This window comes from Pseudomonas coronafaciens pv. oryzae str. 1_6 (genome assembly GCF_000156995.2).
Taxonomy (GTDB): domain Bacteria; phylum Pseudomonadota; class Gammaproteobacteria; order Pseudomonadales; family Pseudomonadaceae; genus Aquipseudomonas; species Aquipseudomonas tremae.
Genome location: NZ_CP046035.1, coordinates 4,833,375 through 4,877,500, shown reverse-complemented (window position 1 = coordinate 4,877,500; position 44,126 = coordinate 4,833,375). Strand labels below are relative to the sequence as shown.

Below are 44,126 nucleotides of genomic sequence, written 5' to 3'. Positions count from 1 at the left end.
CAAAAGCGCGCTTGACTGCGAGACAGACACGTCGAGCAGGTACGAAAGTAGGTCTTAGTGATCCGGTGGTTCTGTATGGAAGGGCCATCGCTCAACGGATAAAAGGTACTCCGGGGATAACAGGCTGATACCGCCCAAGAGTTCATATCGACGGCGGTGTTTGGCACCTCGATGTCGGCTCATCACATCCTGGGGCTGAAGCCGGTCCCAAGGGTATGGCTGTTCGCCATTTAAAGTGGTACGCGAGCTGGGTTTAGAACGTCGTGAGACAGTTCGGTCCCTATCTGCCGTGGACGTTTGAGATTTGAGAGGGGCTGCTCCTAGTACGAGAGGACCGGAGTGGACGAACCTCTGGTGTTCCGGTTGTCACGCCAGTGGCATTGCCGGGTAGCTATGTTCGGAAAAGATAACCGCTGAAAGCATCTAAGCGGGAAACTTGCCTCAAGATGAGATCTCACTGGAACCTTGAGTTCCCTGAAGGGCCGTCGAAGACTACGACGTTGATAGGTTGGGTGTGTAAGCGCTGTGAGGCGTTGAGCTAACCAATACTAATTGCCCGTGAGGCTTGACCATATAACACCCAAGCAATTTGCGTCGAACGACCAGATTGCGGTGACTGTGAAGATGACACGAACCGAAAGTTTGCGTCACAAGCGACACCTGAATAACCGACTGTCACATACCCGATTTGCTGAAGCGCGCCGTATGGCACGACTCGGTACCCGAATTTCTTGACGACCATAGAGCATTGGAACCACCTGATCCCATCCCGAACTCAGCAGTGAAACGATGTATCGCCGATGGTAGTGTGGGGTTTCCCCATGTGAGAGTAGGTCATCGTCAAGATTGAATTCCAAAAACCCTCATCGCTTATGCGTTGAGGGTTTTTGTTTTTATGGCGTTCGCCATTTCTGCTTTGAAAACACGTTTTCGTTTCTATGCATCATGCCATTGCGTGGCTATGATGCGTGCCTTACTGCCGGGCGAATTTAAATGCTGACTTTGTTAACGCTTCTTGCTGATGGTGCATTTCATTCCGGCCAGGCTCTGGGCAAGACCTTGGGGGTGAGTCGCAGCGCCGTCTGGAAGCAACTGCAGCAGGTTGAGGCCGATCTCGGTATTGCAGTTCACAAGGTGCGAGGCCGTGGGTATCGACTTGCGGCGCCCATCTCTCTTCTTAGTCCCTCAGCCATAGAGAAAGCGGGCCTCCCTGCCGACTGGTCTGTCCGGACTTATGACTCAATTGACTCCACCAATGCCGAAGCAGTAAGGCTGATTGGTCAAGACGTTTCCATGCCCTTGCTTGTTCTTGCGGAACGGCAGACCTCCGGAAGGGGGCGGCGAGGCCGCAAATGGGTAAGTCCATTTGCTGAAAATCTATACTACAGCCTGGTCTTGCGAATTGACGGTGGTATGCGCCAGCTTGAAGGCCTCAGCTTGCTGGTAGGGCTCGCTGTGATGAATGTGCTGCGTGACATTGGAGTTCATGGTGCCGGCCTCAAATGGCCTAACGATGTGCTTGTGGGAAGACAAAAGATAGCCGGCATACTTCTAGAACTTATCGGTGACCCGGCAGATGTGTGTCACGTGGTCATCGGCATAGGGGTCAACGTCAATATGCGGGCTTCTGCCGAGGTTGATCAGCAGTGGACATCTGTACGGTTGGAGACAGGGCACTTTGTAGATCGAAACGATATTGCCGCTCGAATAAGCAGCCAATTGAATGCGCTGCTGGCTGTGCATCGTAAAGAGGGTTTTGCTGCTTTCCGGGAGGAGTGGGAGCAAGGTCATCTCTGGCAGGGCGCCAAGGTCACATTGCTCTCTGGCGTGGGGGCCGTTGAGGGGGTGGTATTGGGAATCGACTCGCTTGGAGCATTGCGCTTGGAAGTCAGTGGTATAGAAAAAAGCTTTAGCGGTGGCGAGCTCAGTCTGAGGTTGCGTGATGATTCTTGAGCTCGATTGCGGCAACAGCTTCATCAAATGGCGGATAACGACCAGTGATCACGCAGTGATGGTCGGTGGTGGTGTAGTGGACTCGGACGCTGCCTTGCTTGAGAGTCTCGGCAAGCTTCCTGGGGTGCCGTTCAATCAGTGCCGCCTGGTCAGTGTTCGTAGCGCAGACGAAACGGCGAAGCTTGTTGCGCTGCTGATCGATGCCTTCTCGGTAACGCCCGTGTGCGCTGCTCCGGCGCGCCAGCTTGCGGGTGTGATCAACGGCTATGAAGATTTCGGGCGTCTGGGTCTGGATCGCTGGTTAGCTTTGGTGGGCGCCTATCATCTCGTTCGTCGCGCATGCCTGGTGATTGATCTGGGGACTGCAGTGACCTCTGATTTCGTCGATGCTACAGGAGGCCATCTTGGCGGGTTCATCTGCCCAGGCATGCCTCTGATGCGCAATCAATTGCGTACGCATACTCGCCGTATCCGCTATTACGATGTCGAGGCCGAAAAGGCTCTCGCTCATAGGGTGCCCGGACGTGCCACAGCGGAAGCGGTGGAGCGCGGTTGTTCTCTGATGCTCCGAGGGTTCGCTTTGACGCAGATCGAAATCGCACGCGGCTACTGGGGGGCTGACTTTGTTATCTTCGTGACTGGAGGTGATGCTGCGCTGGTTGCAGATGTGTTGCCAGAGGCTCGAATTGTTCCGGATCTGGTGTTTGTTGGCCTGGCTCTCGCTTGCCCTTTGCGCTGAGGTACTTATGCGTTGGTTATTTCTTCTCCTTTTGATGCTAAACGGCCTTTATTACGTATGGCACCAGCAAGAGGCTCCTCTCAGGGCAAAAGAGGTCATGCCCTTATCATTGCATAGCGCCCCACGGCAGGATATTCGACTACTGAGTGAGTCGGAGGGAGGCAAGGCAGTAGGTAGTCCCGAAGCAAAATGTCTGTATGTGGGTGGCTTCGCCAGGCAGGAAGAGGCTCGTCTGGTCGAGCAGCGACTGAATAGCCTTGATATTCAATCGCAGTTTCGGCCCGTTCAGTCGGGTGGTTCTACGGTGTACTGGTTAAAAATCACCCCGGAAAGTCGGCGTCTTGTAGAGGCAGATACAATCAGCCGGTTGAGCCAGGATTTTCCCCTGTTAAAAAATCAAATAATGTCATGTGAGGGCATTGCAACTGCTGAGTAGTTTGCATAGAATGGCGCCCGCTTCGCAGTGAGGTGAAAGTCTCATTAACGAAGCTGCAGTAGTTAACGCATGTAACCTCAGGTTTTTACTGAGAAAAAGGTTGACAGAAGGGCGGCATGAGTTGAGAATGCTGCCTCGCTTAGGAGGGGTTCCCGAGCGGCCAAAGGGATCAGACTGTAAATCTGACGTCTACGACTTCGAAGGTTCGAATCCTTCCCCCTCCACCAGATTTAGCGCAAGCTGCAAATTGCGCGGGTATAGTTTAGTGGTAGAACCTCAGCCTTCCAAGCTGATGATGCGGGTTCGATTCCCGCTACCCGCTCCAAGCTTGCAGCTTATGCATTGTGATTTGCTCTTGTAGCTCAGTTGGTAGAGCACACCCTTGGTAAGGGTGAGGTCAGCGGTTCGAATCCGCTCAAGAGCTCCATTGCTAAAGGCAGATATGAAAATATCTGCCTTTGTTTTAGGTGGTTCGGTTGTGTTGGTCCGCCTGATGTCTTGTTTGGATTCTGCTTTTGGGGCAGGTTAATCCTGAATAAGGCATTGAAAAACTCTCGTCAGGTCAGCATAATGTTCGGCCTGATTTTGCTTTTAGGTCAGTAGCTCAATTGGCAGAGCGACGGTCTCCAAAACCGTAGGTTGGGGGTTCGATTCCCTCCTGACCTGCCAGATTTCCTAGATGTAATCTGGCTTTCTTTTCACAGGATCTCCGTAGATGAATCCCAAGGCTGAAGCATCAGACTCTCGCTTTGACTTGCTGAAGTGGCTCCTGGTAGTCGTTTTGGTTGTCGTGGGTGTTGTCGGTAATCAGTACTACTCTGCTGAGCCGATCCTGTACCGCGTTCTTGCTCTCCTTGTGATTGCCGCTGCTGCTGCTTTTGTAGCGCTGCAGACTGGCAAAGGTAAGGCTTTCTTCGTTTTGGCGAAAGAAGCCCGTGCAGAGATCCGTAAAGTCGTTTGGCCTACTCGCCAAGAAACCACGCAAACCACGTTGATCGTTGTGGCTGTTGTGCTGGTTATGGCGTTGCTGCTGTGGGGGCTAGATTCCCTGCTCGGCTGGCTTGTTTCCTTGATAGTTGGCTAAGGGTGTCCCGTGGCTAAGCGTTGGTACGTAGTGCATGCTTACTCGGGTTACGAGAAGCATGTCATGCGCTCGTTGGTCGAGCGTGTGAAGCTGGCAGGCATGGAAGATGGCTTCGGCGAAATTCTGGTTCCCACTGAAGAAGTGGTTGAAATGCGTAATGGCCAGAAGCGCAAAAGCGAACGCAAGTTCTTCCCTGGTTATGTGCTTGTACAGATGGATATGAATGAGGGTACTTGGCACTTGGTCAAGGACACTCCTCGTGTCATGGGTTTCATCGGCGGTACTGCTGATAAACCAGCACCGATCACCGACAAGGAAGCGGAAGCGATTCTGCGTCGTGTCGCTGACGGTAGCGACAAGCCGAAGCCGAAAACGCTGTTCGAGCCGGGTGAGGTTGTTCGCGTCACCGACGGTCCGTTCGCCGATTTCAACGGTACGGTTGAAGAAGTTAACTACGAAAAGAGCCGTATTCAGGTGGCGGTGCTCATTTTCGGACGCTCTACTCCGGTAGAGCTAGAGTTTAGCCAGGTCGAAAAGGTCTAGCTGAGCTGAAATCCCATACCCCGCAGCTTATAGGCTGTGGGGTTTTTTCGTCACTGGGATATACGTGTAAGTAACCGGGGAGCCTTTTTGGCGCTTGAACCCGTAATTGGAGTGCCTCATGGCCAAGAAGATAACCGCGTACATCAAGCTGCAAGTGAAAGCCGCTCAGGCTAACCCAAGCCCGCCAGTTGGTCCTGCTTTGGGTCAGCACGGTGTGAACATCATGGAATTCTGCAAAGCGTTCAACGCCCGTACCCAGGGTATCGAGCCAGGCTTGCCGACTCCAGTGATCATCACTGTATACAGCGACCGTAGCTTCACTTTCGAAACAAAAAGTACCCCTGCATCGGTTCTGCTGAAGAAAGCTGCAGGCTTGACCAGCGGCTCGGCTCGCCCGAACACCGTTAAAGTTGGCACCGTGACTCGTGCTCAGCTGGAAGATATCGCTAAAGCAAAAAATGCGGATCTGACTGCAGCTGACATGGAAGCGGCCGTGCGTACCATCGCCGGTTCCGCTCGTAGCATGGGCCTTAACGTGGAGGGTGTGTAATGGCTAAGCTGACCAAGCGTCAAAAGGCAATCGCCGAAAAAATCGAAGCTGGCAAGTCTTACAATTTCGTAGACGCCGCTGCGCTGCTCACTGAGCTGTCGACTGTCAAGTTCAGCGAGTCCATCGACGTCGCTGTCAACCTGGGTGTTGATCCTCGTAAATCCGACCAGGTTGTTCGTAGCGCTACCGTCCTGCCGCACGGCACCGGTAAAACTGTACGCGTTGCAGTTTTCACCCAGGGCCCGGCTGCTGAAGCTGCTCTGGCTGCAGGCGCTGATCGCGTTGGTATGGACGATCTGGCTGCTGAAATGAAAGCGGGCGATCTGAACTACGACGTCGTTATTGCTTCTCCTGATGCAATGCGTGTTGTTGGCCAGCTGGGTCAGGTTCTCGGTCCTCGTGGCCTGATGCCTAACCCTAAAGTCGGCACCGTTACTCCTGACGTCGCTAACGCCGTCAAGAACGCCAAGGCCGGTCAGGTTCGTTATCGCACCGACAAAAACGGCATCATCCACACTTCGGTTGGCAAGGTCGGTTTCGACGCTGTCAAGCTGAAGGAAAACGTTGAAGCCCTGATCGCTGATCTGAAGCGTATCAAGCCTGCTTCCTCGAAAGGTATTTACGTCAAGCGCATCACCCTGAGCACCACCATGGGCCCAGGCCTGGTCATCGACCAAGGTTCTCTGGAAGCGTAAGACAGAATGGCGCGGTGTTGTTTGCCGCGCTGTTTGAAAGATTGGGGTCCCTGCATGGCGGGGGCTATCCAAGACCGTAGGCGACGCAAGTCTTAAACCACAAGCCTACGCAGATGGTGCTCCCGGTTCCTTACCGAATCAGACACCAAAACGACATCTGGCTTCGGTCGGATGAAACGGTAACAAGCAGGAGTTAAACCCGTGGCAATTAAACTCGAAGACAAGAAGGCCATCGTCGCTGAAGTCAACGAGGCTGCCAAAGCTGGTCTGTCCGCTGTCGTGGCTGATGCCCGTGGTGTGACGGTTAGCGCAATGACCGGACTCCGTAAAGAGGCTCGTGAAGCTGGCGTTTACGTACGCGTTGTACGTAACACCCTGCTCAAGCGCGCTGTTGCTGACACTGAATTCAGTGTCCTCAACGACGTGTTCACCGGCCCGACCTTGATCGCGTTCTCCAACGAACATCCTGGCGCTGCTGCCCGTTTGTTCAAGGAATTCGCGAAAGGTCAGGACAAGTTCGAGATCAAGGCAGCTGCGTTCGAGGGCAAGTTCCTCGCAGCTAATCAGATCGACGTACTGGCAACCTTGCCGACCCGTAACGAAGCAATTTCTCAGCTGATGAGCGTGATTCAAGGCGCTACCAGCAAATTGGCTCGTACTCTGGCGGCTGTTCGCGACCAAAAAGAAGCAGCTGCAGCTTAAGGCTGAGTCAGATCTTTTCGCGTATTTTTGTTTATTTTGATGGTCGCGTAGGCCGTCCCCCAATTCAGGAAATTGAGTCATGTCTATCTCTCAAGACGATATCCTTAACGCCGTAGCTGAAATGTCCGTAATTCAGGTTGTAGAACTGATCAAGGCATTCGAAGAGAAGTTCGGCGTTACTGCTGCTGCCGGTTCTGCTGGTCCAGCCGCTGCTGCTGCTGTTGTTGAAGAACAAACTGAATTCAACGTCATGCTGCTGGAAGCTGGCGAGAAGAAAGTTAACGTGATCAAGGCAGTACGTGAGCTGACCGGTCTGGGCCTGAAAGAAGCCAAGGCAGTCGTTGACGGCGCTCCAGGCATCGTTCTGGAAGCTGTTGCCAAAGACGCAGCTGACAAAGCCAAAGCTACTCTGGAAGAAGCAGGCGCTAAAGTCGAGCTGAAATAAGCATCGATTTTGAGTGTCCAGCCCACGCGTTTAGCGAAAGGCTGATGGCTGGTGGCTTTTGCCACCGGCCTTTTTCCGTTATAGACGATTGGCGCGGTCAACGTTTATAGCGTGTGGTATCCACCAATGGCGGTGGCGCAAACCAAGGGGTTTGCAAGATTTTCTGGCTGCTTCCGTCGGGAGGGAGCCAAACAAGCAGGTGACCAAGCTGGGGAACGCTGATGGCTTACTCATATACTGAGAAAAAACGTATCCGCAAGGACTTTAGCAAGTTGCCGGACGTAATGGATGTGCCGTATCTCTTGGCCATCCAGCTGGATTCGTATCGCGAATTCCTGCAGGCGGGAGCGACCAAAGATCAGTTCCGCGACGTCGGTCTGCATGCAGCCTTCAAATCCGTTTTCCCGATCATCAGCTACTCCGGCAATGCTGCGCTGGAGTATGTAGGTTATCGCTTGGGCGAACCGGCATTTGATGTCAAGGAATGCGTGCTGCGCGGTGTGACTTACGCTGTACCTCTGCGAGTCAAGGTCCGTCTGATCATTTTCGACAAAGAATCGTCGAACAAAGCGATCAAGGACATCAAAGAGCAAGAAGTCTACATGGGTGAAATTCCCCTGATGACTGAAAACGGTACCTTTGTAATCAACGGCACCGAGCGCGTTATCGTGTCTCAGCTTCACCGTTCGCCTGGCGTATTCTTCGACCACGACCGTGGCAAGACTCACAGCTCCGGTAAGCTGCTTTACTCCGCGCGTATCATTCCTTACCGCGGTTCGTGGCTGGACTTCGAGTTCGATCCGAAAGACTGCGTATTCGTCCGTATCGACCGTCGTCGCAAGCTGCCTGCGTCCGTACTTCTGCGCGCTCTGGGTTACACCACCGAGCAAGTGCTCGATGCTTTCTATACCACCAACGTATTCCATGTGCGCGGTGAAAACCTCAGCCTGGAGCTGGTGCCTCAGCGCCTGCGTGGTGAAATTGCCGTTCTGGATATCCTGGACGACAAAGGCAAGGTCATTGTCGAGCAGGGGCGCCGTATCACTGCCCGTCACATCAATCAGCTGGAAAAAGCCGGGATCAAAGAGCTGGAAGTACCTCTGGACTACGTCCTGGGTCGTACGACTGCCAAGGTCATTGTGCATCCGGCCACTGGTGAGATCATTGCTGAATGCAACACCGAGCTGAACACTGAAATCCTGGGCAAGATCGCCAAGGCTCAGGTTGTCCGTATCGAGACGTTGTACACCAACGACATCGACTGTGGTCCGTTCGTCTCCGACACATTGAAGATCGACTCCACCAGCAACCAGCTGGAAGCCCTGGTCGAGATCTATCGCATGATGCGTCCTGGCGAGCCGCCTACCAAGGATGCAGCTGAAACGCTGTTCAACAACCTGTTCTTCAGCCCTGAGCGTTATGACCTGTCTGCTGTAGGTCGTATGAAGTTCAACCGTCGTATCGGTCGCACCGAAATCGAAGGTTCGGGCGTGCTGTGCAAGGAAGACATCGTTGCGGTCCTCAAGACCCTCGTTGACATCCGTAACGGCAAAGGCATCGTCGATGACATCGACCACCTCGGTAACCGTCGTGTTCGTTGCGTAGGCGAGATGGCCGAAAACCAGTTCCGCGTAGGTCTGGTCCGTGTCGAGCGTGCGGTTAAAGAACGTCTGTCTATGGCAGAAAGCGAAGGCCTGATGCCTCAGGACCTGATCAACGCCAAACCGGTTGCGGCAGCGGTCAAGGAATTCTTTGGTTCCAGCCAGCTTTCCCAGTTCATGGACCAGAACAACCCGCTTTCCGAGATCACCCACAAACGCCGTGTTTCTGCACTCGGCCCTGGTGGTTTGACTCGTGAGCGTGCTGGTTTTGAAGTTCGAGACGTTCACCCGACTCACTACGGTCGCGTGTGCCCTATCGAAACGCTGGAAGGTCCGAACATCGGCCTGATCAACTCCCTGGCGGCCTATGCCCGCACCAACCAGTACGGCTTCCTTGAAAGCCCGTACCGTGTGGTCAAGGAAGGTCTGGTCACCGAAGAGATCGTTTTCCTTTCAGCGATCGAAGAAGCTGACCACGTCATTGCACAGGCTTCGGCCGCAATGAACGACAAGCAAGAGCTGATCGACGAGCTGGTTGCCGTGCGTCACTTGAACGAGTTCACCGTCAAGGCGCCAGCCGATGTCACCCTGATGGACGTTTCGCCCAAGCAGGTTGTTTCGGTAGCCGCTTCGTTGATTCCGTTCCTCGAGCACGATGACGCCAACCGTGCGTTGATGGGTTCGAACATGCAGCGTCAGGCTGTACCGACCTTGCGTGCCGACAAGCCGCTGGTTGGTACTGGCATGGAGCGCAACGTTGCACGCGACTCCGGCGTTTGCGTCGTGGCTCGTCGTGGTGGTGTGATCGATTCGGTTGATGCCAGTCGTATCGTGGTTCGCGTTGCCGATGACGAAGTTGAAACAGGTGAGGCGGGTGTAGACATCTACAACCTGACCAAATACACCCGCTCCAACCAGAACACCTGCATCAACCAGCGTCCGCTGGTCAGCAAGGGCGATCGCGTTCAGCGTAGCGACATCATGGCTGACGGCCCGTCCACCGATATGGGTGAACTGGCGCTGGGTCAGAACATGCGCATCGCGTTCATGGCCTGGAACGGTTTCAACTTCGAAGACTCCATCTGTCTTTCCGAGCGCGTTGTTCAGGAAGACCGCTTCACCACGATCCACATTCAGGAACTGACCTGTGTGGCTCGTGACACCAAGCTTGGGCCTGAGGAAATCACAGCTGACATCCCTAACGTGGGTGAAGCTGCTCTGAACAAGCTGGATGAAGCAGGTATCGTTTACGTAGGTGCCGAAGTTGGCGCTGGCGACATCCTGGTCGGTAAAGTCACTCCGAAAGGCGAGACCCAGCTGACTCCGGAAGAAAAACTGTTGCGCGCGATCTTCGGTGAGAAGGCCAGCGACGTTAAAGACACTTCCCTGCGCGTGCCAACCGGCACCAAAGGTACAGTCATTGACGTTCAGGTCTTCACCCGAGATGGCGTTGAGCGTGATGCACGTGCCCTGTCCATCGAGAAGTCGCAACTCGACGAGATCCGCAAGGACCTGAACGAAGAGTTCCGTATTGTCGAAGGCGCTACTTTCGAGCGTCTGCGTTCTGCGCTGGTGGGTCGTGTAGCGGAAGGCGGTGCTGGCCTCAAGAAAGGTCAGGAAATCACTAACGAAGTACTCGATGGTCTTGAGCATGGTCAGTGGTTCAAACTGCGCATGGCTGAAGATGCTCTGAACGAGCAGCTTGAAAAGGCTCAGGCCTACATCGTTGATCGTCGCCGTCTTCTGGATGACAAGTTCGAAGACAAGAAACGCAAACTGCAGCAGGGCGATGACCTGGCTCCAGGCGTTCTGAAAATCGTCAAGGTCTATCTGGCAATCCGTCGTCGCATCCAGCCGGGCGACAAGATGGCCGGTCGTCACGGTAACAAGGGTGTGGTCTCTGTGATCATGCCGGTTGAAGACATGCCGCACGATGCCAATGGCACGCCGGTGGACATCGTCCTCAACCCGCTGGGCGTACCTTCGCGTATGAACGTTGGTCAGATTCTCGAAACTCACCTTGGCCTCGCGGCCAAAGGTCTGGGCGAGAAGATCAACCGCATGCTCGAAGAGCAGCGTAAAGTGGCTGAGCTGCGCAAGTTCCTTAACGAGATCTATAACGAAATCGGCGGTCGTCAGGAAACCCTGGAAGACCTCACCGACAACGAGATTCTGGACCTCGCGAAGAACCTGCGTAACGGCGTACCGATGGCTACCCCGGTTTTCGACGGTGCCAAGGAAAGCGAAATCAAGGCAATGCTCAAACTGGCAGATATGCCGGAAAGCGGCCAGATGCAGCTGTTCGACGGTCGTACTGGCAACAAGTTTGAGCGCCCGGTAACGGTCGGCTACATGTACATGCTGAAGCTGAACCACTTGGTGGACGACAAGATGCACGCGCGTTCCACTGGTTCTTACAGCCTGGTTACCCAGCAGCCGCTGGGTGGTAAGGCACAGTTCGGTGGTCAGCGTTTCGGGGAGATGGAAGTGTGGGCGCTGGAAGCATACGGCGCGGCGTACACTCTGCAAGAAATGCTCACAGTGAAGTCGGACGATGTGAACGGTCGTACCAAGATGTACAAAAACATCGTGGACGGCGATCACCGTATGGAGCCGGGCATGCCCGAGTCTTTCAACGTGTTGATCAAAGAAATTCGTTCGCTCGGTATCGATATCGATCTGGAAACCGAATAACACGTGACGCGAATCGGGGGCAGGGCGGTATTGCCTGCTCCCCTGCTCCGCCAGGAGGAAAGCCTTGAAAGACCTACTGAATTTGCTGAAAAACCAGGGTCAAGTCGAAGAGTTCGACGCAATCCGTATCGGACTTGCATCGCCTGAGATGATCCGCTCTTGGTCGTTCGGTGAAGTTAAAAAGCCGGAAACCATCAACTACCGTACGTTCAAGCCTGAGCGTGATGGTCTGTTCTGCGCCAAAATCTTTGGCCCGGTAAAAGATTACGAGTGCCTGTGCGGTAAGTACAAGCGCCTGAAGCACCGTGGTGTCATCTGCGAAAAATGCGGTGTTGAAGTGGCCTTGGCCAAGGTTCGTCGTGAGCGCATGGCCCACATCGAACTGGCTTCGCCAGTTGCCCACATCTGGTTCCTGAAATCGCTGCCGTCCCGTATCGGCTTGCTGATGGACATGACCCTGCGTGATATCGAACGCGTTCTCTACTTCGAGAGCTATGTCGTTATCGATCCAGGCATGACCACCCTCGAAAAGGGTCAGCTGCTGAACGACGAGCAGTATTTCGAAGCGCTCGAAGAGTTCGGTGATGATTTCGACGCCCGTATGGGTGCCGAAGCTGTCCGCGAACTGCTGCACGCTATCGATCTTGAGCACGAAATCGGCCGTCTGCGTGAAGAAATTCCGCAAACCAATTCCGAGACCAAGATCAAGAAGCTGTCCAAGCGTCTGAAGCTGATGGAAGCGTTCCAGGGTTCCGGCAACCTTCCTGAATGGATGGTGCTGACCGTTCTGCCGGTTCTGCCGCCAGATCTGCGTCCTCTGGTTCCGCTTGACGGTGGTCGTTTCGCGACCTCCGACCTCAACGATCTGTATCGTCGAGTGATCAACCGTAACAACCGTCTAAAGCGTCTGCTGGATCTGTCTGCTCCTGACATCATCGTGCGCAACGAAAAGCGTATGTTGCAGGAAGCAGTCGATGCACTGCTCGACAACGGTCGTCGTGGTCGTGCAATCACCGGTTCTAACAAGCGCCCTCTGAAATCCCTGGCTGACATGATCAAGGGTAAGCAGGGTCGTTTCCGTCAGAACTTGCTCGGTAAGCGTGTTGACTACTCGGGTCGTTCGGTAATTACCGTAGGTCCGACCCTGCGTCTGCACCAGTGCGGTCTGCCGAAGAAAATGGCTCTCGAGCTGTTCAAGCCGTTCATTTTCGGCAAGCTGGAAATGCGTGGCCTCGCCACGACCATCAAAGCTGCCAAGAAAATGGTCGAGCGCGAGCTGCCAGAGGTCTGGGACGTTCTTGCTGAAGTCATTCGCGAACACCCGGTGCTTCTGAACCGTGCGCCTACGCTTCACCGTCTGGGCATCCAGGCATTTGAACCGGTTCTGATCGAAGGTAAGGCTATTCAGCTGCACCCGCTGGTCTGTGCTGCGTACAACGCCGACTTCGACGGCGACCAGATGGCTGTTCACGTGCCTTTGACGCTGGAAGCTCAGCTCGAAGCGCGCGCGCTCATGATGTCGACCAACAACATCCTGTCGCCAGCCAACGGTGAGCCAATCATCGTTCCTTCGCAGGACGTTGTACTGGGTCTGTATTACATGACTCGCGAAGCGATCAACGCCAAGGGCGAAGGTCGTGTGTTTGCGGATCTGCAGGAAGTCGACCGCGTATTCCGCGCCGGCGAAGCGGCCCTGCACGCCAAGGTCAAGGTTCGTATCCACGAAACGGTCAACGACCGTGATGGTGGCAGCGTCAAGAACACTCGTATCGTCGACACTACTGTTGGCCGTGCGCTGCTGTTCCAGGTGGTTCCGGCCGGCCTGTCCTACGACGTCGTCAACCAGCCTATGAAGAAAAAGGCGATCTCCAAACTGATCAACCAGTGCTACCGCGTGGTTGGTTTGAAAGAGACCGTTATCTTCGCTGACCAGTTGATGTACACCGGTTTTGCCTACTCGACCATTTCGGGTGTTTCCATCGGCGTTAACGACTTCGTTATCCCTGATGAGAAAGCTCGCATCATCGACGCGGCCACCGAAGAAGTTAAAGAGATCGAAAGCCAGTACGCATCGGGCCTGGTTACTCAGGGCGAGAAGTACAACAAGGTAATCGACCTTTGGTCCAAGGCGAACGACGAAGTCTCGAAAGCGATGATGTCGAACCTGTCCAAAGAGCGTGTTATCGATCGTCACGGCGTCGAAGTTGATCAGGAATCCTTCAACTCGATGTACATGATGGCTGACTCCGGCGCGCGTGGTTCTGCTGCACAGATTCGTCAGCTGGCCGGTATGCGTGGTTTGATGGCCAAGCCTGATGGCTCCATCATCGAAACGCCGATTACTGCGAACTTCCGTGAAGGTTTGAGCGTACTTCAGTACTTCATCTCCACTCACGGTGCTCGTAAGGGTCTTGCGGATACTGCATTGAAAACCGCTAACTCCGGTTATCTGACTCGCCGTCTGGTAGACGTGGCTCAGGATCTGGTCGTTACCGAAGTGGATTGCGGTACCGAGCATGGCTTGCTGATGACTCCGCATATTGAAGGCGGGGACGTTGTAGAGCCGCTGGGTGAACGCGTATTGGGTCGAGTGATCGCCCGCGACGTATTCAAGCCGGGTACCGAAGAAGTCATCGTGCCTGCAGGTACGCTGGTCGACGAGAAGTGGGTCGAATTCATCGAGCTGAACAGCATCGACGAAGTGATCGTTCGTTCGCCAATCAGTTGTGAAACCCGCTACGGCATCTGCGCCAAGTGCTACGGTCGCGACCTGGCTCGTGGTCACCAGGTCAACATTGGTGAAGCTGTCGGCGTAATTGCTGCACAGTCCATCGGTGAGCCGGGTACACAGCTGACAATGCGTACGTTCCACATTGGTGGTGCGGCAAGCCGGACTTCGGCAGCCGACAGCGTTCAGGTCAAGAATGGCGGTACCGTCCGTCTTCACAACCTGAAGCACGTCGAGCGTGTCGACGGTCATCTGGTAGCGGTATCCCGCTCTGGTGAGCTGGCAATCGCCGATGACTTCGGTCGCGAGCGCGAACGTTACAAACTGCCTTACGGTGCAGTGATTTCGGTGAAGGAAGGCGACAAGGTCGACGCTGGTTCGATCGTGGCCAAGTGGGATCCGCACACCCACCCAATCGTCACCGAGATGAAAGGTACTGTTACCTACGTTGGCATGGAAGAGGGCATCACGATCAAGCGTCAGACAGACGAATTGACCGGTATGACCAACATCGAAGTGCTCGACGCAAAAGACCGCCCGGCCGCTGGCAAGGACATTCGTCCTGCTGTGAAGATGGTAGGTCTGGATGGCAAGGATCTGCTGCTGCCAGGTACTGACGTACCGGCTCAGTACTTCCTGCCGGCTAACGCCCTGGTTGGTGTAGCTGACGGTGCGCAGATCGCGATCGGTGATGTTATCGCTCGTATTCCGCAAGAGACTTCGAAGACCCGTGACATCACCGGTGGTCTGCCACGTGTTGCCGACCTTTTCGAAGCGCGTCGTCCGAAAGAGGCGTCGATCCTTGCAGAAGTCAGCGGTACCATCGCATTCGGTAAAGAGACCAAAGGCAAGCGTCGTCTGGTCATTACCCCGAACGACGGTAGCGATCCGTACGAAGAGCTGATTCCGAAGTGGCGTCATCTGAACGTCTTCGAAGGCGAACAAGTGAACCGCGGCGAAGTTATCTCCGACGGTCCTAGCGATCCACACGATATCCTGCGTTTGCTGGGTGTCAGTGCGCTGGCCAAGTACATCGTCAACGAGATTCAAGACGTATACCGTCTGCAAGGCGTGAAGATCAACGACAAGCACATCGAGACCATTCTGCGTCAGATGTTGCGTAAAGTTGAGATTGCCGAGTCTGGCGATTCCAGTTTCATCAAGGGCGACCAGATGGAATTGACTCACGTCCTGGTAGAAAACGAGCGTTTGGGCGCAGACGACAAGTTTGTTTCCAAATTCACTCGCGTGTTGCTGGGTATCACCAAGGCATCGTTGTCCACCGAGTCGTTCATCTCCGCGGCCTCCTTCCAGGAGACAACCCGCGTACTGACCGAAGCGGCTGTGACAGGCAAGCGCGACTACCTGCGTGGCCTGAAAGAAAACGTGGTTGTGGGTCGTCTGATCCCGGCCGGTACCGGTCTGGCTTATCACAGCGAGCGCAAGCGTCGTCGTGAAATGGACAAACCGACCCGAGTCAGTGCAAGTGAAGTTGAAGCTGCCCTGACGGAAGCGTTGAACTCCAGCGGTAACTAAGACCAAAGCCTCGGCATTTTCTTCCGGCAACCCGCACATTTCTTGCGGGTTGCCGGGCGGGGCGGCCGGGGCTTTGTCTTGACTGGGCACAGGATCCTCTTTAGACTCTTGTACCCCTAAATTTGGCGGGGCGTTTGTCTCGTCAATTGCTTTTCTTGTAAGACAATAGCGTCGCAAGACAACAGTGGAGCTAGTAGATGGCAACTATCAACCAGCTGGTACGTCAGCCGCGTAAGCGTATCGTCGAGAAATCCGACGTGCCTGCGCTGCAGAACTGCCCGCAACGTCGCGGTGTTTGCACTCGTGTGTATACCACCACGCCGAAAAAACCTAACTCGGCATTGCGTAAAGTCTGCCGTGTTCGCCTGACCAACGGTTTCGAGGTTTCCTCGTACATCGGTGGTGAAGGTCACAACCTGCAAGAACACAGCGTGGTACTGATCCGTGGCGGTCGTGTAAAAGACTTGCCAGGTGTTCGTTATCACACCGTTCGTGGTTCTCTGGATACTTCCGGCGTTAAAGGCCGTAACCAGGGTCGCTCGAAATACGGTACCAAGAAGCCTAAGTAGTATTTGGCTTCTGTTTGAAATTGCAGATTTCTATTTTTCTGAGTCGATAAGAGTAAGGTCGGGCGCATCCTTTGTTGGATGGTGGTCCCGAGCTAACCTGAAGACCGTTTGAGGGCTTATCCATGCCAAGAAGACGCGTAGCAGCCAAGCGCGAAGTGCTTGACGATCCAAAATACGGCAGCCAGATCCTGGCCAAGTTCATGAACCACGTAATGGAAAGCGGCAAAAAAGCCGTTGCCGAGCGTATCGTTTATGGCGCGCTGGAAAAGGTTAAAGAACGCAAGAACAGCGACCCCCTGGAAATCTTCGAGAAAGCTCTCGACGCCATCGCTCCGCTGGTCGAAGTGAAGTCGCGCCGTGTAGGCGGTGCTACTTACCAGGTTCCTGTCGAAGTTCGTCCGTCCCGTCGTAATGCTCTGGCAATGCGTTGGCTGGTAGACTTCGCGCGCAAGCGCGGTGAGAAGTCTATGGCTCTGCGTTTGGCTGGCGAACTGATGGACGCCGCCGAAGGTAAAGGTGCTGCGGTCAAGAAGCGTGAAGACGTGCACCGTATGGCCGAGGCCAACAAGGCTTTCTCGCACTACCGCTTCTAATTTCAGCGTCACTATATTTGCGAGGGCTTTATGGCTCGTACTACTCCGATTAGCCGTTACCGTAACATCGGTATCGTCGCTCACGTGGATGCTGGTAAAACCACCACCACCGAGCGCGTCCTTTTTTACACCGGCAAAAGCCACAAAATGGGCGAGGTGCATGACGGCGCCGCGACCACGGACTGGATGGTTCAGGAGCAGGAGCGTGGTATTACCATTACTTCTGCTGCTATCACTGCCTTCTGGCAGGGTTCCGAGAAGCAACACAAAGACCAATACCGTTTCAACGTTATTGACACCCCGGGCCACGTAGACTTCACCATTGAAGTTGAGCGTTCCCTGCGTGTACTCGACGGCGCGGTCGTTGTGTTCTGCGGTACTTCCGGTGTAGAGCCTCAGTCCGAAACCGTATGGCGTCAAGCCAACAAATACGGCGTTCCACGTATCGTCTACGTGAACAAGATGGACCGTGCCGGTGCTAACTTTCTGCGCGTAATTGCTCAGATCAAGCAGCGTCTGGGTCACACTCCGGTGCCTATTCAGTTGGCCATCGGTGCTGAAGACAACTTCCAGGGTCAAATCGACCTGATGGCTATGGAAGCTGTTTACTGGAATGACGCTGACAAAGGCATGGTTCCTGTTCGCAAGCCTATCCCTGCTGAATTGCAGGAGCTGGCTGATGAATGGCGCGGCAATATGGTAGAGGCTGCAGCCGAAGCCAACGAAGAGCTGATGAACAAGTACCTTGAAGGTGAAGAACTCACCAACGAGGAAATCAAGGCCGCTCTGCGTCAGCGTACTATCGCTGGTGAGATCGTTCTTGCTGTTTGCGGTTCTTCCTTCAAGAACAAGGGTGTTCCCCTGGTTCTCGACGCCGTGATCGACTACTTGCCGGCTCCAATTGACATTCCTGCTATCAAGGGTACCGACCCTGATAACGAAGAAATTCAGATGGAGCGTCATGCGGACGACAGCGAGCCGTTCTCGGCTTTGGCGTTCAAGATCGCTACCGACCCATTCGTGGGTACTTTGACCTTTGTCCGTGTTTACTCGGGCGTGTTGGCATCCGGCGACGGCGTGATCAACTCGGTCAAAGGCAAAAAAGAGCGCGTGGGTCGTATGGTGCAGATGCACGCAAACGCTCGCGAAGAGATCAAGGAAGTACGCGCTGGCGACATCGCGGCCCTGATCGGCATGAAGGACGTCACCACTGGTGAAACCTTGTGCAACGCTGACAAGCCAATCATCCTGGTTCGCATGGACTTCCCGGAACCGGTTATTTCGGTCGCCGTTGAGCCGAAGACCAAGGATGACCAGGAAAAAATGGGTATTGCACTGGGCAAACTTGCTCAGGAAGACCCGTCTTTCCGCGTCAAGACTGATGAAGAGACTGGTCAAACGATCATCTCTGGCATGGGCGAGCTCCACTTGGACATCCTGGTTGACCGGATGCGCCGTGAGTTCAACGTCGAAGCCAACATCGGCAAGCCTCAGGTTTCCTATCGTGAGCGCATCACGAAGAATTGTGAAATCGAAGGCAAGTTCGTTCGTCAATCCGGCGGTCGTGGCCAGTTTGGTCATTGCTGGATCCGTTTTGCGCCTGCTGACGAAGGTCAGGAAGGTCTGCAATTCGTAAACGAAGTGGTAGGTGGTGTTGTTCCGAAGGAATACATCCCGGCTATCCAGAAGGGTATCGAAGAGCAGATGAAGAACGGTGTTGTTGCCGGTTATCCGCTGATCGGCCTGAAGGCTACCGTGTTTGATGGTTCCTACCATGACGTCGACTCGAACGAGATGGCGTTTAAGGTGGCTGCTTCCATGGCGACCAAGCAACTGGCCCAGAAGGGCGGTGGTGAGTTGCTTGAGCCGATCATGGCGGTAGAGGTTGTTACGCCTGAAGACTATATGGGTGACGTGATGGGCGACCTTAACCGTCGTCGCGGCATGATCTTGGGTATGGAAGATACGGTTTCCGGTAAAGTGATTCGTGCCGAGGTTCCGTTGGGTGAGATGTTCGGTTATGCGACCGACGTTCGCTCCATGTCCCAGGGTCGCGCAAGCTACTCTATGGAATTCAAAAAATACAATGCAGCTCCGTCGCACATCGTCGATGCTGTAACCAAAAAACAAGGCTGATTCAGCGCCTTAGGCTAGGAGTTATTTGTCGTGGCTAAAGAAAAATTTGATCGTTCCCTTCCGCACGTCAACGTTGGCACTATCGGTCACGTTGACCACGGTAAAACTACACTGACTGCTGCTCTGACTCGCGTTTGCTCCGAAATTTTCGGTTCTGCAGTCGTCGATTTCGATAAAATCGACAGCGCACCAGAAGAAAAAGCTCGTGGTATCACCATCAACACCGCGCACGTTGAATACAACTCGCTGATCCGTCACTACGCTCACGTTGACTGCCCAGGTCACGCTGACTATGTGAAGAACATGATCACCGGTGCTGCCCAGATGGACGGCGCGATCCTGGTTTGCTCGGCCGCTGATGGTCCGATGCCGCAAACCCGTGAGCACATCCTGCTGTCCCGTCAGGTAGGTGTACCGTACATCGTTGTCTACCTGAACAAGGCTGACCTGGTAGACGACGCTGAGCTGCTGGAACTGGTTGAGATGGAAGTGCGCGATCTGCTGAGCACTTACGACTTCCCAGGTGACGACACTCCGATCATCATCGGTTCTGCTCGTATGGCTCTGGAAGGCAAAGACGATAACGAAATGGGCACCACGTCCGTTCGTAAACTGGTTGAGACTCTGGACAGCTACATTCCAGATCCAGTCCGTGTTATCGACAAGCCGTTCCTGATGCCAATCGAAGACGTATTCTCGATCTCCGGTCGCGGTACTGTTGTAACTGGTCGTATCGAGCGCGGTATCGTCAAGGTTCAAGATCCACTGGAAATCGTTGGTCTGCGTGACACTACCGTCACCACCTGCACCGGTGTTGAAATGTTCCGTAAGCTGCTCGACGAAGGTCGTGCTGGCGAGAACTGCGGCGTTCTGCTGCGTGGTACCAAGCGTGACGACGTTGAGCGTGGCCAGGTTCTGGTTAAGCCAGGTTCGGTTAAGCCGCACACCAAGTTCGAAGCTGAAGTGTACGTGCTGAGCAAAGAAGAAGGCGGTCGTCACACTCCGTTCTTCAAAGGCTACCGTCCACAGTTCTACTTCCGTACTACCGACGTAACTGGTAACTGCGAACTGCCGGAAGGCGTAGAAATGGTAATGCCAGGCGACAACATCAAAATGGTTGTCACCCTGATCAAAACCATCGCGATGGAAGACGGTCTGCGCTTCGCAATCCGTGAAGGCGGCCGTACCGTTGGTGCTGGCGTTGTAGCTAAAATCCTCGAGTAAGCTCTTTTTTGAGTGACCTTTAGTGTTTTGAAGGGGCCCCCGCTTAGCGGGGGCCTTTTTTATTGGGTTGACACCCTGTTAGGTCGTCTATAGAATTGCGCCTCCTTTTAACGGGCGTATTGCGCTCGGTGGGAACAGCAATCTGGAGTCTGAATCCAATGCAAAACCAGCAAATCCGTATCAGGTTGAAGGCTTTTGACCATCGCCTGATCGACCAATCAACCCAGGAAATCGTGGAAACCGCGAAACGTACTGGTGCACAGGTGCGTGGTCCGATTCCACTGCCGACTCGTAAAGAGCGGTTCACCGTTCTGGTTTCTCCGCACGTCAACAAAGACGCGCGCGACCAGTATGAGATCCGTACTCATAAACGCGTTCTGGACATTGTTCAGCCAACGGAAAAAACCGTTGATGCGCTTATGAAGCTTGATCTTGCGGCCGGTGTGGAAGTTCAGATCAGCCTCGGCTAAGACTTGGGTCTTAGTCGTGTAACGCTCTGAAATGGGCGGCCATAGCGGGTGAAAGCCCCGTACACTCATGAGGTTTACAACATGACTATTGGTGTAGTCGGTCGTAAATGCGGTATGACCCGTATTTTCACCGAAGAAGGTGTCTCCATTCCGGTCACGGTCATTGAGATCGAGCCGAATCGCGTCACTCAGTTCAAAACCGAAGAAACCGATGGCTATCGTGCAGTGCAAGTCACTGTCGGCGAGCGTCGTGCTTCGCGTGTTACAGCCGCTCAGGCTGGTCACTTCGCTAAAGCGAACGTAGCCGCCGGTCGTACCGTCATGGAGTTCCGTCTTGAAGAAGGCGACTACCAGACTGGCGATCAGATCAACGCTGAAATCTTCGCCGCTGGTCAACTGGTCGATGTGACCGGTCAGTCCAAAGGTAAGGGCTTCCAGGGTACGATCAAGCGTTGGAATTTCCGTGGTCAGGACAATACCCACGGTAACTCCGTCTCCCACCGCGTCCCGGGCTCTATCGGCCAGTGCCAGACTCCTGGTCGTGTATTCAAGGGCAAAAAAATGTCCGGTCATATGGGCGCTGAGCGCGTGACCGTGCAGTCCCTCGAAGTAGTGCGCGTGGACGCTGAACGCAATCTGTTGTTGGTCAAGGGTGCTGTTCCTGGCGCTACTGGCGGCAACCTGGTTGTACGTCCGGCAGCCAAGGCTCGCGGTTAAGGGGAAGCTGACATGCAATTAAATGTAAATGACGCTCAGGCAATCGAAGTTTCCGAACTGACATTTGGCGGCGAATTCAACGAGACGCTGGTTCACCAGGCAGTCGTGGCCTACATGGCTGGCGGTCGTCAGGGTAGCAAGCAGCAAAAGACCCGTTCCGACGTTCGTGGTGGCGGTAAGCGCCCTTGGCGTCAGAAAGGTACTGGCCGTGCTCGTGCCGGTACTATCCGTAGCCCAATCTGGCGTGGCGGCGGTACCACTTTCGCAGCTCGTCCTCAGGATCACACTCAGAAGCTCAACAAGAAGATGTACCGCGCAGCTCTGCGCTCCATTCTTGCTGAACTGGTCCGTACTGATCGTCTGGTCGTGGTTCAGGACTTCGCTGTTGAAGCACCGAAAACCAAAGATTTGCTGAACAAGCTGACTGGCATGGGCCTGACTGACGTCCTGATCGTGTCTGACGCTGTTGACCAAAATCTGTACCTGGCTGCTCGTAACCTGCCTCACGTCGATGTGCGTGATGTTCAAGGTTCCGATCCAGTTAGTCTGATCGCATACGATAAAGTGTTGATCACTGTGTCGGCCGTGAAGAAATTCGAGGAGCTGCTGGGATGAACCAGGAACGCGTATTTAAAGTTCTGCTTGGCCCGCACGTTTCCGAGAAGGCTACGGTTCTGGCAGACAAGAAAGGTCAGTTCGTTTTCAAGGTTGCTACTGACGCAACCAAGCTGGAAATCAAGAAGGCCGTCGAAAGCCTGTTCAGCGTGAAAGTAGAGCGTGTTACTACCCTGAATGTTCTGGGTAAGAGCAAGCGCACTGCTCGCGGTCTGGGCAAGCGTAATGACTGGAAGAAGGCAGTTATCTCCCTTCAGCCAGGCCAAGATCTCGATTTCAGCAGCAGTGCTGAGTAAGGAAGGGGTGCATCATGGCAATCGTTAAATGCAAACCGACTTCCCCTGGCCGCCGTTTTGTGGTCAAGGTGGTCAACAAGGAGCTCCATAAAGGCGCTCCTCACGCACCGCTGCTCGAGAAAAAATCGAAGTCTGGTGGTCGTAACAACAATGGTCGCATTACTACCCGTCATATCGGTGGTGGCGCTAAACAGCATTATCGTCTGGTCGACTTCCGTCGCAACGACAAGGATGGCATCGCTGCCACCGTCGAGCGTATCGAATACGATCCAAACCGTACTGCACACATTGCCCTGCTGCTTTATGCAGACGGCGAGCGCCGCTACATCATCGCCCCTAAAGGCGTGAGTGCTGGCGACCAGCTGGTTGCAGGTGCTTTGGCACCAATCAAGCCAGGCAACGCTCTTCAACTGCGCAACATTCCAGTTGGTAGCACCGTACACGGCATCGAATTGAAGCCAGGTAAAGGCGCACAGATCGCTCGTTCCGCTGGTGCTTCGGCACAGTTGATCGCTCGTGAAGGTGTGTACGTTACCCTGCGTCTTCGCTCCGGTGAGATGCGTAAAGTATTGGCTGAGTGCCGTGCGACGCTGGGCGAAGTCTCGAACTCCGAGCACAGCCTTCGTTCGCTGGGTAAAGCTGGTGCCAAACGCTGGCGTGGCGTTCGCCCAACCGTTCGTGGTGTTGCCATGAACCCGGTTGACCACCCACATGGTGGTGGTGAAGGTCGTACCTCTGGTGGTCGTCATCCGGTATCGCCGTGGGGCTTCCCGACTAAGGGCGCGAAGACTCGTGGTAATAAGCGTACCGACAAAATGATCGTCCGTCGTCGCAAGTAAATAGAGGGATACGACAGTGCCACGTTCTCTGAAAAAAGGTCCTTTTATTGATCTTCACCTACTGAAGAAGATCGAAGTGGCGGCGGAAAAGAACGATCGCAAACCAGTTAAAACCTGGTCGCGTCGTTCGATGATCCTGCCACAAATGGTCGGTTTGACCATTGCAGTGCATAACGGTCGTCAACATGTTCCAGTTCTCGTGAACGAAGACATGGTCGGCCATAAACTAGGCGAGTTTGCCGGTACCCGCACATATCGTGGGCACGTGGCAGACAAGAAAGCCAAGCGTTAAGGGGTAAGGAACGATGGAAGTAGCCGCTAAGTTGTCGGGCGCTCGAATCTCCGCCCAGAAAGCCCGCTTGGTCGCCGACCAGATCCGCGGGAAGAAGGTGGGCGAAGCGCTCAACCTGTTGGCTTTCAGCAGTAAGAAAGCCGCCGAGATCCTGAAGAAAGTGCTGGAGTCGGCTGTAGCCAACGCCGAGCATAACGAAGGCGCAGACGTTGATGACCTTAAGGTCTCCACCGTTTTCGTCAACGAAGGGCGTTCGCTGAAGCGCATCATGCCACGTGCTAAAGGCCGTGCTGATCGCATCGTCAAGCGGTCTTGCCATATAACTGTCAAGGTTGCTGACAAGTAACGGAGTCGAAGAGATGGGTCAGAAAGTACATCCCATTGGCATTCGCCTGGGAATCGTCAAGGAGCACACCTCCGTCTGGTACGCAGACGGTCGGACTTATGCGGACTATTTGTTCGCTGATCTGAAAGTGCGTGAGTACCTCCAAGACAAATTAAAAAGCGCGTCCGTCAGCCGTATCGATATCCATCGTCCGGCTCAGACAGCACGTATCACCATCCACACCGCTCGTCCCGGCATTGTTATCGGGAAGAAAGGTGAAGATGTTGAGAAACTGCGTCAGGACCTGACCAAGCAAATGGGTGTGCCTGTGCACATCAATATCGAAGAGATCCGCAAGCCGGAGCTTGACGGTATGCTGGTTGCGCAGAGCGTAGCTCAGCAGCTGGAGCGTCGTGTAATGTTCCGTCGCGCGATGAAGCGCGCTGTTCAGAACGCCATGCGCATTGGTGCCAAAGGCATCAAAATCCAAGTGAGCGGTCGTCTCGGCGGTGCTGAAATCGCACGTACTGAATGGTATCGCGAAGGTCGTGTGCCACTGCACACCCTGCGTGCCGACATCGACTATGCCAACTACGAAGCTCACACCACTTACGGTGTGATCGGTGTAAAGGTTTGGATCTTTAAAGGCGAAGTAATTGGTGGTCGCCAAGAAGAACTGAAACCACAAGCACCAGCGCCTCGTAAAAAAGCTGCTAAGTAAGGGGTACGCCAAATGTTGCAACCAAAGCGTACGAAGTTCCGCAAGCAGATGACCGGCCACAACCGTGGTCTGGCGCTGCGCGGTAGCAAAGTCAGCTTCGGCGAGTTCGCGCTGAAGTCTGTAGCTCGTGGTCGTCTCACCGCTCGTCAGATCGAGTCAGCGCGTCGTGCACTGACCCGTCACGTTAAACGTGGCGGCAAGATCTGGATCCGTGTATTCCCGGACAAGCCTGTCACCAAGAAGCCACTCGAAGTTCGGATGGGTAAAGGTAAGGGTAACGTGGAGTACTGGGTTGCCCAGATTCAGCCAGGCAAAGTCCTGTATGAAATCGAGGGTGTTACTGAAGAGCTGGCGCGTGAGGCTTTCGCCCTGGCTGCTGCAAAGCTGCCGCTCGCCACCTCCTTTGTTAAGCGGACGGTGATGTGATGAAAGCGAATGAACTTCGTGAAAAATCAGCACAGCAGCTGAACGAGCAACTGCTCGGCCTGCTGCGCGACCAGTTCAATCTGCGTATGCAGAAAGCAACTGGCCAGTTGGGGCAGTCTCATCTGCTCTCGCAAGTTAAGCGTGACATCGCTCGCGTGAAAACTGTGCTCAACCAGCAGGCAGGTAAGTAATCATGGCTGAAGCCGAAAAAACTGTCCGTACGCTGACTGGCCGTGTTGTCAGCGACAAGATGGACAAGACCATCACCGTTCTGATCGAGCGTCGCGTTAAGCACCCGATCTACGGTAAATACGTTAAGCGTTCGACTAAGCTGCACGCACACGACGAAACCAATCAATGCCATATCGGCGACAAGGTCACTATTCGTGAAACCCGTCCCGTAGCCAAGACCAAGTCTTGGGCATTGGTTGATATCCTCGAACGCGCTGTGGAAGTCTAAGGGCTAGGGGTCGGAGAAATTATATGATTCAGACTCAATCCATGCTCGATGTGGCCGATAACAGCGGCGCTCGCCGTGTTATGTGCATCAAGGTGCTGGGTGGCTCCCATCGTCGTTACGCTGGTATCGGTGACATCATCAAAGTGACCGTCAAGGAAGCAATTCCGCGCGGCAAGGTGAAAAAAGGCCAAGTGATGACTGCTGTCGTAGTCCGCACTCGCCATGGTGTTCGTCGTGCAGACGGCTCCATCATCCGCTTCGATGGTAACGCTGCTGTTCTGTTGAACAACAAGCAAGAGCCGATCGGTACCCGTATCTTTGGGCCAGTGACCCGTGAACTTCGTACTGAGAAGTTCATGAAGATCGTCTCGCTCGCCCCTGAAGTGCTTTAAGGAGATCCGACATGCAAAAGATTCGTCGTGACGACGAGATCATCGTGATCGCCGGCAAAGACAAAGGTAAGCGCGGTAAGGTGCTCAAGGTTCTCGCTGATGACCGTTTGGTCGTTGGTGGGGTCAACCTGGTGAAGCGTCATACCAAGCCAAACCCGATGTCGGGCGTACAGGGCGGTATCGTCGAGAAAGAAGCGCCACTGCACGCTTCCAACGTCGCCATTTTCAACGGCGCAACCAACAAGGCTGACCGCGTTGGTTTCAAAGTTGAAGACGGCAAGAAAATTCGTGTCTTCAAGTCGACCCAAAAAGCGGTTGATGCTTGAACACTGCTAGGTAGAAGACCATGGCACGACTAAAAGAGATTTACCGGAAGGAAATCGCTCCGAAACTTAAGGAAGAACTTAAGCTTTCGAACGTGATGGAAGTTCCGCGCGTTACCAAAATCACCCTGAACATGGGTCTGGGCGAAGCGATCGGTGATAAGAAAATCATCGAGCACGCTGTTGCTGACCTGGAAAAGATCACCGGTCAGAAAGTCGTTGTGACTTACGCTCGGAAATCCATCGCTGGCTTTAAAGTCCGCGAAGGCTGGCCGATCGGCGTCAAAGTGACTCTGCGCCGCGATCGTATGTATGAATTCCTGGATCGTCTGCTGTCGATCTCCCTGCCTCGGGTTCGCGACTTCCGCGGCCTGAATGCCAAGTCCTTCGATGGTCGTGGTAACTACAGCATGGGCGTAAAAGAGCAGATCATTTTCCCGGAAATCGATTACGACAAGATCGATGCTCTCCGCGGTCTGGACATTACCCTGACCACCACTGCCAAGAACGATGACGAAGGCCGCGCATTGCTGCGTGCTTTCAAATTCCCGTTCCGCAACTGATTGGAGTAGGACTATGGCCAAGAAGAGCATGAAAAACCGTGAGCTGAAGCGTCAGCTCACCGTTGCCAAGTACGCCAAGAAGCGTGCAGAGCTGAAAGCTATCATCGTTGATCTGAACGCAAGTCCAGAAGCGCGTTGGGAAGCTACCGTAGCCCTGCAGAAGCAACCACGTGACGCAAGCGCTGCGCGCATGCGTAACCGTTGCCGCATCACTGGTCGTCCACACGGCGTCTATCGCAAGTTCGGCCTCGGCCGTAACAAGCTGCGTGAAGCAGCAATGCGAGGCGACGTTCCAGGTCTGGTCAAAGCCAGCTGGTAAGGCGCACCTCTCGTTTCGGCCCGGCTGGTTACGAAAGTCACCGGTCGGGACGGAGCCTGAATTTGAATCAAGCCCCTTTTGGGGCTTGATTCATTTCCGGGGTAGGACTAGAATTGCCGGCTCGCCTGAGCCCGTGTTTTTACTTGCCCGGAAGTTCTCGGCGATCAAGCTGTAGCCGCAAGGCTAATTATTTTGTTTTAGGAGCGTCTAGCCCATGAGTATGCAGGACCCGTTAGCGGACATGCTAACTCGTATCCGTAATGCCCAGATGGCTGAAAAGCCCGTCGTAAGCATGCCATCTTCCACGTTGAAGGTTGCTGTAGCAAAAGTCCTGAAGGACGAAGGTTACATTGCGGGTTATCAGATCAGCAGCGAAGTTAAATCCTCGCTGTCCATCGAGCTTAAGTACTTCGAAGGCCGTCCGGTCATTGAAGAGGTTAAGCGCGTCAGCCGCCCAGGCTTGCGTCAGTACAAGTCCTCCGATGATCTGCCGAAAGTTCGTGGCGGTCTTGGTGTGTCTATCGTCTCCACCAGTAAAGGTGTGATGACGGATCGTGCTGCGCGCGCTGCCGGTGTCGGTGGCGAAGTGCTTTGCACTGTGTTCTAAGGGGGGATAAGCATGTCACGCGTAGCTAAGAACCCCGTTAAGTTGCCATCCGGCGTCGAAGTCAAACTCGTCGGCCAGCAACTTTCGGTGAAGGGTGCCAAGGGCACTCTAGAACTGAACATCCATTCGTCCGTTGAGATTGTTGAAGAAGCTGGTGAGCTGCGTTTCGCTGCTCGCAATGGCGATCAACAAACCCGCGCAATGGCAGGCACCACTCGTGCACTGGTTAACAACATGGTCCAGGGCGTAAGCCAAGGCTTCGAGCGTAAGCTCCAGCTGGTCGGTGTTGGTTACAAGGCGCAAGCAAAAGGCACGGTCCTGAACCTTGCACTTGGCTTCTCGCACCCGGTGGACTATGAATTGCCGAATGGCATCACCGCTGAGACCCCCAGCCAGACCGATATCCTGATTCGCGGTATCGATAAGCAGTTGGTTGGTCAAGTGGCCGCTGAGATCCGCGACTTCCGCCGTCCTGAGCCTTACAAAGGCAAAGGTGTGCGTTACGCGGACGAAGTCGTCCGCCGTAAAGAAGCCAAGAAGAAGTAGGGCATAGCAAATGACCGTCAAAAAAGTTACCCGACTGCGTCGCGCTCGCAAAGCACGCCTGAAAATGCACGAGCTAGAAGTCGTGCGTCTCTGCGTGCACCGCTCTTCGCAGCACATTTATGCCCAGGTCATCTCGGCCGACGGCAGCAAAGTTTTGGCAAGCGCCTCGACTTTGGACAAAGAACTGCGTGATGGCGCCACTGGCAACATCGACGCGGCCACTAAGGTTGGCAAGCTGGTCGCCGAGCGCGCGAAAGCCGCGGGCGTATCGCAAGTCGCTTTCGACCGTTCTGGCTTCAAGTACCACGGCCGTGTCAAAGCGCTGGCTGATGCTGCTCGTGAAGGCGGGCTGGAGTTCTAAGTTATGTCAAATCACGACCAAAAACGCGACGAAGGCTACATCGAGAAACTGGTTCAAGTTAACCGCGTGGCCAAAACCGTAAAAGGCGGCCGTATCTTCACTTTCACTGCGTTGACCGTAGTGGGTGATGGTAAAGGGCGCGTTGGCTTCGGCCGTGGCAAGTCACGTGAAGTGCCTGCTGCGATCCAGAAAGCGATGGAAGCTGCTCGCCGCAACATGATTCAGGTTGATCTGAACGGCACTACCCTGCAGTACGCAATGAAGTCTGCTCATGGCGCCTCCAAGGTGTACATGCAGCCTGCTTCCGAAGGTACCGGTATCATCGCTGGCGGCGCAATGCGCGCAGTGCTGGAAGTTGCTGGTGTCCAGAACGTATTGGCCAAGTGCTATGGCTCGACAAACCCTGTAAACGTGGTTCACGCCACATTCAAGGGTTTGAAAGGCATGCAGTCTCCTGAGTCGATCGCTGCCAAACGTGGCAAGCGTGTTGAGGAGATCATCTGATCATGGCTACCGTTAAAGTAACGCTGATCAAAAGCATGACCGGCCGCATCCCTAATCACAGATTGTGCATTAAGGGTTTGGGTCTGCGTCGCATCGGTCACACTGTAGAAGTCCTGGATACTCCCGAAAATCGCGGGATGATCAACAAGGCTTACTACATGCTGCGAGTCGAGGGTTAATCGATGAAACTCAATGATCTGAGTCCAGCGCCGGGTTCCCGTCGCGAAAAGCATCGTCCGGGCCGTGGTATCGGTAGTGGTTTGGGCAAGACCGGTGGCCGTGGCCACAAAGGTCAAAGCTCCCGCTCCGGTGGCACAATTGCTCCGGGCTTTGAGGGCGGCCAACAGCCGCTGCATCGTCGCCTGCCAAAATTCGGTTTCGTTTCCCTGAAAGCCATGGACCGCGCAGAAGTGCGTTTGTCCGAGCTGGCCAAAGTGGAAGGCGACATCGTAACTGTGCAGTCCCTGAAAGATGCCAACGTGATTAACCAGAACGTTCAGCGTGTGAAAATCATGCTGTCGGGCGAAGTTACTCGCGCTGTCACTATCAAAGGTATCGCTGCCACCAAAGGTGCGCGTGCGGCTATCGAAGCAGCTGGCGGCAAGTTCGAGGAATAAATGGCTAAGCAAGGTGCTCTCTCTGCGCTCGGCAAGGGCGGTATGTCTGAACTCTGGGCTCGTCTGCGTTTTCTGTTCCTGGCGATTATCGTCTACCGAATAGGCGCACACATCCCGGTTCCAGGTATCAACCCTGATCGACTCGCAGAACTGTTTCGACAGAATGAGGGGACCATTCTTAGCTTGTTCAACATGTTTTCCGGTGGCGCGCTGGAGCGGATGAGCATCTTTGCACTGGGGATCATGCCTTACATTTCGGCATCGATCATCATGCAGCTGATGACAGTCGTAAGCCCGCAACTGGAGCAGTTGAAGAAGGAAGGTGAAGCTGGCCGTCGCAAGATAAGCCAGTACACCCGCTATGGCACCGTTGTCCTGGCTCTGGTCCAAGCTATCGGCATGTCCGTTGGTCTGGCGAGTCAGGGCGTCGCGTTTTCTGGGGACCTGGGTTTCCATTTTGTCGCCGTAACCACCTTCGTGGCAGGTGCGATGTTCATGATGTGGCTGGGCGAGCAGATTACCGAGCGCGGTGTCGGCAACGGTATCTCGATGTTGATCTTCGCAGGTATCGTCGCCGGTCTTCCGAGAGCAATAGGGCAGTCTTTCGAGTCTGCACGTCAGGGTGATATCAATATCTTCGCTCTGGTTGCTATCGGTTTGCTGGCAGTAGCGATCATCGGTTTTGTGGTGTTCATTGAGCGTGGTCAGCGTCGTATTGCTGTTCACTACGCCAAGCGTCAGCAGGGCCGCAAGGTCTTTGCTGCACAGACAAGCCACTTGCCGCTGAAAGTGAACATGGCTGGTGTAATCCCAGCCATTTTCGCAAGCAGCATTTTGCTGTTCCCGGCTTCGTTGGGGTCCTGGTTTGGTCAGTCTGAAGGTTTGGGCTGGTTGCAGGACATCTCGCAGTCGATTGCTCCTGGTCAGCCGTTGAATATTCTGCTGTTTAGTGCAGGGATTATTTTCTTCTGCTTCTTCTATACGGCGTTGATGTTCAATCCGAAAGACGTAGCGGAAAACCTGAAGAAGTCCGGTGCCTTTATTCCGGGTATTCGTCCAGGCGAGCAGTCAGCGCGCTATATTGATGGCGTTTTGACTCGCTTGACCATGTTCGGTGCTCTCTATATGACGGCCGTGTGTCTGCTTCCCCAGTTTCTGGTGGTCGCAGCAAACGTACCGTTCTACCTTGGCGGGACCTCGTTGCTGATCGTGGTCGTGGTTGTGATGGACTTTATGTCGCAAGTGCAATCTCACCTCGTTTCGCACCAGTATGAATCCCTGATGAAGAAAGCCAACCTGAAGGGCTACGGTGGCAGCGGCGGTATGCTGCGCTGAAGCACCCCTAAGGTTCGAGGAGTTGGTGATGAAAGTTCGTGCATCGGTGAAAAAGCTGTGCCGTAACTGCAAGATTATTCGCCGCGAAGGTGTTGTTCGAGTAATTTGCAGCGCGGAACCACGTCATAAGCAGCGCCAAGGCTGATTGTGATTTGTGCTTAAGCCCAGCAGCTAGTGCGCTGCTGGGTTGATTATTTGTTACTACAGCGATATTATCTCGCGCCCTATTTCTTGGCTTCCGGGGCGTAGGTAGCTGTCAATTGGAGTCCCACTGAATGGCCCGTATTGCAGGCGTTAACATTCCAGATAACAAGCATACTGTTATCTCGCTGACCTACATCTATGGTGTTGGTCGCACCACTGCACAGAAAATTTGTGCAACCACCGGGGTTAACCCGGCGGTGAAAATCAAAGATCTGAGCGACGAGCAGATTGAACAGCTGCGTGGCGAAGTGGCGAAGTTCACCACTGAAGGTGACCTGCGTCGCGAAATCAACATGAAAATCAAGCGCTTGATGGACTTGGGCTGCTACCGCGGTCTGCGTCATCGTCGGGGTCTTCCAGTACGCGGTCAGCGTACCAAGACCAACGCGCGTACTCGCAAAGGTCCGCGTAAGCCGATCCGCAAGTAATCGCACCAGCGCAACGACAGGAATTTAGTCATGGCAAAACCTGCTGCTCGTCCTCGTAAAAAAGTTAAAAAGACAGTGGTTGATGGCATCGCCCACATCCACGCGTCGTTTAACAACACAATCGTCACCATTACCGATCGTCAAGGTAACGCTCTTTCGTGGGCTACCTCCGGCGGTTCGGGTTTCCGTGGTTCGCGCAAGTCCACCCCGTTCGCTGCTCAAGTAGCTGCTGAACGTGCTGGTCAAGCTGCGCTGGAGTACGGTCTGAAGAACCTCGACGTCAATGTCAAGGGTCCAGGCCCAGGTCGTGAATCCGCTGTCCGTGCATTGAACGGCTGTGGCTATAAGATCGCCAGCATCACCGACGTGACGCCAATCCCGCACAACGGGTGCCGTCCGCCGAAGAAGCGCCGCGTGTAATCCAGGAGACTGTAAGAAATGGCTCGTTACATTGGTCCAAAATGCAAACTTGCTCGTCGTGAAGGCACCGATCTCTTTTTGAAGAGCGGCGTTCGCGCTATCGAATCCAAGTGCAACATCGAAGCAGCTCCAGGTATCCACGGCCAACGCCGCGGTCGCCAGTCCGATTACGGTACTCAGCTGCGTGAAAAGCAAAAAGTCCGTCGTATCTACGGCGTTCTCGAGCGTCAGTTCAGCGGCTACTACAAAGAAGCCGCCGGCAAGAAAGGTGCAACAGGCGAGAACCTGCTGCAACTGCTCGAATGCCGTCTGGACAACGTTGTATACCGCATGGGCTTCGGCTCGACGCGTGCCGAATCCCGTCAATTGGTTTCGCACAAGTCGGTCAGCGTAAACGGCAAAACCGTTAACGTTCCTTCTTATCAGGTTCGTGCTGGCGACGTTGTTGCTATCCGCGAAAAAGCTAAGAATCAGCTGCGTATTGTCCAGGCTCTCGATCTGTGTGCCCAACGTGGCCGCGTAGAATGGGTAGAAGTAGACACTGAGAAGAAATCGGGCGTTTTCAAGAACGTACCAGCTCGCAGTGATCTGTCCGCCGACATCAACGAAAGCCTGATTGTCGAGCTCTACTCCAAGTAAGGGCTAGAAAATAGGTGCATCCATGCAGATTTCGGTAAATGAGTTCCTGACACCCCGCCATATTGATGTGCAGGTTGTCAGTCCAACCCGCGCCAAAATCACTCTCGAGCCTCTCGAGCGTGGTTTCGGCCATACCCTGGGCAACGCGCTTCGCCGCATTTTGTTGTCCTCCATGCCCGGCTGTGCAGTAGTCGAGGCCGAGATTGACGGTGTGCTCCATGAGTACAGCGCCATCGAAGGTGTACAGGAAGACGTCATTGAAATCCTGTTGAACCTTAAAGGTCTGGCTATCAAGCTGCACGGTCGAGACGAAGTTACGCTGACCTTGTCGAAGAAGGGTTCGGGGGTGGTTACCGCTGCCGATATTCAGCTGGATCATGATGTCGAGATCGTTAACCCCGATCACGTAATCGCTAACCTGGCGTCTAACGGCGTCTTGAACATGAAGCTCACCGTAGCTCGTGGTCGTGGTTATGAACCGGCAGACTCGCGTCAAAGCGATGAAGATGAAAGCCGCAGCATTGGTCGCTTGCAGCTCGATTCCTCGTTCAGCCCGGTTCGCCGTATCGCATACGTGGTGGAAAACGCCCGTGTCGAGCAGCGCACTAACCTGGACAAGCTGGTTATTGATCTGGAAACCAACGGTACTCTGGACCCTGAAGAGGCAATCCGTCGCGCTGCAACCATTCTGCAACAGCAGTTGGCTGCGTTCGTCGACCTCAAAGGCGACAGCGAACCAGTGGTTATCGAACAGGAAGACGAGATCGATCCGATCCTGCTTCGTCCGGTTGACGATTTGGAACTGACCGTGCGTTCGGCCAACTGCCTTAAGGCGGAGAACATCTACTACATCGGCGACCTGATTCAGCGTACCGAAGTAGAGTTGTTGAAGACTCCGAACCTGGGCAAGAAATCCTTGACCGAGATCAAGGACGTTCTGGCTTCTCGTGGTCTCTCCCTCGGCATGCGCCTCGACAACTGGCCGCCGGCAAGTCTTAAGAAGGACGACAAGGCTACGGCCTGATCGTCGTAATCACCGAACGCGAGTTTGGTAAGGAATGAACCATGCGTCATCGTAAAAGTGGACGTCACCTGAGCCGTACCAGCTCTCACCGCAAAGCCATGTTTCAAAACATGGCGGTGTCGCTGTTCCAGCACGAGTTGATCAAAACTACCCTGCCGAAAGCCAAGGAACTGCGCCGCGTTGCCGAGCCGCTGATCACCCTGGCCAAGGAAGACAGCGTTGCCAACCGCCGTCTGGCTTTCGACCGTACTCGTTCGAAAGAAATCGTCGGCAAGCTGTTCAACGATCTGGGCAAACGCTATGCAACCCGTCAGGGCGGCTACCTGCGTATCCTTAAGTGCGGTTTCCGCGCTGGCGACAACGCGCCTATGGCGTACGTCGAGTTGGTTGATCGTCCTGTCGGTGGCTCTGTAGAAGCCGCTGAATAAGACACCAGTTTGAACAGAAGACCGGGCCCAGTGCCCGGTTTTTTGTTATCTGCATTTCAGTAAAGCCAAATGTCAGTGCCAATCATCCGTATTGCCATTCTCGGATTGAGTCGAAGTGAGAAACAGAACCGCCCTCATTTAGGCGGTTTTTCGCTTCTGAACGGCGTAGTTTCCCCGCTTTTTGTCGGTTTATTGCGTTTTTTCGGATGACCTCGTGCGGCGCTTGGTTCAAACTATCGGCTTTGAAGCAGGAGTTCGTTGCGATGTTAGGCCACCCGGAAGTAATCGATTATCTCAACACGTTGCTCACGGGCGAATTGGCGGCTCGTGACCAATATTTCGTTCACTCGCGCATGTACGAAGACTGGGGCTTTTCCAAGCTCTACGAGCGCATCAATCATGAGATGGAAGAAGAGGCACAACACGCTGATGCGTTGATGCGTCGTATCCTGATGCTGGAAGGTACGCCGCGCATGCGTCCGGATGATCTGGATGTGGGCACGACGGTCCCTGAGATGCTCGCCAGCGACCTTCGTCTGGAATACAAGGTACGTGCCGCCCTGTGCAAGGGTATCGAGCTCTGTGAGCTTCACGGCGACTATGTCACCCGTGAAATCCTGCGCGTGCAGTTGGCGGACACCGAAGAAGACCATACCTACTGGCTCGAACAGCAAATGGGTCTGATCAAGTCCATAGGTCTGCAGAATTACCTGCAATCCCAGTTCTGATTCAACGCCCCATAAAAAAGCTCCTGCACGCATGTGACAGGAGCTTTTTTGTTTCCGGTGTCCCGTCCTGAATAAGGTTTACACCTTCTGAACTTTCCTCAGGAGGACTCAATGGATTCGGGTAAAAGGCGCAGCCAGCGCGATTACACGCTAGCCTTTAAATTATCGGTCGTAGATCAGGTTGAAAAAGGCGAGTTGAGTTATAAAGAAGCCCAACGACGCTATGGCATCCAAGGCCGGTCGACGGTGCTGGTCTGGTTACGAAAGCACGGTCGACAGGATTGGAGCCAAGGCGCATCAATTCGAGAGCAGAGGAGCAGGTCCATGACCGAACCAACCCTCCCGCCGACACCCGAGCAGCGGATTAAAGAGCTTGAAGAACAGCTGGCGCTGAGCAACCAGAAGGCTCAGTTCTTTGAGGCCGTCGTCAACGTTCTGAAAAATGACTACGGCGTTTCTGTCGTAAAAAAGCGACCCGGCAAGTCCTCTCGCAAGGGCAAATCCAAGACCTGAGCATTATCAGGGCTTGCCTGTTCATGGGTATTTCGCGCCAAGCGTATTACAAGCGTAATCGCGCTTTTGACGCGAGGGTCTGCCAAGACCAGAGGTGGTGGATTTCGTCCTGGAAAAGCGGCGTCGCCAGCCCAGGCTGGGAACGCGCAAGCTGCACTACTTGATGAGCGTCGAAGCTCCTGCGTCGTTGTGCGTGGGTAGAGATCGTATGTTTACCATCCTTCGTGATGCGCGCGAGCTGGTTCCGCGCAAACGGGCTTATCACAAGACCACTCATAGCCATCATCGCTTCCGTCGCCACCCCAACCTGCTCAAAGAAGGTCCGCAACAAGTCGTGGCCCATGGACCCGAACAGGTCTGGGTTGCAGACATAACTTACCTGCCTACGCAGGAAAGCGTGGCCTACGTGAGCCTTGTAACAGATGCGTACTCACGCAAGATCGTTGGCCATCACGTGCATGAAAGCCTGCATACCCAATCGGTGATAAAGGCACTGGAAAAAGCGGTAGGAGAGCGAAAAACCGATCAGATGCTGATTCATCATTCAGATCGCGGCGTCCAGTACTGTTCCGATCTCTATCAGCAGCTGCATACCAGGCATGGAATCCGGTGCTCGATGACGGATGGCTATGACTGCTATCAGAACGCTATGGCCGAGCGAGTAAACGGGATTTTGAAGAACGAGTTTCTACTCCAACGCCCTAAAGACTTGGCAGATGCAGTGAAAATGGTTGATGAATCAGTGCAGATCTACAATGGGGAGCGGCCACACTTAGCTCTGAAATACAAAACGCCCGATGCGGTGCATCGGGCGTTTTGAGCGTGAAACAGGTGTAAACCTATTTTAGGACTAGACACGGACCTGAATGAACCCAGGTCCTTCATTAGCGTATTCGCTACGCTTTGTCTCGGGTCAACAGAGGCTTGAGGTAGTGCCCTGTGTATGACTGCTTCATCTCGGCAACCTGTTCAGGCGTGCCGGTTGCGATGATCTGGCCACCTCTCGAGCCACCTTCCGGACCGAGGTCCACCAGCCAGTCTGCTGTTTTGATGACATCCAGGTTGTGTTCGATCACCACCACCGTGTTGCCGTGGTCGCGCAGACGATGCAGCACATCGAGCAACTGCTGAATATCGGCAAAGTGCAGCCCTGTCGTCGGCTCGTCGAGGATGTACAGCGTCTTGCCCGTGTCACGCTTGGAAAGCTCGCGTGACAGCTTGACGCGCTGCGCCTCGCCACCCGACAGCGTCGTCGCCGACTGCCCCAGCTTGATGTAGGAAAGCCCTACATCCATCAAGGTTTGCAGTTTGCGAGCCAGCGCAGGGACCGCATCGAAGAATTCACGCGCTTCTTCGATGGTCATTTCCAGCACTTCGTGGATGTTCTTGCCCTTGTATTTGACCTCAAGCGTTTCGCGGTTGTATCGCTTGCTCTTGCACACGTCACACGGCACATAAATGTCCGGCAAAAAGTGCATCTCTACCTTGATCAGGCCGTCGCCCTGGCACGCTTCGCAACGCCCGCCCTTGACGTTGAACGAGAAGCGACCCGGACCATAGCCTCGCGAGCGAGATTCCGGCACGCCGGCGAACAGCTCACGAATAGGCGTGAACAACCCGGTATAGGTCGCCGGGTTAGAGCGCGGCGTACGACCGATCGGGCTTTGGTCGATGTCCACGACCTTGTCCAGATGCTGCAGGCCATTAATGCTGTCGTGAGTAGCCGCTTCAAGCGTTGTTGCCCCGTTAAGGGCTGTCGCGCTGAGCGGGAACAGCGTGTTGTTGATCAGCGTCGATTTGCCCGAACCGGAAACGCCCGTCACGCAGGTCAGCAAGCCAATTGGGATTTCCAGATTGACGTTCTGCAGGTTATTGCCGCGCGCGCCCTTGAGGGTCAACGAGAGCTTCTTGTTGCGCGGCGTGCGTTTGGCTGGCACTGCAATTTTCACGCGGCCTGACAGGTATTTGCCTGTCAGAGAATCCGGGTGAGCCATCACTTCGTCCGGCGTACCTTGTGCAACGATATGGCCGCCATGCACGCCGGCGCCAGGGCCGATATCGACCACGTAATCGGCCAGACGAATCGCATCTTCGTCATGCTCGACCACAATCACCGTATTACCGATATCACGCAGGTGCTTGAGCGTACCGAGCAGTCGGTCATTGTCGCGCTGATGCAGGCCAATAGAAGGCTCATCGAGGATGTACATCACCCCGACCAGGCCCGCACCGATCTGGCTGGCCAGACGGATACGCTGGGCTTCGCCGCCAGACAGCGTGTCCGCGCTGCGATCCAGGGTCAGATAGTCCAGCCCGACGTTGACCAGAAACTGCAGGCGCTCGCGAATTTCCTTGAGGATCTTGTCGGCAATTTCGCCGCGTCGTCCGGTCAGTTTCAAAGTGTCGAAATAATGCGTGGCATCGCCAATCGGCAGACTGGTGACTGCGGGCAAGGTCTTTTCACCTACCCACACATGACGCGCCTCGCGACGCAGACGAGTGCCGCGGCAGTCAGGGCAGGGCTGGGTGCCGAGAAACTTGGCCAGCTCCTCGCGCACGGTCGCCGATTCGGTTTCGCGGTAGCGACGTTCCAGATTCGGCACGATGCCTTCGAACGGGTGCGCACGTTTGACGATATCGCCGCGATCATTCAGATAGCGGAAGTCGACACTCTGCGAGCCGCTGCCGTTAAGCAGAACCTTCTGCATGTCGGCCGGGATTTCCTTGAACGGCACTTCCAGGCTGAAACCGTAGTGCTTGGACAGCGAGCCGAGCATCTGGAAGTAATAGACATTACGCCTGTCCCAACCCCGTATTGCGCCCTCGGCCAGCGTCAGTTCGGCGTTGACCAGTCGCTTAATGTCGAAGAACTGCTTCACGCCAAGACCATCACAGGTCGGGCATGCGCCAGCCGGGTTGTTGAAGGAGAACAGCTTGGGTTCAAGCTCGCTGATCGCATGGCCACAGATCGGGCAGGCGAAGCGGGCGGAGAAAATTACTTCTTCGCCTGGCTCGTCCATCGGTGCGACCAGCGCAATGCCGTCTGCCAGCTTCAATGCCGTCTCGAAAGACTCGGCCAGACGCTGCTGCAGATCTGCGCGGACCTTGAAGCGGTCCACCACCACATCGATGGAGTGCTTCTTCTGCTTGTCGAGCTTGGGCAGCTCATCCAGCTCACACAACTTGCCGTTGACCCGAGCGCGAACAAACCCTTGCGCGCGAAGTTCTTCGAAGACTGAAAGGTGTTCACCTTTGCGCTCGCGAATGACCGGGGCCAGCAGCATCAGCTTGCTGCCCTCCGGCTGGGTAAGCACCAGGTCAACCATCTGGCTGACAGTCTGGGCTTCCAGCGGAATATCGTGATCCGGGCAGCGAGGCTGTCCGACCCGCGCGTACAGAAGACGCAGGTAGTCGTAAATCTCGGTAATGGTGCCCACGGTCGAACGCGGGTTGTGCGACGTGGACTTCTGCTCGATGGAAATAGCGGGCGACAAACCTTCGATCGTATCGACGTCCGGTTTTTCCATCATCGACAGAAACTGCCGGGCGTAGGCCGACAGCGACTCGACGTAGCGGCGTTGCCCTTCGGCGTACAGCGTATCGAAAGCCAGTGAAGACTTGCCTGAGCCGGAGAGCCCGGTAATAACGATCAGTTTGTCGCGGGGAAGTGTCAGGTCAATATTTTTCAGGTTGTGGGTTCGTGCCCCACGTATCAGGATCTTGTCCACTGCGGCCTCGCTTGGCGGGCATAAACGACGGAGTATAAGGCTCCGAGCCATTACGCGGCAAAGCGTCGCGTATGTGCTGTACAACGATGGGACTGGTAGAATCGCCGCCGGTTCACACGAGGTTATTCCATGCACGACACCCACAGCGAGCGTATGAGTAGCGGCGAGACCCGCGCAGCAGGCGGTCTGGCCCTGGTGTTCGCGTTCCGCATGCTTGGCATGTTCATGGTTTTGCCGGTTCTGGCAACCTATGGCATGGACCTGGCGGGCGCGAGTCCTGCACTGATTGGTCTGGCAATTGGCGCCTATGGCCTGACCCAGGCGGTGCTGCAGATCCCGTTCGGAATACTTTCCGACAGGATCGGCCGACGACCGATCATTTATTTCGGGCTGATCATCTTCGCGATCGGCAGCGTGGTGGCGGCCAATGCCGACTCCATCTGGGGGATTATCGCCGGGCGCGTCCTGCAGGGCGCAGGCGCGATCTCTGCCGCAGTCATGGCGTTGCTTTCTGACCTGACTCGCGAGCAGCATCGTACCAAGGCAATGGCCACTATCGGCATGACCATCGGTCTGTCTTTTGCCATCGCGATGGTCGTTGGCCCGGTGATCACCGGCGCATTCGGTTTATCGGGACTGTTCCTGGCAACCGGTGGCATGGCGCTGCTGGGTATCCTGATCGTCGCCTTCGTTGTGCCCAAGGCCAATGGTCCCTTGCTCCACCGAGAGTCCGGGGTTGCGAAGCAGGCTCTGGGGGCAACCTTGCGTCATCCAGACCTGCTGCGTCTGGATTTGGGTATCTTCGTGTTGCACGCCATGCTCATGTCCAGCTTCGTGGCGTTGCCGCTGGCTTTGGTCGAAAAAGCCGGTTTGCCCAAGGAGGAGCACTGGTGGGTGTACCTGACCGCCTTGCTGGTTTCTTTCTTCGCCATGATCCCGTTCATCATCTATGGCGAAAAGAAACGTCAAATGAAGCGTGTTCTGCTCGGCGCCGTGACAGTTTTGATGCTGGCTGAGCTATTCTTCTGGGCATTCGGAGACACGTTGCGGGCACTGGTCATCGGAACAGTGGTATTCTTCACGGCATTTAATTTGCTGGAAGCGTCCTTGCCGTCGCTGATCAGCAAGGTTTCACCGGCCGGCGGAAAAGGCACGGCGATGGGGGTATATTCCACCAGCCAGTTTCTTGGTTCGGCCGCAGGTGGGATACTGGGCGGCTGGTTGTTCCAGCACGGTGGTCTGGATGTGGTGTTCCTTGGCGGTGCAGCCATGGCCGCCGTCTGGCTCGTCTTCGCAGTCACCATGCGAGAACCGCCTTACGTGACCAGCCTACGTCTGCCGTTGTCGCCGCAAGCGCAGCGTGAAGCAGGCCTGGCAGAGCGTTTGATGTCCGTAGCCGGCGTGACAGATGCAGTGGTGGTTGCTGAAGAGGCAGCCATCTACATAAAACTAGACACAAAATTATTGGATCGCGCCTCTCTCGAGAAGCTGGTCAACCCAGCATCAGAAGCGTGCGAAGCCTAGGAGAACGTTATGGCCCGTGGGGTTAACAAAGTCATATTGGTCGGTACATGCGGCCAGGATCCCGAAGTTCGCTACTTGCCTAACGGTAACGCCGTGACCAACCTGAGTCTGGCAACCAGCGAACAATGGACTGACAAGCAGACCGGCCAGAAGGTCGAAAAGACCGAATGGCACCGTGTTTCGATGTTCGGCAAGGTTGCCGAAATCGCCGGCGAATACCTGCGCAAGGGTTCGCAGGTGTACATCGAAGGCAAGCTGCAAACCCGCGAGTGGGAAAAAGACGGCATCAAGCGCTACACCACTGAAATCGTCGTAGACATGCAAGGCACCATGCAGCTGCTGGGTGGCCGTCCACAGGGCGACGCTCAACAGGGCCAGGGTGGCGGCAACTACAACCAGTCTGCACCTCGTCCACAGCCGTCGCGCCCCCAGCAATCGGCGCCGCAGCAGTCCGCACCTCAGCAAAACTACAACCAGCAGCCGCCACAGCAACGCGACTCGCGTCCCGCGCCGCAACAGCAAGCGCCGCAGCCAGCTGCCGATTTCGACAGCTTTGATGACGATATTCCGTTCTAGCCTACATAAAAGTAAAGCGTAAAGGCGATGGATTGTCTGGCAGGAAAAGCCTGAATAATCACCTTTACTCATTAAAAAACCCTCTTCGCCGTAAAGCCAAGAGGGTTTTTTTGACCTGTGCAAGCTACCAAGCGGTAGGCCCAGAACGATTATTGATGGGTGTCGACTTTCTCGGCCGGGTAAAATTCGCCCTCTCGGCCCATTTCTGCCAAACGCTCGCGCACGATAACTTCGGCGCTGGCCACGGCGGCTTTGTCGTCAGGGTTTACCAGTTGCAGGCACAGGCGCCGCGTATTCTGATCGTGGGTGCCTTCGCTGAGCATGTCGTGGGTGAAGACCTGTTCACCACGCCACAGGCATAACTGGGTATGCGTCCCTCCGAGCCATATTTCGTTGATTGAATCGAGGTCGGTGGTGGCCAGTTGGTCCACGGTGATCGTCTTGTCCATTACGCTGTACCTTTCAGTGAGTCGATAAGGGTCTGACGTGCAGGCGCAGCGGGTCGTTCCCGGCATCGGCTGTTTGATCGCGCCAACGGTGGCCGATCAATCAGAAACAGGCAGCGCTCGCTCCAGACAATGCTCAACCACCCAACTCGCGGGCTGTCCCATACGCCCCAGGCAATGACGGTAGATACAGACCGCGTGGCAAGGATCAGGTCGAGATACCGTTTGTAGGTTCCTGCAACCGAGTTATCACGGTCTGCGACAGAGCCGGTGAGTCGGCTGTCATCCACGTCCAGTTCGGTGACGTGGACCGATAAGCCCATATCCCGAACTGCCAGGATGAAGCGCGACAGGCCCGGACCAAATGTGTCTCCAGCACGTAGGTGTGACTGGATGCCAAGACCATGCACCGGTACGCCGCGCTGCTTGAGCCCACGCAGCATGGCGAGTACCGCTGCGCGTCTGCCTTCACCGTAGGGCGTGTCCTTTTCCAGTCCATAGTCGTTGTAGCAAAGCAGGGCGTCCGGATCGGCTTTGTGCGCTGCTTGAAAAGCGATATCCAGATAGCGGGGGCCGAGTTGCTGATACCAGAATGAGTTGCGTAGCCCGCCTGGCTGGCCGTCTTCTGGCTGGATGGCTTCATTGACAACGTCCCACGCGCTGATCAGGCCGCGGTAATGACTGGCGACAGTCGTGATGTGCGCAGTCAGCACATCTTCCGCATTGGTTGATGTAACTGTCCTATGAACCCAGTCGGGCAGAGATCGATGCCAACAGAATGCATGCCCGCGCATGCGCTGATCATGCGCTTTCGCAAAAGCTGCAATGGTGTCGGCAGGCGTGAAGTCATAGCGCTCCGGCTCTGGATGGATCGAGTTCCATTTCAAGGCATTCTCGGGCACCAGGATATTGGCTTGGCGGGCGACCAGATCACGGTAGACCGCATCGTCTTTCAGCTTTGCCGGATCAACAGCGAAACCTGTCCATATGCCTTTTTTGGCTGCGAGCTCACGCAAGGGGGTCAGGGTTTCAGCAGCAGACAGCAGCCTGCTGCCCACGAACGGCGCGCAGGCCAGCAGGCGCAGAAATACTGTCAGAAAACTACGTCGGGTAGGGCGCACTACGCACCAAAAATCCCCATCAACTCTTCATGCCCGACCATTACGGTCATCGAGCCTTGCTTCTGTTCGCCCTCGATTTCACACAGCAACCCGGCCTCACGACAAATTACCGCACCCGCGGCGATGTCCCACAGGCTGGTGAATTTCTCCATGTACCCATCCGTCTGCCCCAATGCGGCAAAGGCCAGGCCGATGGTAGCGCAGCGATAGCCTGCGAGCCCCCAGCCTTGTTGGCGCAAGGTCAGTTGTAGTCGGCCCAGTTCTTCAGCGTCCCAGCGGGTGTTTTCGCCTATGCCGGCAATGCGCAGGTGCTCTGGTGGTTGTGGTCGCACGAAAGGGACGCCGTTGCGCAGCAGGCCATCGCCAGTGCGGGCTGCCAGTGTGTAACCCAGCGCCGGGTAGGCGACAACGCCGATTTCCGGCACGCCGGCCGACATGTACGCGACTGCGATGCCCCACAGCGGTGTGCCGCGCAGGTAGTTGCCGGTGCCGTCGATGGGGTCGATGACCCAGCCGTCGGTGATGAATTCGCCGCCCATTTCTTCGCCGAGGATTGCGTCGTCCGGGAAATGCTTGCTCAGTTCTGCGCGAAGCAACTGTTCCACTTCAAAGTCGGCACGGGAGACAAGGTCTTGCGGGCTTTTGGTGGTGACGTCTAGCGTATGGCGGTCGTTGAAGTAAGCCATGGCCAGGCCAGTGGCCTTTTCTACGGCTTGCATGGCGACGCTGAGTCGGTTGTTCATTGCAGACGGTCTCCGTTTGGCAGGCTCAGCAGGTCCGGGTAGTCGCTGAGTATTGACTGCGCGCCGTGTTCAAGCAGGTAGCGCGCGCGTTCCGGGCTGTTGATGGTCGCAACGGCGAACTCGATGCCGCTGCTTTTCAGGCGCTCAAGGTGATGGTCATCGAGCATGTCGTCAAGTACATGAAGTATTCGACAGTCATATTCGGCGAGCAGGGCGACTGGATCGGCCGGCGCCACTACCGAAGCTATGGCCAGTGGCACGTCGGCCCATAAACGGCGAGCAGCCGTGAGCGAGCGTACTGAAAAACTGGAAACAAATAGTGCTTCGTTGTCGGCTGGCCACAGTCTTTTGAGAATGGGCATGACAACTTCCGCTGTCTCGACGTCATCACCGATGGTCGGTTTGAGTTCAACCTGCAGGCCAAGCTTCAAGCGCAAGGCGCAGTTCACGACCTCTTCAAAAGTGGGGACCTGCAAGCCAGCGAATTCAGGTGCGAACCAGCTGCCTGCATCGAGTTGGCGGATGGCATTCAGGTCATGCAGCACCACAGCGCCGCGACCGTTGGTGGTTCTGTCCAGCAGGTCGTCATGAATGACAACGGGCTGACCGTCGCGCGTCAGTTTGACATCGATCTCGACCCAGCGAGCG

51 protein-coding genes, 4 tRNA genes, 2 rRNA genes and 1 pseudogene (2 of these 58 cut by a window edge) are annotated in these 44,126 nt (G+C 55.1%); 53 read left to right on the top strand and 5 right to left on the bottom strand.

The annotated features are described in order from the left end of the window. From POR16_RS22155 to POR16_RS21905, 51 genes and pseudogenes are all read left to right on the top strand, one after another. Positions 1 to 573 (top strand): 23S ribosomal RNA (locus POR16_RS22155) (it extends 2,321 nt beyond the left edge of the window). Positions 574 to 730: 157 nt separating this feature from the next. Next, positions 731 to 846, top strand: a 5S ribosomal RNA gene (rrf, locus tag POR16_RS22150). 147 nt (positions 847 to 993) lie between these two features. After that, a complete protein-coding gene (gene birA, locus POR16_RS22145) occupies positions 994 to 1,953 on the top strand; it encodes a bifunctional biotin--[acetyl-CoA-carboxylase] ligase/biotin operon repressor BirA (protein WP_005887058.1) in 960 nt (319 codons plus the stop codon). Continuing rightward, complete coding sequence (locus POR16_RS22140) at positions 1,943 to 2,692, top strand: pantothenate kinase (protein WP_005887060.1); 750 nt, start codon at positions 1,943 to 1,945, stop codon at positions 2,690 to 2,692. The genes birA and POR16_RS22140 overlap by 11 nt, the downstream gene beginning before the upstream one ends. A gap of 7 nt (positions 2,693 to 2,699) precedes the next feature. Next, the gene (locus POR16_RS22135; protein WP_005887062.1) at positions 2,700 to 3,128 is read left to right on the top strand and encodes a hypothetical protein; all 429 of its coding nucleotides are present in this window, start codon (positions 2,700 to 2,702) and stop codon (positions 3,126 to 3,128) included. 142 nt (positions 3,129 to 3,270) lie between these two features. Continuing rightward, positions 3,271 to 3,355 (top strand) — tRNA-Tyr (locus tag POR16_RS22130). A 24-nt stretch (positions 3,356 to 3,379) separates the two neighbouring features. Next, positions 3,380 to 3,453 (top strand) — tRNA-Gly (locus POR16_RS22125). Positions 3,454 to 3,479: 26 nt separating this feature from the next. Further along, positions 3,480 to 3,555, top strand: a tRNA-Thr gene (locus tag POR16_RS22120). Between the two features lie 166 nt (positions 3,556 to 3,721). Next, positions 3,722 to 3,797, top strand: a tRNA-Trp gene (locus POR16_RS22115). Between the two features lie 46 nt (positions 3,798 to 3,843). Continuing rightward, entirely contained in the window at positions 3,844 to 4,212 is a 369-nt protein-coding gene (gene secE / locus POR16_RS22110; RefSeq protein ID WP_005887064.1) for a preprotein translocase subunit SecE, read from the top strand. A gap of 9 nt (positions 4,213 to 4,221) precedes the next feature. After that, positions 4,222 to 4,755: a transcription termination/antitermination protein NusG gene (nusG, locus tag POR16_RS22105; protein WP_003186097.1), complete on the top strand. Its 534-nt coding sequence runs from the start codon at positions 4,222 to 4,224 to the stop codon at positions 4,753 to 4,755. Positions 4,756 to 4,873: 118 nt separating this feature from the next. After that, entirely contained in the window at positions 4,874 to 5,305 is a 432-nt protein-coding gene (rplK, locus tag POR16_RS22100; protein WP_002555500.1) for a 50S ribosomal protein L11, read from the top strand. Beyond that, positions 5,305 to 6,000 carry a 50S ribosomal protein L1 gene (rplA, locus tag POR16_RS22095; RefSeq protein WP_003400443.1) on the top strand — a complete coding sequence of 232 codons (696 nt, stop codon included), beginning with the start codon at positions 5,305 to 5,307 and terminating at the stop codon, positions 5,998 to 6,000. Before rplK ends, rplA begins: the two co-directional genes overlap by 1 nt. A gap of 201 nt (positions 6,001 to 6,201) precedes the next feature. Continuing rightward, on the top strand, positions 6,202 to 6,702 hold the full coding sequence (rplJ, locus tag POR16_RS22090; protein WP_005887072.1) for a 50S ribosomal protein L10: 501 nt from the start codon (positions 6,202 to 6,204) through the stop codon (positions 6,700 to 6,702). Positions 6,703 to 6,781: 79 nt separating this feature from the next. Then, a complete protein-coding gene (rplL, locus tag POR16_RS22085) occupies positions 6,782 to 7,147 on the top strand; it encodes a 50S ribosomal protein L7/L12 (protein ID WP_005768921.1) in 366 nt (121 codons plus the stop codon). Positions 7,148 to 7,368: 221 nt separating this feature from the next. Further along, positions 7,369 to 11,442 carry a DNA-directed RNA polymerase subunit beta gene (gene rpoB / locus POR16_RS22080; RefSeq protein WP_154897068.1) on the top strand — a complete coding sequence of 1,358 codons (4,074 nt, stop codon included), beginning with the start codon at positions 7,369 to 7,371 and terminating at the stop codon, positions 11,440 to 11,442. A 64-nt stretch (positions 11,443 to 11,506) separates the two neighbouring features. Further along, on the top strand, positions 11,507 to 15,706 hold the full coding sequence (gene rpoC, locus POR16_RS22075; protein ID WP_005887076.1) for a DNA-directed RNA polymerase subunit beta': 4,200 nt from the start codon (positions 11,507 to 11,509) through the stop codon (positions 15,704 to 15,706). 197 nt (positions 15,707 to 15,903) lie between these two features. Beyond that, positions 15,904 to 16,275 carry a 30S ribosomal protein S12 gene (rpsL, locus tag POR16_RS22070; protein WP_002555494.1) on the top strand — a complete coding sequence of 124 codons (372 nt, stop codon included), beginning with the start codon at positions 15,904 to 15,906 and terminating at the stop codon, positions 16,273 to 16,275. Positions 16,276 to 16,397: 122 nt separating this feature from the next. Then, positions 16,398 to 16,868 carry a 30S ribosomal protein S7 gene (gene rpsG / locus POR16_RS22065; protein WP_004397077.1) on the top strand — a complete coding sequence of 157 codons (471 nt, stop codon included), beginning with the start codon at positions 16,398 to 16,400 and terminating at the stop codon, positions 16,866 to 16,868. A 30-nt stretch (positions 16,869 to 16,898) separates the two neighbouring features. Further along, the gene (gene fusA / locus POR16_RS22060; protein WP_005887079.1) at positions 16,899 to 19,004 is read left to right on the top strand and encodes an elongation factor G; all 2,106 of its coding nucleotides are present in this window, start codon (positions 16,899 to 16,901) and stop codon (positions 19,002 to 19,004) included. 30 nt (positions 19,005 to 19,034) lie between these two features. Next, positions 19,035 to 20,228 carry an elongation factor Tu gene (tuf, locus tag POR16_RS22055; protein WP_005887082.1) on the top strand — a complete coding sequence of 398 codons (1,194 nt, stop codon included), beginning with the start codon at positions 19,035 to 19,037 and terminating at the stop codon, positions 20,226 to 20,228. Positions 20,229 to 20,386: 158 nt separating this feature from the next. Then, the gene (gene rpsJ / locus POR16_RS22050) at positions 20,387 to 20,698 is read left to right on the top strand and encodes a 30S ribosomal protein S10 (RefSeq protein WP_002555491.1); all 312 of its coding nucleotides are present in this window, start codon (positions 20,387 to 20,389) and stop codon (positions 20,696 to 20,698) included. 81 nt (positions 20,699 to 20,779) lie between these two features. Then, positions 20,780 to 21,415 carry a 50S ribosomal protein L3 gene (gene rplC / locus POR16_RS22045; protein WP_005887084.1) on the top strand — a complete coding sequence of 212 codons (636 nt, stop codon included), beginning with the start codon at positions 20,780 to 20,782 and terminating at the stop codon, positions 21,413 to 21,415. A gap of 12 nt (positions 21,416 to 21,427) precedes the next feature. Continuing rightward, positions 21,428 to 22,030, top strand: coding sequence for a 50S ribosomal protein L4 (gene rplD / locus POR16_RS22040; protein ID WP_002555489.1), 603 nt, complete (start codon positions 21,428 to 21,430; stop codon positions 22,028 to 22,030). Beyond that, positions 22,027 to 22,326 carry a 50S ribosomal protein L23 gene (rplW, locus tag POR16_RS22035; RefSeq protein WP_002555488.1) on the top strand — a complete coding sequence of 100 codons (300 nt, stop codon included), beginning with the start codon at positions 22,027 to 22,029 and terminating at the stop codon, positions 22,324 to 22,326. The genes rplD and rplW overlap by 4 nt, the downstream gene beginning before the upstream one ends. Positions 22,327 to 22,340: 14 nt before the next feature. Then, on the top strand, positions 22,341 to 23,165 hold the full coding sequence (rplB, locus tag POR16_RS22030) for a 50S ribosomal protein L2 (protein WP_005887086.1): 825 nt from the start codon (positions 22,341 to 22,343) through the stop codon (positions 23,163 to 23,165). A 16-nt stretch (positions 23,166 to 23,181) separates the two neighbouring features. After that, a complete protein-coding gene (gene rpsS / locus POR16_RS22025; protein WP_002555486.1) occupies positions 23,182 to 23,457 on the top strand; it encodes a 30S ribosomal protein S19 in 276 nt (91 codons plus the stop codon). Positions 23,458 to 23,470: 13 nt separating this feature from the next. Further along, positions 23,471 to 23,803 carry a 50S ribosomal protein L22 gene (gene rplV, locus POR16_RS22020; RefSeq protein WP_002555485.1) on the top strand — a complete coding sequence of 111 codons (333 nt, stop codon included), beginning with the start codon at positions 23,471 to 23,473 and terminating at the stop codon, positions 23,801 to 23,803. A 13-nt stretch (positions 23,804 to 23,816) separates the two neighbouring features. Next, positions 23,817 to 24,503: a 30S ribosomal protein S3 gene (gene rpsC, locus POR16_RS22015; protein WP_003176422.1), complete on the top strand. Its 687-nt coding sequence runs from the start codon at positions 23,817 to 23,819 to the stop codon at positions 24,501 to 24,503. Positions 24,504 to 24,515: 12 nt separating this feature from the next. Beyond that, the gene (rplP, locus tag POR16_RS22010; protein WP_002555482.1) at positions 24,516 to 24,929 is read left to right on the top strand and encodes a 50S ribosomal protein L16; all 414 of its coding nucleotides are present in this window, start codon (positions 24,516 to 24,518) and stop codon (positions 24,927 to 24,929) included. After that, positions 24,929 to 25,120, top strand: a complete 192-nt coding sequence (gene rpmC / locus POR16_RS22005) for a 50S ribosomal protein L29 (RefSeq protein WP_002555481.1) — start codon at positions 24,929 to 24,931, stop codon at positions 25,118 to 25,120. The genes rplP and rpmC overlap by 1 nt, the downstream gene beginning before the upstream one ends. A 2-nt stretch (positions 25,121 to 25,122) precedes the next feature. Continuing rightward, a complete protein-coding gene (gene rpsQ, locus POR16_RS22000; protein ID WP_002555480.1) occupies positions 25,123 to 25,389 on the top strand; it encodes a 30S ribosomal protein S17 in 267 nt (88 codons plus the stop codon). Positions 25,390 to 25,412: 23 nt separating this feature from the next. Next, complete coding sequence (gene rplN / locus POR16_RS21995; RefSeq protein WP_002555479.1) at positions 25,413 to 25,781, top strand: 50S ribosomal protein L14; 369 nt, start codon at positions 25,413 to 25,415, stop codon at positions 25,779 to 25,781. Between the two features lie 11 nt (positions 25,782 to 25,792). Beyond that, on the top strand, positions 25,793 to 26,107 hold the full coding sequence (gene rplX, locus POR16_RS21990; protein ID WP_005887089.1) for a 50S ribosomal protein L24: 315 nt from the start codon (positions 25,793 to 25,795) through the stop codon (positions 26,105 to 26,107). Positions 26,108 to 26,127: 20 nt separating this feature from the next. Next, positions 26,128 to 26,667 carry a 50S ribosomal protein L5 gene (gene rplE, locus POR16_RS21985; protein WP_005887091.1) on the top strand — a complete coding sequence of 180 codons (540 nt, stop codon included), beginning with the start codon at positions 26,128 to 26,130 and terminating at the stop codon, positions 26,665 to 26,667. A gap of 13 nt (positions 26,668 to 26,680) precedes the next feature. Further along, complete coding sequence (rpsN, locus tag POR16_RS21980; RefSeq protein WP_002555476.1) at positions 26,681 to 26,986, top strand: 30S ribosomal protein S14; 306 nt, start codon at positions 26,681 to 26,683, stop codon at positions 26,984 to 26,986. Positions 26,987 to 27,200: 214 nt separating this feature from the next. Further along, complete coding sequence (gene rpsH, locus POR16_RS21975; RefSeq protein WP_002555475.1) at positions 27,201 to 27,593, top strand: 30S ribosomal protein S8; 393 nt, start codon at positions 27,201 to 27,203, stop codon at positions 27,591 to 27,593. 12 nt (positions 27,594 to 27,605) lie between these two features. Continuing rightward, positions 27,606 to 28,139: a 50S ribosomal protein L6 gene (rplF, locus tag POR16_RS21970; protein WP_003369019.1), complete on the top strand. Its 534-nt coding sequence runs from the start codon at positions 27,606 to 27,608 to the stop codon at positions 28,137 to 28,139. Between the two features lie 10 nt (positions 28,140 to 28,149). After that, the gene (rplR, locus tag POR16_RS21965) at positions 28,150 to 28,500 is read left to right on the top strand and encodes a 50S ribosomal protein L18 (RefSeq protein WP_002555473.1); all 351 of its coding nucleotides are present in this window, start codon (positions 28,150 to 28,152) and stop codon (positions 28,498 to 28,500) included. Between the two features lie 3 nt (positions 28,501 to 28,503). Beyond that, on the top strand, positions 28,504 to 29,004 hold the full coding sequence (rpsE, locus tag POR16_RS21960) for a 30S ribosomal protein S5 (protein ID WP_003317099.1): 501 nt from the start codon (positions 28,504 to 28,506) through the stop codon (positions 29,002 to 29,004). A 2-nt stretch (positions 29,005 to 29,006) separates the two neighbouring features. Further along, positions 29,007 to 29,183 (top strand): 50S ribosomal protein L30, encoded by a 177-nt coding sequence (rpmD, locus tag POR16_RS21955; RefSeq protein WP_002555471.1) that lies wholly within the window; start codon positions 29,007 to 29,009, stop codon positions 29,181 to 29,183. Between the two features lie 3 nt (positions 29,184 to 29,186). After that, a complete protein-coding gene (rplO, locus tag POR16_RS21950) occupies positions 29,187 to 29,621 on the top strand; it encodes a 50S ribosomal protein L15 (protein ID WP_002555470.1) in 435 nt (144 codons plus the stop codon). Next, complete coding sequence (secY, locus tag POR16_RS21945) at positions 29,622 to 30,956, top strand: preprotein translocase subunit SecY (RefSeq protein WP_005887094.1); 1,335 nt, start codon at positions 29,622 to 29,624, stop codon at positions 30,954 to 30,956. Positions 30,957 to 30,984: 28 nt separating this feature from the next. After that, positions 30,985 to 31,101: a 50S ribosomal protein L36 gene (gene rpmJ, locus POR16_RS21940; protein WP_002555468.1), complete on the top strand. Its 117-nt coding sequence runs from the start codon at positions 30,985 to 30,987 to the stop codon at positions 31,099 to 31,101. Positions 31,102 to 31,231: 130 nt separating this feature from the next. Beyond that, complete coding sequence (rpsM, locus tag POR16_RS21935; protein WP_002555467.1) at positions 31,232 to 31,588, top strand: 30S ribosomal protein S13; 357 nt, start codon at positions 31,232 to 31,234, stop codon at positions 31,586 to 31,588. Between the two features lie 30 nt (positions 31,589 to 31,618). Next, entirely contained in the window at positions 31,619 to 32,008 is a 390-nt protein-coding gene (gene rpsK / locus POR16_RS21930) for a 30S ribosomal protein S11 (protein ID WP_002555466.1), read from the top strand. A gap of 18 nt (positions 32,009 to 32,026) precedes the next feature. Then, positions 32,027 to 32,647, top strand: a complete 621-nt coding sequence (rpsD, locus tag POR16_RS21925) for a 30S ribosomal protein S4 (protein WP_002555465.1) — start codon at positions 32,027 to 32,029, stop codon at positions 32,645 to 32,647. A gap of 22 nt (positions 32,648 to 32,669) precedes the next feature. After that, the gene (locus tag POR16_RS21920) at positions 32,670 to 33,671 is read left to right on the top strand and encodes a DNA-directed RNA polymerase subunit alpha (protein ID WP_002555464.1); all 1,002 of its coding nucleotides are present in this window, start codon (positions 32,670 to 32,672) and stop codon (positions 33,669 to 33,671) included. A gap of 41 nt (positions 33,672 to 33,712) precedes the next feature. Beyond that, complete coding sequence (rplQ, locus tag POR16_RS21915) at positions 33,713 to 34,099, top strand: 50S ribosomal protein L17 (RefSeq protein WP_005887099.1); 387 nt, start codon at positions 33,713 to 33,715, stop codon at positions 34,097 to 34,099. A 263-nt stretch (positions 34,100 to 34,362) separates the two neighbouring features. Then, a complete protein-coding gene (bfr, locus tag POR16_RS21910) occupies positions 34,363 to 34,827 on the top strand; it encodes a bacterioferritin (protein WP_005887100.1) in 465 nt (154 codons plus the stop codon). Between the two features lie 111 nt (positions 34,828 to 34,938). Beyond that, a pseudogene (locus POR16_RS21905) lies at positions 34,939 to 36,160 on the top strand (IS3 family transposase). Between the two features lie 76 nt (positions 36,161 to 36,236). Here the strand turns inward: POR16_RS21905 and uvrA are convergent. Beyond that, positions 36,237 to 39,068 carry an excinuclease ABC subunit UvrA gene (uvrA, locus tag POR16_RS21900; protein ID WP_005887106.1) on the bottom strand — a complete coding sequence of 944 codons (2,832 nt, stop codon included), beginning with the start codon at positions 39,066 to 39,068 and terminating at the stop codon, positions 36,237 to 36,239. A gap of 129 nt (positions 39,069 to 39,197) precedes the next feature. Here uvrA and POR16_RS21895 point away from each other — a divergent pair, with 129 nt between their 5' ends. Continuing rightward, on the top strand, positions 39,198 to 40,592 hold the full coding sequence (locus POR16_RS21895; protein WP_005887108.1) for an MFS transporter: 1,395 nt from the start codon (positions 39,198 to 39,200) through the stop codon (positions 40,590 to 40,592). Positions 40,593 to 40,601: 9 nt separating this feature from the next. After that, on the top strand, positions 40,602 to 41,168 hold the full coding sequence (locus POR16_RS21890; protein WP_005887110.1) for a single-stranded DNA-binding protein: 567 nt from the start codon (positions 40,602 to 40,604) through the stop codon (positions 41,166 to 41,168). 149 nt (positions 41,169 to 41,317) lie between these two features. Here the strand turns inward: POR16_RS21890 and POR16_RS21885 are convergent, their stop codons facing one another. The 4 genes in view from POR16_RS21885 to POR16_RS21870 are tightly spaced (each overlapping or abutting the next) and all read right to left on the bottom strand, a layout consistent with a single transcriptional unit that may run on beyond the window. Beyond that, positions 41,318 to 41,617, bottom strand: a complete 300-nt coding sequence (locus POR16_RS21885; protein WP_005887112.1) for a hypothetical protein — start codon at positions 41,615 to 41,617, stop codon at positions 41,318 to 41,320. Continuing rightward, positions 41,617 to 42,735 (bottom strand): endo-1,4-beta-xylanase, encoded by a 1,119-nt coding sequence (locus POR16_RS21880; RefSeq protein WP_005887114.1) that lies wholly within the window; start codon positions 42,733 to 42,735, stop codon positions 41,617 to 41,619. The genes POR16_RS21885 and POR16_RS21880 overlap by 1 nt, the downstream gene beginning before the upstream one ends. After that, entirely contained in the window at positions 42,735 to 43,478 is a 744-nt protein-coding gene (locus tag POR16_RS21875) for an inositol monophosphatase family protein (RefSeq protein ID WP_005887117.1), read from the bottom strand. The genes POR16_RS21880 and POR16_RS21875 overlap by 1 nt, the downstream gene beginning before the upstream one ends. Next, positions 43,475 to 44,126 carry the 3' portion of a glycerophosphoryl diester phosphodiesterase gene (locus POR16_RS21870; protein WP_024669019.1) on the bottom strand. Its footprint extends 110 nt past the window's final position, so the window shows 652 of its 762 coding nt (coding positions 111–762); its start codon lies off the right edge, out of view; the stop codon is at positions 43,475 to 43,477. Before POR16_RS21870 ends, POR16_RS21875 begins: the two co-directional genes overlap by 4 nt.

Excerpts from the sequence above, each read along its gene's own strand:
- POR16_RS21890 (WP_005887110.1), top strand. The coding sequence starts at position 40,602 with ATGGCCCGTGGGGTTAACAAAGTCATATTGGTCGGTACATGCGGCCAG.
- POR16_RS22135 (WP_005887062.1), top strand. The coding sequence starts at position 2,700 with ATGCGTTGGTTATTTCTTCTCCTTTTGATGCTAAACGGCCTTTATTAC.
- rplE (WP_005887091.1), top strand. The coding sequence starts at position 26,128 with ATGGCACGACTAAAAGAGATTTACCGGAAGGAAATCGCTCCGAAACTT.
- rplX (WP_005887089.1), top strand. The coding sequence starts at position 25,793 with ATGCAAAAGATTCGTCGTGACGACGAGATCATCGTGATCGCCGGCAAA.
- secE (WP_005887064.1), top strand. The coding sequence starts at position 3,844 with ATGAATCCCAAGGCTGAAGCATCAGACTCTCGCTTTGACTTGCTGAAG.
- rpsD (WP_002555465.1), top strand. The coding sequence starts at position 32,027 with ATGGCTCGTTACATTGGTCCAAAATGCAAACTTGCTCGTCGTGAAGGC.
- POR16_RS21885 (WP_005887112.1), bottom strand. The coding sequence starts at position 41,617 with ATGGACAAGACGATCACCGTGGACCAACTGGCCACCACCGACCTCGAT.
- rpsC (WP_003176422.1), top strand. The coding sequence starts at position 23,817 with ATGGGTCAGAAAGTACATCCCATTGGCATTCGCCTGGGAATCGTCAAG.
- POR16_RS21895 (WP_005887108.1), top strand. The coding sequence starts at position 39,198 with ATGCACGACACCCACAGCGAGCGTATGAGTAGCGGCGAGACCCGCGCA.
- rpsK (WP_002555466.1), top strand. The coding sequence starts at position 31,619 with ATGGCAAAACCTGCTGCTCGTCCTCGTAAAAAAGTTAAAAAGACAGTG.
- rplV (WP_002555485.1), top strand. The coding sequence starts at position 23,471 with ATGGAAGTAGCCGCTAAGTTGTCGGGCGCTCGAATCTCCGCCCAGAAA.
- rpsN (WP_002555476.1), top strand. The coding sequence starts at position 26,681 with ATGGCCAAGAAGAGCATGAAAAACCGTGAGCTGAAGCGTCAGCTCACC.
- rplR (WP_002555473.1), top strand. The coding sequence starts at position 28,150 with ATGACCGTCAAAAAAGTTACCCGACTGCGTCGCGCTCGCAAAGCACGC.
- rplW (WP_002555488.1), top strand. The coding sequence starts at position 22,027 with ATGAACCAGGAACGCGTATTTAAAGTTCTGCTTGGCCCGCACGTTTCC.
- fusA (WP_005887079.1), top strand. The coding sequence starts at position 16,899 with ATGGCTCGTACTACTCCGATTAGCCGTTACCGTAACATCGGTATCGTC.
- rpoB (WP_154897068.1), top strand. The coding sequence starts at position 7,369 with ATGGCTTACTCATATACTGAGAAAAAACGTATCCGCAAGGACTTTAGC.
- rpsL (WP_002555494.1), top strand. The coding sequence starts at position 15,904 with ATGGCAACTATCAACCAGCTGGTACGTCAGCCGCGTAAGCGTATCGTC.
- rplO (WP_002555470.1), top strand. The coding sequence starts at position 29,187 with ATGAAACTCAATGATCTGAGTCCAGCGCCGGGTTCCCGTCGCGAAAAG.
- rpsE (WP_003317099.1), top strand. The coding sequence starts at position 28,504 with ATGTCAAATCACGACCAAAAACGCGACGAAGGCTACATCGAGAAACTG.
- secY (WP_005887094.1), top strand. The coding sequence starts at position 29,622 with ATGGCTAAGCAAGGTGCTCTCTCTGCGCTCGGCAAGGGCGGTATGTCT.
- rpsG (WP_004397077.1), top strand. The coding sequence starts at position 16,398 with ATGCCAAGAAGACGCGTAGCAGCCAAGCGCGAAGTGCTTGACGATCCA.
- POR16_RS22140 (WP_005887060.1), top strand. The coding sequence starts at position 1,943 with ATGATTCTTGAGCTCGATTGCGGCAACAGCTTCATCAAATGGCGGATA.
- rpsJ (WP_002555491.1), top strand. The coding sequence starts at position 20,387 with ATGCAAAACCAGCAAATCCGTATCAGGTTGAAGGCTTTTGACCATCGC.
- rpmC (WP_002555481.1), top strand. The coding sequence starts at position 24,929 with ATGAAAGCGAATGAACTTCGTGAAAAATCAGCACAGCAGCTGAACGAG.
- rpsH (WP_002555475.1), top strand. The coding sequence starts at position 27,201 with ATGAGTATGCAGGACCCGTTAGCGGACATGCTAACTCGTATCCGTAAT.
- rplQ (WP_005887099.1), top strand. The coding sequence starts at position 33,713 with ATGCGTCATCGTAAAAGTGGACGTCACCTGAGCCGTACCAGCTCTCAC.
- POR16_RS21875 (WP_005887117.1), bottom strand. The coding sequence starts at position 43,478 with ATGAACAACCGACTCAGCGTCGCCATGCAAGCCGTAGAAAAGGCCACT.
- rpsQ (WP_002555480.1), top strand. The coding sequence starts at position 25,123 with ATGGCTGAAGCCGAAAAAACTGTCCGTACGCTGACTGGCCGTGTTGTC.
- rplN (WP_002555479.1), top strand. The coding sequence starts at position 25,413 with ATGATTCAGACTCAATCCATGCTCGATGTGGCCGATAACAGCGGCGCT.
- rplF (WP_003369019.1), top strand. The coding sequence starts at position 27,606 with ATGTCACGCGTAGCTAAGAACCCCGTTAAGTTGCCATCCGGCGTCGAA.
- rplK (WP_002555500.1), top strand. The coding sequence starts at position 4,874 with ATGGCCAAGAAGATAACCGCGTACATCAAGCTGCAAGTGAAAGCCGCT.
- rplA (WP_003400443.1), top strand. The coding sequence starts at position 5,305 with ATGGCTAAGCTGACCAAGCGTCAAAAGGCAATCGCCGAAAAAATCGAA.
- rplL (WP_005768921.1), top strand. The coding sequence starts at position 6,782 with ATGTCTATCTCTCAAGACGATATCCTTAACGCCGTAGCTGAAATGTCC.
- rplB (WP_005887086.1), top strand. The coding sequence starts at position 22,341 with ATGGCAATCGTTAAATGCAAACCGACTTCCCCTGGCCGCCGTTTTGTG.
- POR16_RS21920 (WP_002555464.1), top strand. The coding sequence starts at position 32,670 with ATGCAGATTTCGGTAAATGAGTTCCTGACACCCCGCCATATTGATGTG.
- rplC (WP_005887084.1), top strand. The coding sequence starts at position 20,780 with ATGACTATTGGTGTAGTCGGTCGTAAATGCGGTATGACCCGTATTTTC.
- rplD (WP_002555489.1), top strand. The coding sequence starts at position 21,428 with ATGCAATTAAATGTAAATGACGCTCAGGCAATCGAAGTTTCCGAACTG.
- rpsM (WP_002555467.1), top strand. The coding sequence starts at position 31,232 with ATGGCCCGTATTGCAGGCGTTAACATTCCAGATAACAAGCATACTGTT.
- rplP (WP_002555482.1), top strand. The coding sequence starts at position 24,516 with ATGTTGCAACCAAAGCGTACGAAGTTCCGCAAGCAGATGACCGGCCAC.
- bfr (WP_005887100.1), top strand. The coding sequence starts at position 34,363 with ATGTTAGGCCACCCGGAAGTAATCGATTATCTCAACACGTTGCTCACG.
- birA (WP_005887058.1), top strand. The coding sequence starts at position 994 with ATGCTGACTTTGTTAACGCTTCTTGCTGATGGTGCATTTCATTCCGGC.
- rpmD (WP_002555471.1), top strand. The coding sequence starts at position 29,007 with ATGGCTACCGTTAAAGTAACGCTGATCAAAAGCATGACCGGCCGCATC.
- rpmJ (WP_002555468.1), top strand. The coding sequence starts at position 30,985 with ATGAAAGTTCGTGCATCGGTGAAAAAGCTGTGCCGTAACTGCAAGATT.